Consider the following 57,671-nt stretch of genomic DNA (forward strand, 5'->3'; position numbering starts at 1 on the left):
AGCAGGATCGTACAGGAAGCGGCCCTCAAGGTGCTCGCGACGCGACTGGGCACCAGGGCAAGCGAGACGTTCGCTTCCTTTGACCGTCCACTTATAGATCATCGCTGCAGTCATTTCTGGATGGAACTGCAACCCGACGGCCGCCGGTCCGACCTGAAAAGCCTGTTCCGGGAAAGCCCCGGAAGAGGTTGCTAGGCGGGTTGCACCAGCGGGTAAATCGAAGCCATCTTTATGCCACTGATAGACCGTCTTGGGCCACTCCATGACGCGTTTGCCCTCTACAGTAGCTTCCAATGGATAGTATCCAACTTCAACGCGCCCTTGAGGATCAGGGGCAACGCGGGCACCCAGATGTTGGGCCAATAGCTGGGCGCCAAGACACAAGCCCAGAAACGGCGCACCTTCACGCAACGGCACGTCAAGCCAATCGCATTCCCTTTTGAGGAAGGGCTCGTCATCATAGGCGGACATGGGACCACCAAAGACAATTGCTCCGTCATGGTCATCGAGGGTGTCCGGCAAAGGGCAGCCAAAGCGCGGCTTTCGAATGTCCAGACGGTATCCTAGCGCACGGAGTTTTTGGCCCACTCGACCCGGAGTCGAGTGTTCCTGATGCAAGACAACTAGGATCGGCTTGAGCTCGCATGCCATGCGGGCACATGACAAGTAGCAGATGCTTTTGTCCAGCACCTTCGCTGCGCCATCTGCTTAAGCTGCAGAAGCGTTTTGTTCTAACACGGCTTTCAATGCAATCTCTTGAGCTTATCGGACGAGCCGCGCCTCTTGCAGACGGCTGCCAAGAGTGGAGAAAGCGTCTTCCATATCTACATTGCGCGTGACATCGAAAAAGTGGCTCGACGACGTCGCACAATCCTGCATGTATTTCTCCGCATGCCGGTTGCCTTCGATGAAGAACGTCACGACTTCGATCCCGGAAGCCTTAGCGCTTTCGCAAACCGCCACAAGGTTGGAGAGCATCTCAACACCCGCGTTATTGTGACCATACTCATCGTGACCGTCGAAAAACCGAACTTCAAAAGTGGAGTTGCCATCGGTGATGAACACGATGATTTTGCGCACGTCTTCGGTTGAACGCGGATAGCCTGCAATGCCCCAATCATTGCGCCAATTGACAGACAGCGACCGCCAGGCCCAAGCCATACCCTCATCAAACCGACCCGTGCCAGCGGGACGGATGTCCGCAACATCGCGCATGATCTGCCGCATGTCTTCACTCGGACCGATGATGGGCACCGGACATCGCAGCGAGCGCAAGCCATGCACGCCGTACTCCTGGTCCGGATCGTGGGGAATGAAGGTTTCAACGTTCGCGCGCACATCCGTCAGCCGATAAGGGTTGGCCATTGTCGGCTGTTCCCGCGCAAACACGCAACCCGACCAGTCATCCTGATCAAGTTCCCAGTCACTGGCGTCATTGTCGGTATCGTACGCTCTGAACGCTTCATATTCGGCATCGGTGTAGTTGTGCAGGTCACCCATCTGGAACGTTTCAATCCAACCGGCATTTTGCTCGCCGATGTTCACCATATCGCCCATCGGGATGACGGTGACACGCAAGTCCTCCGGCCCTGCAGACGCGCCGTCGAGCGATTCAAGCATTCGGTCAAGGCTGTCATAGGCCGTCGTCCAGCGGCTTCCGAACGTCATCGAATTGGTTGCATCGATCACAAAGGCGATCTCAAGCGGTGCGCTAGCGCCTTGCGCCACCGCTTCGACTCCAATGTCGACCGCATCAATGCCCATGACACTCAGCAGAGTTGTGTCCATCTGGCCGGCCGCCCGGATATGCAAGCCCAGTTCGCTCTCAGAAAGGGTTATCTGGCCGATCCGGTGGCTCCCTTCAGGCGCGTGGGTGCGGAACACTTCATCGGCCAGATTCTGCTTTTGGGCCAGCGTGCTCAGGCCGCTCGTCGCAGCTGCCAGAACCGCAGCATCGGCCGCGCTCTGGTAGGTTGAGTGAATTTCGCTGACCCGCGAGAAATCAACTGTAGCACCAATCAGCCCGGTAACGGGAATGACTGCAATACCCATGACCACCGCGACGACCCCTCGCCTGTCGCGACAAAACCGGGCGCTGCTGCGCTTAAGGTGCTGCGTGATCCGCTTCAACATTGGGAGACCGAGGAGCTATTGATTGGATTAATTTGTTCTGGGTGAACAAAACTACCAGCGCGCTCCTCACCCGCTGATGAAACGAAAGGCTAAAACTTTAACTGATCGCGGATTGCGCGCGCCATTCAGTGTTCAGGTCGGGTTTCCAGCAGCCTCGGCAACTTTCTTTCTCAGAACCATTCGTTCGCGCGTTGAAACGCCAAGCAACTCAGCTGTGCGCCAGACCATATTGTCTTCAAGCTCGTTGACCACACCATCGGCGTAAACGGCCCGCCACAGGAGCTCGATGACATCGGCACGCTGCGCTTCCGTCAGCTTGTACTTCAAGGTCGACGTGAAGCCATAAAGATCAACTGCCTCATCGTCCCGTCGCGTCGCTTCGTCGAGCACTTGCTCTAACTGTTCTCCCGATAGACCAAACTGCTCGTCCAGAGCACGACGGATCGTAAGGCGTTCATCATCTGTGACGATGCCGTCAATCCGAATCATGTGGACGAGAAGTGCGGCAACCGCGATTTGAGGATCATCGGAAGCAAACGCAGAGGACGCGGCTGGTGTTTCCACCTCCGCGCTAAAAAGCTTCTTCAACTGGTCGAACATTGCCAGGTCCTAGTCCGAGCGCGCCATACTGTTCTTAGAGGATAGGATTTGCGCCAGCCGTTACAAGCGCCTCTTCAAACTGCGGCGGGCAACTTTTTCACCAAGTTCGGTTCGCTCCGCAACGCTGATACCCAGAAGCTCCGCAACGCGCCACATCATCGTATCTTCCAACTCGTGCACCAGCCCATCAGCATGAATGGCTTCCCACAGCATTTCGACGACGTCCAACAATTGGGCATCGGTCATGGCGTACCGCAAGCGAGCGGTGAAATCGTTCAAATCAACCGCCTCATGACTTCTTTCGGTCGCTTCGTTGATGAGACCTTCCAGATCCTTCCCCGATACCGAGAACTCCCTGTCCAAGGCCGCTCGGATGCAGGCTTCCTCTTCCGCAGTCACTCGTTGGTCAACACGGATCATCATCACCAATAGCGCAGCAACTGCCATGCGCGCATCGGCGGGATCGAACGCACTTTTCCAGACACTATTGTCTCCACTCTCTCCATGGATCACCAGCGTCTTCAGACCCTCAAACATTGCCCTGCTTTCTGCCCGTGGCCTGACATTCCCACCCCATGGCGCGGCGCCTTTGCTTAGCGGGCGTCATCATACGCCTTCACGATCTCTCGTGCCCGAGCGGCCACAGCGTCTGCACTATCGCCAGGCCTAAAAAGGGAAGAGCCCAGACCAAAACCATACGCTCCTGCAGCAAGCCACTGCGGAATGGTTTCGGCAGTAACACCTCCAACCGCATAGGTAGTAGCGGTCGGCGGCAACACTGCGCGCAAAGCCGAAAGACCGCTGGGCTTCATGATGTCGCCGGGAAAAATCTTCAGCCCGTCTGCTCCGGCGGCAAGGGCGGCAAAGCACTCGGTCGGGGTGAAAACACCCGGCAACGATACCATGCCGTTCGCTTTTGTAAGAGCGATGACTTGCGTGTTTGTATTCGGCGACACCACCAGGCGCGCCCCCGTCGCTGCGACCGCATCAACCTCTTCGGTGGTTACAACTGTGCCCGCCCCTATCACGGCCGCTTCGCCAAAACGCGCGACCAGCTTGGTGATCGAGTCAAGCGGATCGGGCGAATTCAGCGGCACCTCGATCCAACGAATTCCCGCATCAACCAGAGCTTCGCCAAGCAGGGCAACTTCATCGGGGCTAACCCCGCGCAAAATAGCCACCAAAGGGCGCATCGTTTGGCTCATGCAACTTCCAACGTTTTGCGCATCGTGCGCATGATCCCGCTCAAACCTGCCAGCACCATGGCTTCACCGTCGTGCACCTCGGCAGCAAAGTCCAAAGCTGAAAGGGCGTCTTGGTAGGCTTGTGTGAGCGACCGCGCACCAATCAGAGCAATTCGCTCGCTCTTGTTCAAACCGGCACTTGCCAAATCGGCACCAATCAGAAGACCAGACAGCCGCGCGCGGGCGACCGTTGGGTCCGTGCCGTTGAGCATGTCCTCTGCGCGGATACCAAACAGCGCACTGAGCAGGCGCTGCGGTGCCCGATAGGCTTCGCATACGGCTGCGATAAAGGCTTCAGCCTGCATGGATGACGCGTCGACCGAGTGGCTCAGAATTGATCGCGTACTGAGCAAGTCGAAAAGTTCGCCAGTCATGCACGTGCTGAACTCAGTGACCCACCCATCATCAAGACGAGCCCATTTGCTGTGCGTACCGGGCAAACAGACCCTTGCGGAGCCCGCGACAGCCCGACTGAAGCCGGCAAGCTGGGTTTCCTCGCCACGCATGATATTGGCCGGTTCTTCTTGGCGAAGCCCGGGAACGATCGCTGCTTGCAGGCGCTTGTCGTGCGCGTCCACAAGGGTCAGCGCCGATGGCAACGCCGACAAATCCACGGGAAGGCCTAGATAACGTGCTTCCACCCAACCTTGCTTGGATCCAACCATTCCGCACATCAAAACCGGTACAGGATGCGAACGACTATCAATCCAAGGAGCGATGGCTTCCAGAAGCGATCCCTCAAACGAAACTGTGGAGTCGGCCGCAATGGCACGCATACCCGCTCCATGAACCACAGCCATCGCACGATCATCCGCAAAGCTCATCGCGTAGGCACGCAAGTTGCTGGTCCCCCAGTCAACGGCAATCCAGTCGGGATAAAGCCCCTCGCCCATCAGCCGGTGACCACCACGCCGCCATCAATGACCAGCATCTGACCAGTCATCATCTTAGAGGTATCGGAGGCTAGGAAGAGTGTCCCGCCAACAATGTCTTCGGGCTTGAGATGTTCTTTAAGACACTGCCGGTCCATATGGTCCTCGAGCCCCTCCGGCGTCGCCCAAAGGTCGAGCTGCTTTTGGGTCAGCACCCAGCCTGGCCCAAGCGCGTTGACCCGAATTCTATCGGGTCCGAACTCCCGAGCGAACGACCGCGTCATTCCGGTGATGGCAGCGTTGGACGAGGTGTAGATTGCATAACCTGCATTCCCCATCATGTAACTGATGGACGAAAAATTGATAATCGAGCCGCCCCCCGCCTCCTTCATGCCCGGTGCAACGGCCTGACATGCAAAGAAGTAGGCCTTTTGGTTGATGGCCACCGACCAATCATAAAACTCCTCATCAACGTCCAGTGTCGCATGGCGCTTGTCATTGGCAGCATTATTGACGAGCTTCGTGACTGGACCGTGCCGCTCGCTCGCTTCGGCAATGCAGGCCTTCAGGCGAGCGATATCGGTGATATCGCATTGCATGTAATGCGGCCGATTACCGTGCTTGTCGGCCATCTCGTCAGCAAAACCGCTTGCATCTGATCGCTGAACAAAGGCCACGTTCGCGCCTTGCATCAGAAAGCCTTCGGTCAGCGCTGCACCGATGCCTGATCCGCCGCCGGTGATAAAGACGCTCGCGCCTTCAAGATCGCGGTAAGTCGCTTGAAGTTCCATTACCGTTCAGCCCCCACAGGCAGCACTTCAATCACAATCGACGTCCTTCGATGACCCACATGGTTTCGGGGAATGACCACGGCATGATCAGCCCCTGATGCAGCAGATAGCTGCCGGACACCACCATAGGGCCTTGCTTGACGGCTGGCGAGCCGCGAGACAGCGCCGCCGCCTTGCCTCGGTTGATCAAGTTGATCTCGTAGCGCGCTTCATGATCCAGCCGCGTGAGCCGCAAAGGTCTTGGCGCGATCTGTGCACTTGTCCCCGATTTTCCAACAAAGGCAACAAAGCGGCTGCCATCTTCTGCCAACTGCTGTTCGGCCACGACCGCTGGGTCGGGGCTATCGAGCCGGAGAATATCGGCGCGGGTCAGCCAGTCCCGATTCCGCTTCCACCACGCCGTCACCTCACCCAGAACGGCGGCTTCCTCGTCGGTCAACTCCCGAGGATCCATCTCGAATCCCATATGGCGCTGTGCCGCAACCCAGGCGCGGAAGCTGATATCCAGGGTCCGACCAGAGGTGTGACAACGACGCGGGCCGACATGCGAACCGGTGACCGCCATAGGCAGAAACAAGGCCGCATTATGCTGCATCTTCAGTCGCTCAAGGGCGTCATTGGAGTCCGACAGCCAAACCCTGTGTGTCCGGCTGAGAATGCCGAAGTCGATCCGTCCGCCGCCCGACGCGCAACTCTCGATTTCAACTTCGGGGAAAGCATCTCGCAGACGGTCGATAAGCGCGTAGGACCCGCGCGTCTGCGCTGCATCGGGCATGGGCAGCACGCGGTTATGGTCCCACTTGATGTAATCGATGGGATATTTGGCGAGAATGGCGGCCATCCGCTCATAGATGAAGTCTCGCACCTCTTGCAGCGCCATATTAAGCGCCTTTTGCTGGCGGCCCAACGTCTGGTCCTCGGAGCCGAGTGCCCATTCGGGGTGCACGCGATGCAAGTCGCTGTCAGGATTGATCATCTCAGGCTCGAACCAGATGCCAAAGCTCATCCCAAGCCCGTGAACGTGGCCAATCAGCGGACCGAGCCCGTCAGGATATTTGCGCGGATCAACCTCCCAGTCCGAAAGCGACGTGGTGTCATCATCGCGCTGGCCAAACCAACCATCATCCAGCACAAAACGTTCCGCGCCCAGTGCGGCGGCGCGGTCGGCGATGTTTTTGAGCTCTGGCAACTTGTGATCAAAGTAGACCGCCTCCCAGCAATTGTAATGCACAGGGCGCGGCTTGCCCGGCTTCGGCCACGTCACGATCTCGTCACGCAGGTGACGTTGAAAAGCAACCGCGCAGCCGTTCAAGCCATCGACCGAATAGGTCATGTAAAGCGGCGCGGTGCGGAATAGCGTATCGGCATCATGCTCCATCCGCGCCGCATGACCGAACTGCACCTGACGCCGCCCATCGGGCAGCTCTTCGGCGATCATTTTATGGCCACCCGACCAGCCATAATGAAAAGCGTAAGCCTGACCTTGCGTGTTGGTCGCGCCCCGCTCGGGCAGGATCAGACCCGGAAAGTGCTCATGCCCGGTGCGGCCCGTCCGGTTCTCGCGGTAGCGCATGCCCGGCGACCAAGCGGTTCGGTTCATCTGAAACTCACCGCACCACCGACCCGCAAAATCGATCATCTCATCGCACTGCTGCGAAGCGGGGATCACGGGTGCGGCGAGCCAATGCAGATAAACGGGGCTGGCCGATTCAAGCATCGCTGTTGCTGTGATGATGTGGCTCTTGGGGTTGATGGCGAACCTTGCGGTGTAGGTCAGCAGGCTCGTTGTATCCTCGTAGACCAGCTCCAGCGTGTCGTCGGTTCGCGCGTCGCTCGCGAAACAGAACTTCGGCAGAAGCGGCGTGCCGCCCTTATCGCGCAAAATGAGACCGGGCTGCCCAGGAAAGGAGCGCGTGGCCTCAGGACAAATCGATAGGTCAGGGTTGGCGTCCAGCATCCCGCCCGTCACATCGATGGCGTTCGCGCGATGCAACAGGTCAAGGTCTTCGCCCGCAGGTAGGGGCGCGCCCCAATAGACCACCTCCGGCAGGCGATCACCGCCCGGACTGGAATGAGCAGCCAGAACAATGGTCTGGCGCCCGTCGTCAAGCCGCCAACTGCGTGTCACGTGTGGGTGCCCTTCTTACTTCACGGCACCAAGCGTGAGACCAGCGATGAAGTGCTTCTGCATCAGGAAGAACATCAGCACCGGCGGGAGCGCGGCGACAATCGAGCCGGCGCTCATCAAATGATACGCTGCACGGAACTGTGAGTTGAAACTTGTGATCCCCGCCGTCACAGGCTGCGCATCTGGCCCCTGCGTCAACACCACCGCCCAGAAATAGTCGTTCCAGATGAACGTGAAGATCAGCACTGCAAGCGCTGCGAGGGCTGGTTTCATCAGAGGCAGGACAACGAACCAGAAGATGCGCCATTCGGCGACACCTTCGACCCGCGCCGCTTCAATCAACTCATACGGCAGTTGCCTGATGAAATTGCGCATGAACAACGTACAGAAGCCGGTCTGGAAAGCTATGTGGAAGAGGATCAGCCCGGTCTTGGTGTCGTAGAGATTGAGGTTCACCGTCAGGTCGCGCACCGGCACCATCAGGATCTGGAACGGCACAAAATTACCGGCGATGAACATGAAAAAGATCAGAAGGTTGCCGTTGAACTTGTAGACCCCAAGCGCGAACCCGGTCATCGACGACAGAGCGATGGCCCCCAGTACAGTGGGGACGGTGATCAAGAACGAATTGATCATGTAGCGCGGCATGTCGCTCTCAAAAAAGACCTTGCCGTAGTTGGTGAACATCTCAAACGACGACGGCAAGCCCCAATAGTTTCCGTTCGTGAAGTCGGCATCGGGCTTGATCGAGAAAAGCGCGACCGCAATCAACGGCAAAAGCCAAAAGATCAGAGCGAGCGGCAGCAGCGCCTGGTAGCCGATCTGTGCGCCGCGCGAGCGGTTTTCGATGGGTTTGGGAAACATTTACCTGGCTCCCTTCTCGTCGCGCCACATCGAGTACAGGAAGTACGCGATGAAGAAGAGCATCAGGAAAAACAGCACAACGGCGATCGCCGCACCGTAGCCCATTCGGAAGCCGAACTCAGACAGCGACTCTTCAAACATGTAGAAGCTGAGAACTCGCGTGGAACCAAATGGCCCACCATTGGTCATCACCGAAATCAGGTCGAACGACCGCAGAGCGCCGATAATCGTTACCACAAAGGCAATGAAAGTCGCCGGTTTCAGCTGCGGCAGGATCACATACCACAGCATCTTCCAGCCCTTCGCGCCGTCGAGGCGCGCGGCTTCCACCTGCTCGGGGTCCACGGCATTCAGACCGGTCAGATATAAGATCATGCAATAGGCGGTCTGAGGCCAGAGCCCCGCGGCGATAATGCCATAAGTCGCAAGGTTGGGGTCGCCAAGAATGTTCACAGGCCCCATGCCAAACACGGCAAGCAGCGCGTTCAGCAGGCCCTCACGCGGGAGATAGAACCAAGAGAACACCAGGCCCACGACAACCTGGCTGATCACAAAGGGGAAGAAAAACAGTGATTTGTACAGCCGAATTCCGAACACTGTCTGATTGAGAAACAGAGCGATGAACAAGCCCGCTGGAATTGCCAGCAAATACAGGAACAGCCATCTGACATTGTTCCAGAAAGAAACATCAAACTTGCGGTCGTCGGTGAGCAGGCGCTCGTAGTTGGCCGTGCCAACCCACTCCATCGTGCCCAAACCATCCCATTCGTGGAAAGAGATCCAGACCGACTGGAAGATCGGAATGATGACGTAAACGGCGAAAAACAAGATACCAGGGATCAGGAAGAGCCATGGTGTCAATGCGATTTCGTTGCGCTTGTACCAACCGCGCCGCGCGCCGGTAGCATCGCCCGAGCTTGCCGTGACAGTCGCCATCTCATTCCTCCCCGACCCAGAATTTTTACGGGTCCCCACGCCGTTCTTATGGGGCGCTTTTTTGCGGGCTGCAGAATGCTCCGAAGACGACTTTCGTGTCAGCTTGCGGGCATCCTGCCAGACGAAAACCCCATCCCGGCTGAGCCGGGATGGGGCAAAGTCTCTTCTTACTCGTAGATACGCTGGCGCGCGTCTTCCAGGCGCTCGAGGATGTCGTCCAGATTATCCGGAAACACCATGAACTCCTGTAAACCTTCCATGCCAACAGACGCCATTTCAGCGGGGAAGTCGCGGTCGAAGAATTGCATAATGCCGCCACCAGCATTGTTTGAGAGCATCTCAAAGCCCTGCTGAATGAACTCATCATCGGCAACCGACGAGTTGGCATTCACCGGCAGCTGACCGAGCGCGTCGCCGCCATTGATGCGGGTCTGCACGTCCGGTGAGGTGACAAAACGCAGGAACTCTTTCGCCGCTTCCACGTTCTGCGCGCCAGAGGCGATATGGAACGTATCGGTCGGCGCGTCTTCAGCGAAGTCGACATTCGGGTTGATCACAGGGAACTGGTAGAAGTCGAGCATGGAGTCGTCGAGACCACCGTCGCGCATCGCGGCAACGGCGAAGTTACCCATCAGATAGGCGGTTGCTTCGCCTTCCAGGATGAACGGCAGCGCTTCCTGCCAGGAGTAGGTCTGGTGATCGTCGATGAACGCACCCATATCGATGAGCTGACGCCAATTCTCGAAGGTCTGGCGGACACGCGGATCGGTCCATTCGACTTCACCGCGAGCCAGCGCGATATGGAAGTCATAACCGTTGGTGCGCGAGTTGATGTAATCAAACCAGCCACCGGCGGTCCAAAGGAACTTGGTGCCGATCGTGTAGCACTTGCGGCCTGAATCGAGGATCGCCTGGCAGTTGGCGAGCTCTTCTTCCCACGTGGCTGGCTCGGACAGACCCAACTCGTTGAAGATGTCCTCGCGGTAGTAAACGCCCCACTGATAGTAGGTGTACGGCACACCCCACTGCTTGCCGTCGATTGTCATCGCGCCCTCGGTGGAAGCGAGCGCAGCAAACTCCGGCTCATCCCACAGGTCGGACACATCCATGAACAGACCAGCATTGACGTAAGGCAGCATGCGGTTGGCGGCATACCAGTTGACAACATCCGGCGGGTTTGCGGACAGGGCATTACGGATTTGCGTTTTCCATGCCTCGCGGTCAACGATTTCGAGTTCCACCGTCAGATCAGGGTGCATCTCGTCAAACTCGGCTGCCAAGCCTTCCATCACCGCGCGCGGCGCGGGGTTGGACATGTCAGAGATAATGCGAAGCGTGCCTTCCAGCGCCAGCGCTGAAGTCGACATCAGGCCGAGCGCGGCGACGCCCAACACGGATGCTTTGAGGGTGCGGTTCATGTGGTTCCTCCCATGCGAACGTCCGGTGTGTGCACCACCGCTTTGATCGTCCACTGTGTTTCTCCCAAACGTTCACGCCTTTTCGGCTTGTCGCCTCGTCCATTTACAATGGGCCGGGCGCGAACGTCGTTGGTTGTACCGTTACAAAGAGCGCCAAATCAAACCGAGATTGGTTCCACTCAACGGAACTTTGTTTTGGTGGTTGAAATGATAGGCATCTTTGCATACCGTCTGTCAAGCGGATGGCGGTCCATCAAACGAGGCCGGCACTGCCGAACGGGAGGCGCAGACGATGGCACGGCTAGGGTCGATCGCCGGGGAGAAAGGGCATGCGGGCAGCTCCGAAGCGCCAGCTGGCCCTACGCCAACGCCATTAGCGCCGGGTGATGGTCCTGTCACCAAGGCACTCATCCTGCTCGATGCGTTCGCGGAAGCTGAACAGCCCCTTCGCTTCTCGGACCTCAACGCGCGGCTGCCTTTCCCCAAAGCGACATTGCACCGGATGCTACGCAGCCTTGTTGACGAGCGCCTGTTGGTCGTTAACGCCCAAACGGGAGCGTACCAGTTGGGCCCGCGTCTCATGCGTCTTGCGCATGCCGCCTGGGCACATGGCTCACTGACCGAAGCGGCGCGTCCGGTACTGGACGCGCTCCACGCGGATCTCAAGACAACCATCCATCTTGCGCAGCTCGATAACGGACAGGTGCTGTATCTCGACAAACGCATAGGCTCGCGGAGCCTCGCCATGTTCTCGCGCCCGGGCAAAGTTGGTCCGGCTTTTTGCACCGGGGTGGGCAAAGCGATGATGGCGCACCTGCCGCCCGAAATATTGGACGACGTGATCGGCGAACAGTCTTTCCGCCAGTACACGCCTCACACGCTCACCGACCCTCAAAGTTTGCGCGATGAACTTGAGAGTGTTCGCGCCCGCGGTCACGCCTACGACCGGGAAGAACATGAGCCGGGCATCATCTGCATCGCCGTACCGGTCCTTTCCCAGGCCGGTGATCTTTACGGTGGGCTATCGGCGACCGGTCCGGGATCGATTGACGACCTGCCGGCACTCGAAGCGCTGGCCCCCACTCTCAAGCAAGCCGCCGAGACAATCGCTGCGGACGCGGCGATGCGCATGGCGCCCACGCTGATCTGAGCAAAGAAGGATACCAACAATGGCCGGATTGACCTTACGCGGTGTGAAAAAGAGCTACGGGCCAGTGGACGTCATCCACGGTGTCGACCTCGATATCGACGAAGGCGAGTTCGTTGTGTTCGTCGGCCCTTCAGGCTGCGGGAAATCAACCCTGCTGCGAATGATCGCCGGTCTTGAGAAGATTACCGGTGGTAGCGTCGCGATCGGTACGCGAACGGTCAATGATGTCGATCCAGCAGAACGGGGTGTCGCGATGGTTTTTCAGACCTACGCCCTGTATCCACACATGACGGTCGAAGAGAACATGTCCTTCGGCCTGCGCATGAACGGCCACCCCAAGGCCGAGATTGACAAGGCGGTGAACAACGCCGCCGAGATCCTGCAGCTTGATGCCCTTCTCAAGCGCAAGCCGGCTGCGCTGTCCGGCGGTCAGCGCCAGCGGGTGGCCATCGGCCGGGCCATCGTACGCAACCCCGATGTCTTCTTGTTCGATGAACCGCTATCGAACCTCGACGCCGAGTTGCGGGTTGCCATGCGGGTCGAGATCGCTCGCCTGCACAATGAGATGGAAGCGGCAACCATGATCTACGTGACCCACGATCAGACAGAGGCCATGACGCTCGCTGATAAGATTGTTGTGCTGCGCGGTGGCTACATTGAGCAGGTTGGTGCCCCGCTCCACCTGTATGATGATCCCGATAACGAATTCGTCGCTGGCTTTATTGGCTCTCCGCGCATGAACTTCCTTGAAGGCGAAGTTGTCGGAACCGACGGGGGCATTACCGTGAAGCTTACAAAGCAAGGCGACCAACAGATCAAGCTTGATGTCGGCGGCCAGACCCTATCCAACGGAGATACATGCAAGGTCGGGATCCGCCCGGAGCATCTCAGTATGGAAGGCGGCACTGAACTCGAATTAAAGGTCGACGTCGCAGAGCATCTTGGAGGCGAGAGTTTTATCTACGCAGCGTCAGGCCAAGGTGAGAGTCTAACGATCGAGACCGCTTCGGGACGCAACGCGCAACATGGGGCGATTTTCTCGGTCGGCGTTCCGCCTGAGCGCGCGTTTTTGTTCTCTGCTGACGGCCAGCGCGTGCGCTAGCAAAAAGAGGCGACGCCATGGTGATCGAGCCCACGACGCTCCTGACCTACTGCGCCATAGTGCTGGGTTTCGTGTTCATCCCCGGCCCGGCAACCATTTTGACTGTCGCTCGCGCAACGAGTTCAGGCACGCGCGTCGGGCTTGCGACCGCCTCCGGAATTGCAGTGGGAGATCTCATCCATACAGCGATGGCCGTTGTTGGCCTCTCGGCCATCATCATGGCTTCGGCTTTTCTGTTCTCACTGATCAAGTATCTTGGCGCAGCGTATCTGGTCTATCTTGGCATCCGTGCCATTCTCGACCGCACAACACCTCAGCTTGCGACTGGCATGCCCTCTCTGACGGCTGGCACAGCGTTCAGACAGGCCATTTTGGCGGAGGTGCTAAACCCCAAAACGGCACTTTTCTTTCTCGCCTTCCTGCCTCAATTCGTCGAACCAGCGCATGGTTTTATCGCCTTTCAGCTGAGCGTCTTTGGCGTGCTTCTCGTTCTGCTCGGCCTCCTGAGCACGGTTATCTTTGCGTTGTCCGCCGGCTCGCTTGGGTCGTTCCTCCGGCGCAATCCGACCATTTCGAGATGGCAGGGCAAGGTTGTTGGCGGCATCTATTGTGCGCTGGGCGTTCGCCTGGCACTTCAGGAACGCTGACCGCATGTACTCTCGAAAGCGCCTGACCGAAGGCTGGGTCTTTAAGCCCGGTTTTGAGGAGGCGTGGACCCGGTCATCGCTAAGCGGCACACCGGTTGCTCTTCCCCATACCGCGGTTGAGCTACCATGGAACTATGGCGATGAGACGCTCTACCAGCGTTCCTTCACCTATCAGCGAACCGTCGAGCGGCCAGCTGATCTCGGCGCGGACCCGCTGTTCGTTGTTTTCGAAGCGGCTATGGCAGACACCCATGTCTGGCTCAACGGGCACTTGGTTGCAACGCACCGCGACGGCTATACGCCCTTCGAAGCCAATCTGACCCCACATCTCTCCGACGGCGACAATCTGCTGACCGTGCGTGTCAATGGCACCGAAAACGGTGAAATCCCGCCCTTTGGCGGCCGCATTGATTATCTGACTTACGCCGGCCTCTATCGCGATGTCTGGCTCGATCGGCGCCCCAATACCTGGATTGATACCGTTAAGGTGGAGGTCGACGACCCGTTGGGAGCAGCGCCCAAGCCGCGCTATTCTATCCAGCTGCGTGGATACGACCCGGAACGCGCCCGGCGAGGCGGGGCCCCAACGATCCGGGCGCGCCTCGAAGGGCCATCGGGTTATCTCATCTGCGAAACCGACGTTGGACCGCTCGACGACGCGCTCCCTGCGATCACCGATCCACAGCGATGGTCCATCGATAGTCCGTGTCTCTATCGGCTTACGGTCTCACTTTCGAATGGGTACAGCTTCAGCACCCGTTTCGGCATCCGCGAGGCGCACTTCCGCCCTGATGGTTTCTTCCTCAATGGCGAGCGGCTTCAGATCGTAGGCCTCAACCGCCACCAGAGCTTCCCACATGTCGGCTACGCGCTCGGCCCTGAAGCGCAGGCGCGCGATGCGGACATCTTGAAGTTCGAGCTTGGCGTCAATCTCGTGCGCACCTCGCACTATCCGCAGTCGAAGGCCTTTCTCGACCGCTGCGACGAGATCGGTCTGCTCGTGTTCGAAGAGATACCCGGCTGGCAGCACATTGGCGGCGATGTCTTCAAGGCGCAGAGCATCGCCAATGTCGCAACCATGATCCGCCGCGACTGGAATCACCCCTCGATCATCCTGTGGGGGGTGCGCATCAACGAGTCGCCTGATGATGATGCGTTCTACACCGAGACCAACGCCATGGCGCGGTCGCTCGATCCTACCCGCCAGACCGGCGGCGTCCGCTGCATCCCCGATTCCACGCTGCTTGAAGACGTCTACACGATGAACGACTTCGTGCTGGGCGAGGAGCACCTGCCGGGCTTCTTGCAAAGCCAGCAGGGCCGACCCCGCACACCGCTGCGCTCGCGCGAAGAGGTAACGGGGCTGTCCGAGCCGGTGCCTTATCTCGTCACCGAGTACAATGGGCACATGTACCCGACCAAAGTCTTCGACGGCGAAGAGCGGCAGGAGGAACATGTGCGCCGCCATTTGGAGGTGCTTAATGCGGCCTATGGCGACCCAGCGATCTCCGGATCCATCGGTTGGTGCATGACCGATTACAACACCCACGCCGATTTCGGATCCGGTGACCGCATCTGCTACCATGGCGTCATGACCATGGGCCGCGCGCCGAAGTTCGCCGCGCACGTCTATGCCAGCCAGGGCTTCGACCCGCGCGTGAAACCGATCCTCGAACCGGCCACCCACTGGTCCTTCGGAGACAGAAAAGTGGGCGGCATCTTCCCGCTGATCATCCTGACCAACTGCGATGCCATAACCTTCCACTATGGCGATGACAGCCCTCTACGGTTTAAGCCGGCTCGCGAGACCTTCCCGCATCTGCCCTATCCGCCAGTGATCATTACAGATGAGGACCTCAACCCGGTCGACCGGATCGCTTGGGGCGACAGTTGGCGCGATGGCGTCATCTGCGGGAGCGTCGATGGCGAGGTGGTCATCGAGCGCCGCTATGTGGCGAGCCCCTTGCCCACCAAGCTCGATTCCGATGTCTCTGCGATCATCCGCGCCCAAGATGCATACCATGACAGGCTGATCCGCTTCACCCTGCGCGACCAAGTCGGAAACCGCCTGCCCTTCGCCATGGATCAACTTACTTTGATGGTGGACGGAGAGGCCCAAATCAACGGCCCATCGACGATCCCACTGATCGGCGGCGTCGCCGCAGTATATGTCCGCCAACAAGCAGGCGAAGCCGCCAAGCTGACCGTTGCCTCGGTATCGAGCAATGTTTCGGCGCAAACCATCGAGCTGTAGAACTTGGAAAGCCGCCTCGCCGAACTGCTGCATCGCTTTGCGCGACCGGGACGCGTTGCGTGGATCGGACTGCGCCCCGAACGCCGCGCGCCCATGGCCATTGTCGAGCAGGCCAGGCTAACAGAGGTAGGCCTCAAAGGGGACCATTCCAACGCCGGCAAGCGTGCTGTCACGCTGATTCAAGCGGAGCATCTTTCAGTGATCGGAGCTTTTTTGGGAGCACCACCAATCGCCCCAGAGCGTTTGCGCCGCAATCTGGTCATCGAGGGGATCAACCTCCTAGCACTGCGCGGCGAGGTGATATCGGTCGGCCCTGTCAGCCTCGAAATCACAGGACCGTGCGCACCGTGTAGCCGGATGGAACAGGAGCTCGGCCATGGTGGTTACGCTGCTATGCGCGGGCACGGCGGGATGACGGCGCGGGTGATTGAGGGTGGGACGGTCCAGTTGGGCGACGAGCTCGTGCATCGTTCACGCCCGCCGAACCACCACCCTACCGTTTAACGGCACTGTATGGCATGATGTGGAAATGGAACCGTCTGCTCCAACGCCTTCTGGAACCAACCCGCCGATAGGCAGTCATGATGTCGGCATGACGGCACGCACACTGCGTCTCGATCTCGGCTTGACCCTTGACGACATAAGTTCTGCGGCCGGTCTGTCCAAAGGCCATCTTTCGCGCTTCGAACGCGGGGAGAAGTCGTTATCGCCCGCTGCGCTGGCGCGGCTCGCGGACGCCCTGGAGGTGCCGGCAACCCGGTTGACCGGCCACGAAGTTCCCAATGACTGGATTACGATCATCCGCAAAGACGAGCGCTCCCTTGACGCTGTGACGCAGAATGGGTCCGTTCGCTACCGCTACACTGGGCTGTCGAAGCTTGCGCAGACGGCAGACACCTTCTTCATCGAGCTGCCGCCAGATGATCAACCCACGCAAACCGAACCACGGGCTGGACATCAAGGCATGTTTGTCGTCGAGGGCTCGATCGATTTGGCATTGGCCGGGCGCACCATCGCGCTGCAAGCGGGCGACTGGATCGAGTTTCCCGCACATTTGCCCCACAGCCTGAAGGCGCACGGCGGTCCAGCACGCTTCCTGTTGACCATCGCCGCCTTATGATCCCGCTACAGAGCTAGCAACGCTCGGGACCAGGAGGGGGAAGCGAGCGAGGCCGCATCCGACTGGCGCATTTCTTGCGACGGCTGCCGACATCGGGAAGGTGTTGTCGATCGCAATGGATGAGCTGCGTATTCTGATCATTGATGAGAACGCCATTCGTGCGTCCATCCTGTCAGAAGGTCTTCGAGACGCCGGTTATGGCAATGTCACGGTCATTGCAGACACCCGCAACCTGCTCAAACGCATCGTTGAGCTGGACCCGGACGCCATCTTTATTGATCTGGAAAACCCCAGCCGCGATGTCTTGGAACAAATGTTCGAGGTCTCACGCTTCGTTCAGCGACCGATCGCAATGTTTGTCGATCAATCCGACGACGATACGATCAATCAGGCAGTTGAGGCCGGGGTTTCCGCCTACATTGTCGATGGCCTCAAAAAGGAGCGCATGAAGCCGATCCTCAACATGACGATCGCACGCTTCAAAGCCTTCAACCGCCTACAAGAAGAGCTTGCATCCACCAAAGCGGCACTAGAGGAACGCACAGTCATCGACCAGGCGAAACGTCACCTCATGAAGAACGCCGGACTTTCGGAAGACGAAGCCTATGCTCGCCTTCGCAGCACCGCCATGGCTCAGGGCAAGCGCATCGCCCAAATCGCGCAGGCCCTCGTGACATCGATCGAGCTGCTGGAAGTCCCAGACACACCCAAAGGCGAACAAGGTGAGCGCCGACCATGACCCAAGTAACCTTACGCGCTGGCTTTATTCCACTGGTCGACGCTGCTCCGCTTATCGTTGCGCGCGAAATCGGTGTCGCGCGGGCCCATGATATCGACCTGCAATTGAGCCGATCGACATCTTGGGCAGCAGTACGCGACCGCCTCAGCGTGGGCGATGTCGATTGCGCCCATATGCTATCGCCCATTGTAATCGCATCCCAGTTGGGCCTGGGCAACGCAAAGGCACCCATGATTGCGCCTGCCGGCCTTTCGATGAACGGCAACGCCATCTCCGTTTCAACTGAGCTCTATCAGGAGATGCATGATGTCGGCTGGAGTGCGGACATGGTTCGCAACCCCGCAACGTCGGCAGTCGCCTTGGCGAAGATTATTCGCAAACGCGCCAGCGCAGGAGAACCCGCGCTTACCTTCGCAAGCGTCTACCCGTTTTCCACGCACAGCTATGAGCTGCGCTACTGGCTTGCATCAGCCGGAATCAACCCCGATACAGACGTCAACCTGACAATCGTACCGCCACCCCTGATGGTGGACGCCCTGGCCGACGGCCAGATCGACGGCTCCTGCGTAGGAGCGCCATGGAGCAGCATCAGCTTCGAAGTCGGCCATAGCCATATCGTCGCTTTGAAGGCTGACTTGTGGCGACAGGGACCGGAAAAGGTTCTCGCAGTGCGCGAGCATTGGGCAGATGAGAACCCACAAACGGTTTCTACACTCGTACAGATGCTCATTCATGCGGCGGCTTGGTGCAGCAATCCGGACAACACGGACGAGCTTGCTCAATTATTGAGCGATGAGAAATACCTCGGTATTGACGCTGGAATTATTGGCCGAACGCTGCGCGGACTTATCCTCGGCGTCGGCGAAGCGCCGGTCGAGAACCACCTGCTTTTCGACCCCCATCGGGCCACCTATCCATGGCGCTCCCAAGCACTGTGGTTTTATGCACAAATGGTGAGGTGGAGGCAGATTGACCATTCAGAGGTGAACGCCCTCGCCGCGAAAAAAGCTTACAGACCAGACATCTATCGAAAAGCATTCGCGACAATTCCATTGTTGGGCAGCGCGCTGTTCGGTCCAGCTGAAAATGCTTTGGGAGCTCGGAGCCTGGAGGCTTTGGAGGCCGATACAACCTTGTTTGATCAACGACTTTTCGACCCAGATGATCTTCCAGGCTACTTCTCCGGCCTCGGTCTGAATGTTTCAGTGACGTGATGTCTTTATTCGGCTCACCAGACGTAAGGGAAGTCCTCAGGTGGCGCATTGCAGCGCACACAAAAGGTGCACTGCGTTGCAGCAAATGATGAATATTTGATCTGTTATCATTCTAATCTAGCTGCCATCGTCTTTCTGTCAGCAATGGCGCTGACAATCCCGGTCTTTGCAATCCGACCTCGTCGGCAACGTCGCCAACCCAACAAGCGCTTCTTTACAGAGCGTAAATGTTGGTTAGCGGCGTTTTTTGCTGTGCGGGATTGGAGTTGCAAGGGACGGATCGCCGGAACCAACTCCAAAAAGGAATTGCGACATGTCCCCCCTAAACCTTGCATGGCAGGCCACGCGCTCGACGTCTCGGGCCGTCGCGTTTGCCAGCCTCATTGGTGCCAGCGCCATCGCTTTAACGGCGCCCGCGCAGGCTGAATTTCTTGATCTTGAAATTGAAGATCTAACGTTCGGCTTCATCAAGCTGACCGATATGGCGCCGCTCGCGGTGGCTTACGAGCTTGGCTATTTCGAGGACGAAGGTCTGTTCGTCACCTTGGAAGCGCAAGCCAACTGGAAAGTTTTGCTCGACGGTGTGATCGACGGTCGGCTTCAGGGAGCGCACATGCTCGCCGGGCAGCCACTCGCCGCGACCATCGGTTACGGGACCGAGGCACACATTATCACCCCGTTTTCGATGGACTTGAACGGCAACGGGATCACCGTTTCCAACGAGGTATGGGACCTTATGCGTCCGCATATCCCATCCATGGATGATGGTCGCCCACAACACCCGATTTCAGCCGAAGCGCTCCTACCGGTGATTGAACAGTTCCGCGATGAGGGGCGTCCCTTCAATATGGGCATGGTCTTCCCGGTTTCGACGCACAACTACGAGCTGCGTTACTGGCTCGCTGCTGGCGGTGTACACCCGGGTTACTATTCGCCGGAGGACGTAACCGGCCAAATACAGGCCGATGCCTTTCTTTCCGTGACGCCCCCACCGCAAATGCCCGCTACCCTCGAAGCTGGCACCATCTACGGGTACGCGGTGGGTGAACCGTGGAACCAGCAAGCCGTGTTCCGCGGCATCGGTGTTCCTGTGATTACCGATTATCAGCTGTGGAAAAACAATCCCGAGAAGGTTTTCGGCATCACCGCCGAGTTCGCCGAGGAAAACCCGAACACAACGTTGGCTATCACAAAAGCGCTGATCCGTGCCGCGCAGTGGCTCGACGAAAACGACAATGCCAACCGTGAGGAAGCCGTCGCTATGCTGTCGATGCCGCAATATGTCGGCGCCGATGAGGAAGTGATCGCGGCCTCCATGACCGGCACCTTCGAGTTCGAAAAAGGCGATGTTCGGGAAATCCCGGACTTCAACGTCTTCTTCCGGTACTACGCGACCTACCCCTACTATTCGGATGCCGTCTGGTACCTCACGCAAATGCGTCGTTGGGGTCAGATCGCCGAACAAATGCCGGACAGCTGGTATGATGAGGTTGCTCGGTCGGTCTACCGTCCAGACATCTATCTCGAAGCCGCCCGTATGTTGGTCGATGAGGGTCTCGTCTCTGAAGAGGACTTCCCTTGGGACACGGACGGTTACCGTGAGCCGACGGACGAGTTCATCGACGGCATCACCTACGACGGACGCCAGCCCAACGCTTATCTCGAAGCTCTGCCCATCGGCTTGCGCGACGACGAGCGCGTGGTTGGCGCAGATGTTGTGACGAACTGATCACGGCACCTTTCTTCGGTGGGGCGCGGCCCCGTTCGCGCTCCACACACTTTGATCCAAATCCCGCCACTCCCCCTTTCCCTTCCCGAGGACGTGAGACCATGACCACCGCTTCAGAATTTGACGCTGCAACAGATGATGCGGCGGTCCGCGAGGCCAAAAAAGAGGCTCGCTTCGCTGCCATCACCAAAGCCGGTGGCTATCTCAATATTCTTGGTCTTGGCTGGCTTGTGCCGATCCTCAAGATCGCCGCTGGTGACAGCCCCAAATATCAGATGCGCGAGCTTTGGCAGCTGCTGGTTGTGCCACTTATCGGCATCGGCTTGTTCCTTGCCGCCTGGGCCACCCTTGCGCCGCAGGTCCAGACCTCACTTGGCGCCATCCCCGGTCCTGCGCAGGTCTGGGACGAGGCGGTCGGGCTGCACGAGAGCTATCTGGCCCAGAAAGAGCGCGCGGCAGCCTTTTACGAGCGCCAGGAAGCACGCAATGCCGAGCTGATCGCGGCCGGTCGCGAGGACCGTGTCCGCGAGCGGCAGTACACCGGCCAAGCCACGTACTATGACCAGATTTTTACCTCCCTGTGGACCGTTACCGTAGGCTTCCTCTTAGCAACGGTGATCGCGGTGCCGTTGGGGATCGCGTCTGGCCTATCGCGTACCGTCAATGGCGCGATCAACCCGCTTATTCAGATTTTCAAACCAGTCTCACCGCTGGCTTGGTTGCCGATCGTAACCATGGTGGTCTCCGCAACCTACATCAATGTCGTTGAGCCGCTTCCAAAGTCACTGGTGATCTCCGCCATCACCGTGACGTTGTGCTCGCTCTGGCCGACACTCATCAACACCGCCCTAGGCGTTTCCTCGGTCGATAAGGACCTGATGAATGTTGGTCGCGTGCTCCAGCTACCGACGTGGAAAACCGTCACCAAACTGGTTCTGCCGTCCGCCCTGCCGCTCATATTCACCGGTCTGCGCCTGTCACTTGGTGTGGGCTGGATGGTGCTGATTGCCGCCGAGATGCTCTCGCAGAACCCTGGCCTGGGCAAATTCGTCTGGGATGAGTTCCAGAACGGGTCCTCCTCCTCCCTCGCAAAGATCATCGTCGCGGTCCTCACCATCGGCATCATCGGCTTCCTTCTGGACCGTGTGATGTATGCCCTTCAGGCCGCCTTCACCTTCTCCAGCCAACGCTAGTTTCGGCAGACAGGGATAAAGAAAATGAGTTTTCTCAGTCTCAAGAACGTCTCCAAGACCTACCGCACGGCGGCGGAGACCACAGAGGTCCTCAGGGACATCAACCTGGAAGTTGAGGAGCGGGAATTCGTTGCCATCGTTGGCTTCTCCGGCTCCGGCAAGACCACACTGATCTCGCTGATCGCAGGTCTTGTCCAGGCCGATAGCGGTGAGATCACGCTCAAGGGCGCTCCGATTACCGGGCCGTCCCCCGATCGCGGCGTGGTGTTCCAGAACTACTCCCTGATGCCTTGGCTCACGGTCGAGGGCAACATTGCACTGGCCGTCGATGAGGTCTTCAAGGACGAGGACACCAAGACCCGGGCGATCCGCGTGTCGGACGCCATCGATATGGTTGGCCTGTCCCACGCGGTGGACCGCCGACCGGCAGAATTGTCGGGCGGGATGCGTCAGCGCGTGGCAGTGGCCCGCGCCTTGGCCATGAGCCCGGATATGCTGCTACTCGATGAGCCGCTTTCCGCGCTTGACGCACTAACGCGCGCCAAGCTGCAGGATGAGATCGAAGCGATCTGGGAGAACGACCAGAAAACCGTCATTCTCATCACCAATGACGTCGATGAAGCCGTGCTTTTGGCCGATCGCATCATACCCCTTAACCCGGGACCGGGTGCCACGTTCGGCCCCGAGTTCAAAGTCGACATCCCCCGTCCGCGGGACAGGGTCGCGATGAACTCGGACGAGCGCGCGATCCATTTGCGTGCGGAGGTCACAAACTACCTGCTCGAAGTCGGCGCGGAGCGCGGTGCTGCGGTCGATGCAGACATCAAACTACCCGACATTGTCCCGATCGATCTATTTAAAGGCAAAAAGCTGTCCGGAACGGACCCTGAACTGCCCAAAGCATACACGGACGCGGCGCAATCAAGCACCGACAAAAAGTACCTCGAGTTCGTCAACCTCAAAAAGATTTACCCGACGCCGAAGGGCCCGCTGACAGTTGTCGACGGATTTGAGACGCGTATCGATAAGGGTGAGTTCATCACCTTGATCGGTCACTCGGGCTGCGGGAAATCGACCGTTCTGTCGATGGTTGCCGGACTGAACGAGATCTCCGACGGTGGCATCGTTCTTGACAATCGGGAGATCGATGTTGCCGGCCCGGATCGTGCCGTGGTGTTCCAGGCTCCATCCTTGATGCCTTGGATGACAGCCTACGAAAACGTCTCGCTAGGCGTAGATCGGGTCTACCCGAACGCATCCGACAGCGAGCGCCGGGACATCTGCGAATACTATCTTTCTCGCGTTGGCCTTGGTGACGCGATGAAGAAGATGGCCTCCGATCTCTCCAACGGCATGAAGCAGCGTGTCGGCATTGCGCGGGCATTCGCTCTATCGCCAAAACTCCTTCTGCTCGATGAGCCCTTTGGGATGCTGGATTCGCTGACCCGATGGGAGCTGCAGGAAGTCCTCATGGACGTCTGGAAGCGCACGCAGGTCACCGCCATCTGCGTGACCCACGACGTTGATGAGGCCATCCTGCTTGCCGACAAATGTGTGATGATGACCAACGGGCCGAACGCGCGCATCGGCAACATCATGGAAGTAGACTTGCCGCGTCCGCGCTCACGCAAGGCTTTGTTGGAGCATCCAGACTACTACCGCTACCGCCAGGAACTTCTCGACTTCCTCGAAGCCTATGAAGGCGGTGCGACCCCAGACCCAGCCGTTCTTGAAGCGATCAAAGCCAAGTCTGCTAAAACCGCTGAAAAGAACGCCGAAACGCTTCAGGCTGCGGAGTAGGATCGATGAACAAGCAAAGACTTGTTGTCATCGGCAACGGAATGGCGCCCGGTCGTGCGCTTGAGCACGTGCTCGAACACGCCGCCGATGCATTCGACATCACGATCTTCAACGCCGAGCCGCGCGTCAATTACGATCGGATCATGCTTTCGCCCGTCCTCTCGGGCGAGAAGGCTTATGAAGATATCATCATTCATGGCGATGAATGGTACGCCGAGCACGGCGTCACTCTGCACAAGGGACAAAAGGTAACCAAGCTTGACCGGTCAACCAAAACGGTCACGTCGAATAAAGGTGTTTCTGCCAGCTATGACAAACTGATCATTGCAACCGGCTCCAACCCCTTCATCATCCCTGTGCCCGGCCACGATCAGCCCGGCGTCATCACCTACCGCGATCTCGACGATGTCGACGCCATGTTGGCCGCTGCCGACAAGGGTGCGAGAGCTGTGGTCATTGGCGGCGGTCTCCTGGGGCTCGAAGCTGCCGCAGGGTTAAAGATGCGCGGCATAGACGTGTCGGTGGTACACCTCATGCCGACGCTTATGGAACGCCAACTCGACGCATCTGCGGGTTACCTCCTGCAAAGCGAGCTTGAGCGACGGGGCATCGCGATCCACTGCGGTGCCAACACCAAACGCATCCTTGGCGACGGCGCTGTGGAAGGGATCGAGCTGGAGAACGGCACGATTATTCCGTGCGAACTCGTCGTGATGGCTGTCGGTATACGGCCGAATGCGAGCCTCGCAAAAGAAGCTGGTCTTGAAACCAACCGCGGTATCTTGACCGATAGCCTCATGCGCACCTCAGACCCCGATATCTATTCGGTCGGAGAATGCGCTGAGGTTGGCGGGATGTGTTACGGGCTCGTCGCGCCGCTTTACGATCAGGCCAGAGTAGCCGGGCTGCATATCGCCGGGCAGATAACAGAGCCCTACAAACACTCCGATACCGCAACGAGGCTCAAGGTTACCGGCATCAACCTGTTTTCGGCCGGTGACTTTGCCGAGGGAGATGATCGCGAGGAGATTGTTCTGCGCGATGCACAAGCGGGCATCTACAAGCGGCTTGTTATCAAAGACAATGCCATCATCGGCGTCGTTTTGTATGGCGAAGTTGCCGACGGCGCATGGTTCTTTCAGATGATGAAGGACGCAACCGACATATCGGAGATGCGCGAAACCCTTATATTCGGTCAGGCCTATCAGGGGGGCGAACCCCTGGACCCTATGGCGGCCGTTGCAGCCTTGCCAGATGATGCGGAAATCTGCGGCTGCAACGGCGTTTGCAAGGGCACCATCACTGGCGCCATCACCGACAAGGGCCTGACTTCGCTCGATGAGGTGCGCGCCCACACCAAGGCGTCTGCATCGTGCGGCACCTGCACGGGTCTCGTTGAAAGCCTGATGGCTCACACACTGGGAGACGCGTACAACCCAGCAGCCGTCCAACCAATGTGCGGCTGCACCGATCTTGGCCACGCTGATGTCCGGCGCCTCATCAAGGCAAAAGGTCTCAAAACCATTCCCGCAGTTATGCAGGAACTGGAGTGGAAGACGTCCTGCGGCTGCGCGAAATGCCGACCTGCACTCAACTACTACCTCGTGTGCGACTGGCCCGATGAGTATGCCGACGATTACCAGTCGCGCTTCATCAACGAACGGGCCCACGCCAATATTCAGAAGGACGGCACCTATTCCGTTGTTCCCAGAATGTGGGGGGGACAGACGTCCTCCAAAGAGCTGCGCGCCATCGCCGATGTGGTCGACAAGTTCGACATCCCGACCGTCAAGGTGACCGGTGGTCAGCGCATCGACATGCTGGGCATCAAGAAGGAAGACCTCCCGGCAGTCTGGTCCGATCTGGGCAAGGCTGGCTTCGTTTCCGGGCACGCCTACGCCAAGGGCCTGCGCACCGTAAAGACCTGTGTGGGCACCGACTGGTGTCGCTTCGGCACGCAGGATTCCACGGGTCTGGGCGTCCGTATCGAGAAATTCATGTGGGGTTCCTGGACGCCGGCGAAGGTCAAGATGGCGGTCTCAGGCTGCCCCCGAAATTGCGCGGAAGCCACTTGCAAGGATGTTGGGGTGGTCTGCGTCGACTCCGGCTATGAAATCCACTTCGCGGGGGCGGCAGGCCTCGACATTAAGGGTACCGAGGTTCTGGGACTCGTCAAAACCGAAGACGAAGCCCTCGAACATATTGTTGCGGTCACGCAGATGTACCGTGAACAGGGCCACTATCTTGAGCGGATCTACAAATGGGCCAAACGCATCGGCTATGACGAGGTGCGCCGCCAGATTATGGACGATCCGGACAAGCGGAAAGCCTATTACGATCGCTTCGTCTTCTCGCAGCGGTTCGCGCAGGTCGATCCATGGAAGGAACGGGTCGATGCCGAGCCTCAGGCGGACATCTTCGCCGAGTACAGACCGATGGCGGACCTTACACTTCTGGAGGCAGCGCAATGAACGTTCACGTCTCATCGGTTCAATGGATCGCAATCGGTAACCTATCAGACATTCCGGTACGCGGTGCCCGCTGCGTGGTCACGCCGTTGGGCAAGATTGGTATTTTTCGCACCGCCAGCGACACGGTTTTTGCGATCGAAGATCATTGCCCTCACAAGGGCGGCCCCCTGACCCAGGGCATCGTTCATGGGCGATCGGTTACCTGCCCGCTGCATAACTGGGTCATCGACCTCGAAACCGGTCAGGCGCAAGGCGCAGATGAAGGGTCGGTCGAGACACTACCGATCCGCGTCACCGATGGCGACGTGATCGAACTGGGCCTTGAACCCGCAACGCTTGCTGCGGTGGCGGACGGGTAACCCCGATGGATGCCGGGCCTGCCAAAACGATACGCACCACCTGCCCTTATTGCGGGGTGGGTTGCGGCATACAAGCAACCCAGTCAGCGGCTGGTGTGACCGTCAACGGAGATAAGGCGCATCCTGCCAATTTCGGCCGCCTGTGCTCCAAGGGAACCCAGCTTGCCGAGACCATCGGGCTCGAAGACCGGCTGCTGTACCCGGAGATCGCAGGGACCCGGTCAAGCTGGACCGATGCGATCAACACCGTTGCCGACGCATTCACGAACGCGATTGCCGAGCACGGACCCGAGTCTGTTGCATTCTATGTTTCGGGCCAGCTTCTGACCGAGGATTATTACGTTACCAATAAGCTGATGAAAGGCTTTATCGGCTCGGCCAACATCGATACCAATTCGCGGCTGTGCATGGCTTCCTCCGTTGCTGGCCACAAGCGTGCCTTCGGTGCCGATACCGTTCCCGGCACCTATGAGGATCTCGAGCTTGCCGATCTGGTAGTCCTGACTGGCTCCAACCTCGCCTGGTGCCACCCGGTCCTCTACCAGCGCATCGCCGCCGCGAAGAAGGAGCGCGCCGGCGGGTCCAACCCGATGCGCGTGGTGGTCATCGATCCACGCCGCACCGCCACCTGCGCTATCGCAGATCTCCACCTACCATTGGCACCAGACACCGACGTCGCTCTGTTTACCGGTCTTTTGCGGCACCTTGCGCGCGTTTCGGTTGCACACGAGCACTATGTCGATGCGCACACCGTCGGCATTGATGAAGCTCTGTCCGATGCACAGAGCTGGACCATCGAGCGCGTGTCGGAGACCTGCAGGCTTCGGCCTTCCGAGGTGGCGCGCTTCTACGATTGGGTAACGTCGACAACGAAAACGGTCACCGTCTATTCGCAAGGCGTCAATCAATCGACGAGCGGCACCGATAAGGTTGGCTCCATCATCAATACCCATCTTCTAACCGGTCGCATTGGCAAGCCTGGGATGGGTCCCTTTTCGGTCACCGGTCAACCAAACGCCATGGGTGGCAGAGAGGTTGGCGGCCTCGCCAACATGCTCGCGGCCCACATGGAGCTTGCCAACCCCGACCACAGGCAAACAGTCCAGGCCTTTTGGGGCAGCCCGACGATAGCCGATAAGCCGGGCCTTAAGGCCGTCGATCTGTTTGAGGCGATCCATGATGGCCGGATCAAGGCACTTTGGGTCATGGCGACAAACCCAGCCGTTTCACTGCCAGACGCGGACCGTGTCGATGACGCGCTCGCAAAGGTGCCATTTCTTGCGGTCTCCGATGTCGTCTCGAGCACGGATACACTGCGCCACACGCGTCGGCCGGGTGGTGTTGCGCTCCCAGCCAGCGCCTGGGCCGAGAAAGACGGCACGGTCACAAACTCCGAGCGCGTCATCTCCCGCCAGAAAGGGTTTCTGCCGCTTCCTGGTGAAGCGCGGCACGACTGGCGGATCATATGCGATGTGGCAGATGCCATGGGCTTCGGACATGGATTTGACTTTGCATCGCCCCATGAAGTCTTCGATGAACATGCCCGCCTGTCCGGTGCAGGCAAACCGTTGACCCGCGACTTCGACATATCCGGCCTCGCTGGACTGTCCAAGGCAGCTTACGATGCCCTGAACCCTGTCCGCTGGCCGCTCCGCGCAGATGGTGCACGAACGGAGCGCTTCTTTGCCCAAGGCGGTTTCTATCACCCTGACGGCAAGGCCCGCTTCATCGTCCCGAAGCACACGACGGCACAAAAGCACGAGCCGAAGTACCCGTTCACATTGAACACCGGCCGCGTTCGGGACCACTGGCACACCATGACGCGGACCGGACGAAGCCCGCGATTGTCCGGCCATATGGCCGAGCCATACTGCGAACTTCACACCCATGACGCCAAGCGTTTGGGCATCACGCCAGCCTCTCTTGTGCGCCTGTCGTCTCCGCATGGTTCAGCAGTCTTGCGTGCGCTGGTCACCGATGATCAGCAGGTTGGAAGCGTCTTCGCTCCAATGCATTGGAACGCACAAACGTCAAACGGCGGGCGCATCGACGCCCTCGTCGCACCTGAAACCGATCCGTTTTCCGGTCAACCGGCTTTGAAGTTTTCCCGCGTGAGGGTGAAACCGGCGGGGATGGCCTGGCACGGCTTCGCCGTTCTGGCTGAGCGCCCGTCGACCCTGCCTTTTGCCTACTGGTCGATTGCAACATGTGAAGGCGGCTTTGCGCTGGAATTCGCCGACACCGAACCTTCTGAAAGCCTCGCAGCCATTGCAAGCGAGCTGATCGGCGGGAAACCTGATCTTGGCTATGAAGACCGCGTCGCGGGCAGCGCCCGGTTCGTCTCCCATCAAGGGCGAAAACTAAGCGCTGCCGTCTTCATCGCCCGTGAACCGGTAGCCGTATCCAGGCGCTGGGCAATCGGCATGCTGACCGAACCGCTAGGTGACGCCCGCAGCCGATTGGCGCTGCTCGCCGGTCGCCCTGCGGCTAGCCAGGCCGATCATGGACCTATTGTTTGTTCCTGCTTCTCGGTCGGACGCAACACCATCAACACTGCAATTGCAGGTGGAGCCAGTACCGTCGAAGAGGTTGGCACGCGCTGCAAGGCCGGCACCAATTGCGGCTCCTGCCGGTCCGAAATCTCAGGCCTTCTCGAGCGCGCGGGCACAGCGCCCCCCGCCTTGCTGGAGTCCGCCGAATGAGGACCGCCACATTTTCGCGCCGCAAGCCGTCCAATGCTGCACCCACCCGCATGGATCCACTCTCCGTGCTGCCGGTGTTCCTGAACCTCCAAAACAAACGTGCCGTCCTTATCGGCGGAAGCGAAGCGGCGGCATGGAAAGCGGAACTTCTCGCATCCGCTGGCGCGCGTGTGGACATCTATGCGACCACGATTGACGACGAGATGGCCGATTTGCTGCGCAATGGTGCGTCGTCAGGGACACTGACCCACCATAAGCGCCCTTGGGGTCTGGACTGCCTCGCTCCGGCCTCCTGCATCATTGCTGACGCTGAAACCGATGACGAAGCGCGTGCACTGGTGTGCGCGGCGCGCGGCGCCGGCGTCCCGATCAACATCATAGACAAGCCAGCCTTCTGCCAATTCCAGTTCGGTTCGATCGTCAATCGCTCCCCGGCCGTCATCTCCATCTCGACCGCCGGTGCGGCGCCCATCATGGGACAGGCGATCCGCCGGAAGATCGAGACGTTGCTGCCACAGGGCTTAAAGGGCTGGGCAGCGGCTGCCCAAGCGGTCCGCGCAACAGTCATGGAACGATTGTCTCCGGGTCCCGAGCGCCGGGCATTCTGGGAACGGTTTGTCGATCGGGCGTTTTCCGGCGAGCGTCCGCCCGAAACTGCATCGGATGACCTCTACCGATCGATCCACCAGCCGGGAAAAACATCAGGCCGCGTAACCTTGGTTGGCGCAGGGCCCGGCGACCCCGAGCTTTTGACGATGAAAGCTATTCGGGCACTGCAGGCAGCCGACGTGATCCTTTTTGACGATCTGGTATCAGACGCCATTCTTGAACTGGCGCGCCGGGAAGCCAAACGCATGATGGTTGGAAAGCGCGGCGGGCGCGACAGCTGCAAACAGGACGACATCAACGCTTTGATGATCAAGCTCGCCGGTCAAGGTAAACATGTTGTCCGATTGAAGTCCGGCGACCCCATGGTCTTCGGACGTGCAGGCGAAGAGATCGACGCCTTGAGGGCTCATGACATCCCAGTCAGCATCGTACCTGGAATCACATCGGCAAGTGCGCTTGCAAGCCAAGCTGGCGTCTCCTTGACCCATCGCGACCACGCGCAAGCTGTGAGTTTCGTAACGGGGCATTCGAAGAAGGGCGCGTTGCCCACAACGCTTGACCTTGCTGCGATGGCAAAACCGGGTACGAGCCACATCATTTATATGGGTGGCCGCACTGCGCCAGATTTGACCTCCGCCCTGCTCGCCCATGGGGGAGACGGCAGCCGGCCCGTTCTTGTCGCGCGGTCAGTGAGCCGTCCAGACGAACAGATCGTTTGCGGGCAGCTTAAAAAACTGCCTGAACTCGTTGCTGAAACCCACGGTGATGGCCCCTTGTTAATCGGTATTGGCGACGCGTTCGGGCGTGCCAACATCAACGCGCCACTGGAAGGACCGGCGCACAACCGGGCAGATGATTTTCAAACAACGGCTGTCGCTGCTGCGGGCTGATTCCCGGGCAACAGCTCCAAGCACTTCAAGCCGATCCATGAGACTGCTGCCCAAAAAATGTTCAGCAATCATACTGCTGATTTTTCCTTGGTAGATCAGCCGGTTAAACGCCAGCGGCCTGTTGTTTGGACTGACGAACGGTCTGATCTCGACCCGAGGGGCTAGCCATCTGCCCAATCCCACTGATTATATAAAGGCGAAGCGATCCGCATAAGCGGACATGCATCGGAGCAACGTTCGCTCTGAGGCGATAACGGCGGGGACAACGCCGCTTGGAGGGTGCGTATGGCATTGGTGCTCGAAGGGGTATCCAAATCCGTTGCGGGGCAGCCGCACATTCATCCGACCGATCTGGAGCTTGCACCTGGCACGATGAACGTTCTGCTGGGTCCGACGCTTGCGGGCAAAACAACCCTCATGCGCCTCATGGCGGGCCTCGATACGCCAAACACCGGCAAGGTCTTGTGGCAAGGCGACGACGTTACAGGTGTGCGTGTACAGGACCGTGGCGTTGCGATGGTCTACCAGCAGTTCATCAACTACCCGTCGATGACCGTCTTCGATAACATCGCTTCGCCGCTCAAGCTGCGGAACCTGGCTGCCGCCGAGATCCGTCAGCAGGTCGAGGAAGTGGCGGAACTGATGAAGCTCACGCCCATGCTCGCGCGCAAACCGCTTGAACTGTCCGGCGGGCAACAGCAACGCTGTGCTCTGGCGCGCGCACTGGTCAAGAACGCCGGCCTTGTGCTGCTCGACGAGCCGCTGGCAAACCTCGATTACAAACTGCGCGAGGAACTCCGCGTGGAGATCCCTAAGATTTTTGAGCGCTCTGGCGCGATTTTTGTCTACGCCACCACGGAGCCGGAAGAAGCGCTCCTTTTAGGCGGGAACACGGCAACGCTCTGGGAGGGCAAGGTCACGCAGTTTGGACCAACGCCAGAGGTCTACCGCAATCCGCAAACAGCGACCACTGCCCGGGTCTTCTCAGACCCGCCAATGAACTTTCTTAAAGTGACCAAGGCGGGCGGGAAGCTGCATTTTGGCGATGGCAACTCCGCGCCTGCCATCAACCAGCTGCGCGAGGTGGACGATGGTAACTACCTTGCTGGTTTCAGGCCAAACCATGTTGAACTGCACCGGCACGTGGAGGACGCGATGGAGTTTGAGACCACCCTGTCGGTAACCGAGATCACCGGATCGGAAACCTTCGTGCATCTGGACCATCATGGCGAGCCCTGGGTCGGTCTGTTGCATGGTGTCCATGAGCTGGAGCTCGGCATGAAGCTGCCGGTCTACCTCGACACCCAGCACGCCTATATCTTCTCTGAAGGCGGCGCGCTGGTCGCGCCCGCACCCTACGCGCAAACTCCGCCGGCCGAGGCGGCCTGATCCATGGCGCAGATCACCTTTGACAACCTTGCGCATTCCTACTTGCCCGCGCCTCAGGCGGAAGCCGATTACGCGCTCAAAGAGATCAACCACACCTGGGCCGACGGCGAAGCGTATGCGCTCCTAGGATCATCCGGTTGCGGCAAGACCACGCTTCTGAACATCATTTCAGGGCTTCTGACACCGAGCCGCGGCAAGATCTTCTTCGGTGACACGGACGTTACCGACGCGCCAACGGCAGCACGCAACATCGCCCAGGTGTTTCAGTTTCCAGTCGTCTACGACACCATGACCGTTCGCGACAACCTGGCATTTCCTTTGCGCAATCGCGGCGCTGAGGCGGCCTATATCGCGAGCCGCGTTCAGACGATTGCCAAGATGATCGGCATGGAAGACGAACTGAACCATAAGGCGCGCGGCCTGACCGCCGACGCCAAGCAGAAGATTTCCCTTGGCCGAGGCATGGTTCGGGAAGATGTGAATGCGCTTTTGTTCGATGAACCGCTAACGGTGATCGACCCGCATCTGAAATGGGAACTGCGCACGCAGCTCAAGTCATTGCACCACGAATTCGGTCACACCATGATCTACGTGACCCACGATCAGACCGAAGCGCTGACCTTCGCCGACAAGGTCGTGGTGATGTATGATGGGCGCGTCGTGCAGATCGGGACACCCGAAGAGTTGTTTGAGACGCCCGGTCACACGTTCGTGGGCTACTTTATCGGCTCGCCGGGCATGAACTTGCTCGGCGCTCATGTCGAAGGAGCATCCGCCCGCTTGCCGGTTGGCGACGTTGCGCTTGGTCATGCCTACGGACCTGTTTCGGGGGCCGTGCAGATCGGCATTCGGCCGGAGTATGTACAGATCGGCCCAGCAGGTGAGGGTTTGGCCGGGCATGTGACGCGGGTGGAGGATGTCGGTCGCCACAAAATTGTTCGGCTGAGGATCGGCGACAACGCCTTGAATGCCGTCATCGGCGAAGAGCGGCCGGTGCCATCTGGCGACGTCGGAGTAAGTTTCGACCGGGCCAAGATTAACGTCTATGCCGATGACTGGCGTGTCGCACCGCTCGAGACAGTGCGCGAAGAGGCAGCCTGATGAACAAGACCGACAACCAAAAGGCCTGGTTCCTCGTCCTGCCGGTGCTGGTCCTGGTTGCCTTCTCGGCGATCATTCCGCTGATGACGGTGGTCAACTACTCCGTCCAGGACACCTTCGGAAACAATGTGTTTTTCCCTGCTGGCCTCGACTGGTTCCGCGAGACGCTTCAATCGGAGCGTATGTGGGCGTCGTTCTGGCGCCAGCTGGCCTTCTCGGCGATCATCCTCGCCATCCAGATACCGCTGGGCGTCTACATCGCGCTCAACATGCCAAAGAAAGGCTTTTGGGTCTCGTTTTGCCTTGTCTTGATGAGCCTGCCGCTGCTGATTCCGTGGAACGTTGTCGGAACGATCTGGCAGATCTTCGGGCGCGTCGACATCGGCCTTCTGGGCTACACGCTCGCCAGCATCGGCATCGACTACAACTACACCCAAGACGCGGTGGATGCTTGGGTAACCCTCGTCGTGATGGATGTATGGCACTGGACATCGCTGGTGGCCCTGCTGGCCTATGCAGGCCTGCAGTCTATTCCCGACGCCTACTACCAGGCCGCAAAAATCGATCAGGCGAGCCGCTGGAGCGTCTTTCGCTACATTGAGCTTCCCAAGATCAAGGGCGTTCTCATGATCGCCATTCTGCTGCGCTTCATGGACAGTTTCATGATCTACACCGAACCGTTCGTCGTTACAGGCGGCGGGCCCGGTTCGTCGACCAACTTCCTGTCCATTGACCTGGTCAAGATCGCGCTTGGCCAGCTCGATCTCGGGCCAGCGGCCGCCTATTCGATCATGTACTTCCTGGTGATCCTTCTGATCTCCTGGGTGTTTTTCACTGTGATGACCAATCTCGACCGGGAGGACCAGCGCTAATGGCTGTCACCACCTCGGGCGCGCCTGCCACCACATCGGCAACCAAAACCAAAGCCAGCGGGACGGGCTTGCGGATCAACCGCAAGGCCATCGTGATGGGTCTTTATCTGCTGTTCCTGTTCCTACCGATCTATTGGCTCATCAATATGAGCCTCAAGACCAACGCGGAAATCCTTGGCGGACTGACCATTTTTCCGCAGAACCTGACGTTCGAAAACTACGTCACGATCCTGACCGATCCGGCCTGGTATTCGGGCTATATCAACTCGATGATCTACGTGTCGCTGAACACGATCATCTCGCTCGCCGTTGCGCTACCGGCTGCCTACGCATTCAGCCGCTACAATTTTCTCGGCGACAAGCACCTGTTCTTCTGGCTTCTGACGAACCGGATGGCCCCGCCGGCGGTGTTCGCCCTGCCCTTCTTCCAGCTTTATGGCTCGGTTGGCCTGTTCGACACCCACATCGCGGTCGCCCTCGCCCACACGCTGTTCAACGTGCCGCTCGCGGTGTGGATCCTTGAAGGGTTCATGCGGGGGGTCCCGAAAGAGATCGACGAAACGGCCTACATCGATGGCTACTCGTTCCCTAAATTCTTCGTCAAAATCTTCATGCCGCTGATCGCGTCGGGTATCGGCGTCGCGGCGTTCTTTTGCTTCATGTTCTCCTGGGTAGAACTGCTTCTATCGCGCACGCTGACCGCCACCGAGGCCAAACCCATCGCCGCCACCATGACCCGCACCATCGGGGCGTCAGGGATTGATTGGGGCGTGCTCGCTGCAGCCGGCGTCCTCACCATCGTGCCCGGCGCGCTCGTGATCTATTTCGTCCGCAACTACATCGCCAAGGGCTTTGCCCTGGGGAGGGTGTGATGCGGACAAACGCCAAGATCGTCGTGACGACTGCTCTCATCTGCATAGGCTTGGGGCACCAAGCGGTGGCGCAGCAAGCCGCAGAGTTTGAGGCCGGTTGTTTGGTGACCCACCTCAACCCCAGCGGCGAGGGCTTCCTTTCGATCCGTCGCGGTCCTGGGACACAGCATCAAGAAATCGCGCGCGTCCACAATGGCGACGCGCTCTTCATCGATACACGCAGGTGTCAAGGCGACTGGTGCTACGCCGAAGGCGGCTCTGTGAACGACCAACGCGTCAAACTCACCGGCTGGTTTCACACCGGCTGGTGCGAAATGTACCCGTAGGAAAGACCTGAACAATGGCTTTCTCATCGGCGAAACCTACCCGCAACTCGACAACCCTATCTGTCGCAATGACCTTGCTTTTCACCGGCACATCTTTTGCCATCGCTCACCCCGGTCATTCGCACCGTGGTGGGTGCCTCGTGACTCACCTGGACGGGGGCAGCGACGCGTTTCTGTCGGTTCGCTCTGGCCCCAGCACCCAGCATGCAGAAGTTGCACGGGTGCGAAGTGGTGACGTGCTGTTCATCAACACACACAACTGTCAGAACGGATGGTGCCGCGCGGATGCCGCGACCATCAATGGCAGGGCCAACGATATCGACGGGTGGTTTCCCACCGCACCATGCGACATGTTTTGACAGGGAGGCACTGAAGGATGGATCTTTCCTGGATGGCATGGACGCGCGAAACGGCGATTTTCTTCGGCGTCATTGCATCGCTTCTCATCATCTTCACCATCCTTGCCATTCGCTTCCCGGAGACCCCGCGCGTCGGGGTTCTTCGGATCGAAACCACGCGTGGCGACCGTCTGTTCATCACGCTCTTGGGCTCAGCCTTCATCAATTTGGCCTGGCTGGGCCTCGAGGTCGGGCCGCAGCCCTATGCGCTGCTGGTCTGCCTCGTCTACGCCGCAGCGGTTTTCCGCTGGGTCTGAGGCCTTCATCACCCCCGATGGCGATCAACATTGCCATCGTAACGACAACAAGAGGCAATCCCCGGGAGGGAAGAAACCTATGAAGACTATTCTTAGAACAAGCTCGATGGTTGCGCTGGCCGCCGGTATGGCGCTCCCAGCGGTGCCAGCGTTCGCAGACATGGACGCAGCACGCGCATTCCTTGACGCTGAAATCGAGCGCTCGGTACTCAGCCGCGAGGAGCAGGAAGCGGAGATGCAATGGTTCATCGACGCCGCCACGCCCTATGCTGGCATGGAAATCCAAGTCGTTTCCGAAACGATCACGACGCACGAATACGAAGCCAACGTGCTGGCGCCCGCCTTTTCGGCCATCACCGGCATTCAGGTCACCCACGATCTGATTGGCGAGGGTGATGTGGTCGAGCGTCTGCAGACACAGATGCAGACCGGCGAGAACATCTACGACGCCTACATCAATGATTCCGACCTGATCGGCACCCACTGGCGTTATCAGCAGGTGCGCAACCTGACCGATTGGATGGCCGGCGAAGGGGCGGACGTTACCAACCCCAACCTCAACCTCGATGACTTCATCGGGCTCGATTTCACCACCGGCCCTGACGGTAAGCTCTATCAGCTGCCCGACCAGCAGTTCGCGAACCTCTATTGGTTCCGTTATGATTGGTTCACCGACGAGAAGAACATGGCGGACTTCGAAGCCGAATATGGCTATCCGCTCGGCGTTCCGGTGAACTGGACAGCCTACGAGCAGATCGCCGAATTCTTCACCGGACGTGACCTCAGCCATATGGGCGTTGACGGCGAAGTCTATGGCCACATGGATTATGGTCGCCGCGACCCGTCGCTCGGCTGGCGCTTCACGGACGCGTGGATGTCCATGGCGGGTATGGGCGATGTGGGTGAGCCGAACGGTCTGCCCGTCGATGAGTGGGGCATTCGCGTCAACGACGCATCCCAGCCCGTTGGCTCATGCGTCGCCCGGGGCGGCGCCACCAATGGCCCAGCCGCCGTGTACGCGATTGAGAAGTACACCAAATGGCTCAACGAGTACGCCCCGCCCTCCGCGCCGGGCATGAACTTCTCAGAAGCTGGTCCCATCCCCTCGCAAGGCGGGATCGCCCAACAGATGTTCTGGTACACCGCCTTTACCGCCGATATGGTCGGTGAAGGTGCGGCTGCAGTCCTGAATGAAGATGGCTCGCCGCGCTGGCGCATGGCTCCCAGCCCGCACGGCGTTTACTGGGAAGACGGCATGAAGATCGGTTACCAAGACGCCGGCTCCTGGACGTTGATGCAGTCAACCCCCGTGGACCGTGCGCAGGCCGCGTGGCTGTACGCACAGTTCGTCACCTCCATGACGGTCGACCTGCAGAAGTCTCACACCGGCCTGACGTTCATCCGTGAATCGTCGATCAACCATGAGAGCTTCACAGAGCGGGCACCGCTTCTGGGTGGTCTCGTCGAGTTCTACCGCTCGCCGGCACGCCTGCAATGGTCGCCGACGGGAACCAACGTGCCGGACTATCCGCGTCTCGCGCAGTTGTGGTGGCAGAACATTGGGGACGCGTCCTCCGGCGCTTTGTCCGCGCAGGAAGCGCTCGACAATCTGTGCACCGAGCAAGAGCGTGTGCTTGAGCGCCTTGAGCGTTCCGGTGTTCAGGGTGAGCTTGGCCCGGTCCTCAACGAAGAGATGGACGCCAGCTTCTGGCTCGATCAGCCTGGCGCTCCGAAGGCAAGGCTCGACACTGAGGAAGAAGAGCCGATGACGGTCAGCTATGACGAGCTGATCCAGTCCTGGCAGTAGGGTTCCGGCCAACGCCTTAACCTTCTGCGCGACATCTGAAAGCCCGGCATCGTAAGGTGCCGGGCTTTTTGCTATCCAGCCTGTCTCGTGCCGACGCTTGAGAACGGGCAAATCGGATGAAAGCGCTAGCCATCATTGGCTTCAGCATAGTGTTCGCGGCCTTCGGTTTTGCTCTTTGGTGGGCGAACCTTGAGTTCGGCGGAGACGGCGGCAACCTGATCAAGAGAAACCTCGCGCTTGTCGGCATGCTGCTGGCGCTGCTCAGCCCGCTATGGGCTTGGCTAACCGTGCGCGCGATCGCCAAAAGCGACGAGCGCACCCGCCAGGCTCAAAGCGATTGATCGCGTTCGGCGCCGAAGCGAGAGCGGCGCTTGCCGCCTATTAGAATGACATCAATCGATCGCCTTGAGCGTCGCGGATCCTACCAACCGAGCCAGATCGGTTCTGTAGCAACGATCAGGACGATGAAGCCGATAATCAAAGCCCAAACCCAGCGCTTTTGACGCTGCTGCGTCGTCAGTTCCTTCGCCGGTTTGGTGAACGTACGCAGCGTGTTGATGTTGTTCTGCATGTGGTCGAGATACGCGTTGGCCGCCCGTGACATCGGGCCCGCGACCGTTCCAGCCGTCTCGCCATTTGATGGATCGTGCGGTTCGGGGTCCGCCGGTGCGGGTGGCAGTTTGGGCGGCTCCCGCCGGATCGCCTCGCCGGCTTCAAGGCGCTTGATCCGGCTTTCAGCGAGCTCCTTGAACTGCGCGTCCGATCCAAAGCGGGCGAGATAGGCACGGTATTCATCAGCCGACTGCGGCTCGGCAGTGGACACTGCCTGCCAGAAATCCGCCTCAGCCTGATAGGCTCTCAGCCCATGGTCGACATCTGACGAAGAGATCTCAGCGGGCTCCTTGAGCGCCTTGCCGGTAATCCGCGAAACGCTGCGCAGCAGCGGCTCAAGCATCGCCGAACCCTGCCGGCCATCCCACTCGATCAAGTCGCAGGCTTGCACCGTCCGCATGAACAACGGCTGCTGGACGTCCTCAAGAAGCACGGGAATGATGATATTCCGCCCGTTCGCATCATGCGCTTCCGCCCGAACATAGGGCGACTTCACGGATGCTTCCGACCACAAGACCACGACCGACTTCGCTTCTGCGATAACCTGCTCGATCTCGAGCGCAAAGCGATCGCCTGGCATCAGCTCGATGTCCCACCATACTGTGAAGCCGTACGCCACGAGCGCTTCGGCAATCGCCTTCGCTTTCGGGCGCTCTTCGCGCTTATAGGAGATAAAGACGTCGACCATGAACGCTAGACATCACGGATGAACACGATGCCCATGCTTACCCGGACTGAAGCAAAAAACAACGCCAGGTCCGCACCGTGGGACGGCTCAGTGGACGAACAGGGGTGGGACCGATCCGCGGGGCCTTTGCTGGGCGCTGCCTCCCATACAGCTTTTCGGGGCATTGGATTTGTGATGCGTTGCGCCGTAAGACTGTTTGATGTGCGTTTGTTTTGACCAAACAAGTTGGCGCGACACGTGTCCGCCTCACCTTCTGATCACTCGCTTCGAGCCAAGGCCATGTATGCTGCTACCAAGATCGTCGTTATAACCGAACGCTCGATCCTCGACGGGATCGCCGAGTTGCTCGAGGAACACCAGGCGACCGGCTACACCTACACAACCGCCGGCGGCAAAGGCAGTCGTGGCAAGCGACGCATAGATCGCTCACCCCAGGTGGCAGGGGTCCTTGAGAACGTCAAAATAGAAGCCATTGTACCCGATCACGAGGTTGCTGAGCGCATCACCGAGGCAATCGCTGAGGCCTATTTCGATAACTACTCCGGCATCACTTATGTCGAGCCCGTTGAGATCCTGCGCCCGGCAAAGTTCAAGGTCTGATGATCGGTATGCGCTGCGTATCCGGAAGGTCAGAAGACAACCTCGGCCAGCGCAATAAAGAACGGAATACCGACACCGATAGCGATTGGTGTTCCAACGCTCGTCGATGATCCGATATAGCTAGAGGGATTCGCGCTTGGGATACCCGCACGCAAGGTTGGGGGTCCTGAAATGTCGGACGATGAGCTCGCCAAAACAGCCAGCAGGATGACCCCACCGGGGCTGAACCCTGTCACCAAATGGATGGCGTAACCCAATCCAAAGGCGATCAATCCGTGCACCAGAGGCATCACCGCAGCGTAGACCGCGTACCACTGGGCAACGCGCCGCAACTCGTTGAGGCGCTGCCACGCTTCCATACCCATGATGAGCATCAGCACGGATAGGAGCCCGCGAAAAAGCGGATCGTAGAAGGTGTCGAACACGCGCCCAGGGTTTGTCAAAAGGCCAAGAAGGAGGCCCAGGATCAGTGCGGACAGGGCAGAGCCCTGAAGGCTGTCTTTGACAATCGACCAAACGGTGAGCCGCTTGCCCTTCGATTTGCCTTGCTTCTCAGTATGCAGCCGCGCCAGCACGATCGCGAGAACGAGGGCCGGAATGTCCATGAACGGGTAGAGGGCTGGAACCCACGCCTCGTAGACAATCCCGTCCTGCTCCAACAGCACCATGGCGGCGCCCAGGGTCGAGGCGCTGACCGCGCCGAAGAGCCCAGCAGTGGCAATCGCATCGTCGCGGCGAATGCCTGGCAACCGGGCAAGCGTCACCAGCCCGAGCAAGACCGTTCCACCCCCTACGACTGTGGCCGCAAGCGCCGGCAGGATCATGTCGGCGAGGTCCGCCTCCCGGATCTCCATGCCTCCATTGAGGCCGATCCGCATCAGCAGCATGAAGACCGCAAACTTGTAGATCGCGTCGGGGATAACGAGTTTCGAGCCAGAGGCGGCTAGAAGCACACCACCGATCAGGAAAGCCAGGGTCGGCGATTGGAACTGGGCGACAACACGCAGGCCGAAATCAGCAAAAACGTCCACGGCCACCCCATGCGTCGTCGTCTATAATCAATCGCTAGGTAACGCCGTTGATCTGTGTTGGCAAAGGGTTGCTTCGTTGAGAAACGATAGCGTGCCGAAATATCGGGATTAGTGACGCGACGTCTTACAACTGGCAGCAGGACGTTTGGCGGCATGGGGCGGTCTCAGCTGTCAAAGATGAAGAGCTTGGACAAAGAGAACGTACGACTGAAGACGATCGTCGCGGAGCTCGGACTGGGCAAGCTCATTCTCAAGGGAAGCCTCAACCAGCTAAAGCCCAAGGCCTGACCACACAGGAAGTCCGTCAGGCCGTCCCTCATACACGCACGAAGCTGGCCACGTCGGAGTGCAGGACATCTCGGGTGATCGGCCTGTCGCGGCCGTCAGCATGGATCGCGCCCTGTCAGACGATTTACCTCTTAGCAAATGCGCTCAGATGGCCAGATATTTCCACAGGGCGGACATCGCGTCTGCTAACGCTCGGCTGTTTACCGTTACGGCTCCGGACCGCCCTCGGGACAATTTTTTTCCCGCTTGATTTCTCTTTCTCATCTGCCACCTTTGCCCACCATCTCACACCGGGGGCAATGTGGCGGACGAACTAATCTCCAGCGATGAGAAAGAGGCACAGACAGAGGAGCAAACGGCTCATTTTTGGGTTGGTCTTGGGGCGTCAGCGGGCGGACTGGAAGCCCTGCGCGCGTTTGCTCGGCAACTGCCTGACAAGCTGTCGGTCACTTACATAGTTGCACAACACCTATCGCCGCATCACCGCAGCATGCTTCCGGAGATTATCGGCCGTGAAACCTCGCTGGAGGTGCTCAGCGCTGAAGATGATGTCGCTCCCCTTCCCAACAAGATTTACATCACACCCCAGAACAAAGACATCGAAATTAGGGACGGTCGGATACGCATCGTGCCATCCAGCCGTGATTCCGGCACGCCAACGCCGTCGGTAGACCGCTTCTTGAAGTCGCTAGCCTTCGACAAAGGGGAGAACGCGGTTGGCATTATTTTGTCCGGTACCGGTTCTGATGGCTCGCGGGGGCTGCGAGATGTTCAAGCCGCCGGTGGCATTACGATTGCGCAGGATGAGCACTCGGCAAAGTACACCGGCATGCCCGTGGCAGCGGTCGAGGCGGGTGTGGTGGACCTGGTCATGTCACCGGAGGAAATCGGTGCACAGTTCCCAACGATTCTTGAGCGTCGCGCTAACCTCAGCTCGCTGAAGGCGTCGCCAGTTCATCTCGACAGTGTGTCTGAGCTTATCCACCTGGTGCACAATCGCTGCCGCGTGAACTTCCGGCACTATAAGGCGGCAACACTCCAAAGGCGGATCGAGCGCCGCATGGCGGCAATCGGCGTCAGTGAGATCGAAGACTATGTCTCGATTGCGCGTACGTCCGACAAGGAAATCGACGCGCTTTTCAAAGACTTCCTGATTTCAGTGACTTCATTCTTCCGTGACCCGGTTGAGTTCGAAATGCTGCGGTCAAACCTCAAGGACATTATTGCAAGCAAGGATGGCAGTGACCCCATTCGAGTTTGGATCCCCGGCTGTGCGACCGGCGAGGAGGTCTACACAATCTGCATGATCTTTGCAGACCTCATCGGTGGCCTGCAGGCCTTCGTACGAAAGAAGGTGCAGTTCTTCGCAACAGATATTGACCAGGACGCTATCGAAATCGCTCGGCGAGGCGTCTACCCGGAAACGTCTCTTGAAGAGGTGCCCAGAGATTTCATTGATGAGTATTTTGAGAAAGTACCAACCGGTTACGTCTTGAAGAAAGAAATCCGCGAGCGGATCGTCTTCTCCATTCACAATGTGATCCAAGACCCGCCATTTTTGAACGTCGACTTCATTTCGTGCCGGAACCTGCTGATCTATTTTCAATCATCGTTGCAATCGCAGGTGCTCTCGCGGTTCCACTACTCACTGGTACCCAATGGAATTTTGTTTCTCGGAAAGTCTGAGACAACGGCTGCCAATGACACGCTTTTTCGGGCGTCCGAGCACGGCAAGCACCTGTATTTCCAACGCCCCACCAAGTCCCGCCCTGTTTTCGATGACTACAATGACCTCAGACGCGCCTATGGGCCCCGCAGGCAGGCACAAGACCGAAACGCTGATCAACGGGACGTCACCTCGGCAAACGCTCGATTTGACTCACTGATCAAAGCTTTTGGGCCTGACGGCTTTCTCGTAAGCGCCGATCTTCAACTCAGGAAAGCCTACGGAAACGTCGATCCCTATGTCAGCCTGACCACCGAGGGAAACCTGTCGCTCGGTGTATCCACCTTTATTCGCGAGCCGTTCGCGCAAGACATTCGCATGTCTGTTCCCATGGCGATCCGAAAGAAAGAGGTACGACGAGGGGTTGCGCATCCCCCGACCCCAGTAACCCGCAAAAGAAAGCTCGAGTTACGGTCTATCCGATCGAAGGGGGCCCCGACGAAGAAGTGCTGGCGCTCGCCCTCATCTCATCGTGGGAAGACACCAGCCCGGACATCCCGAAAGATGCGCTGCAGACCACCGACAGGGAGTTGGCGCGCCACAATGATGAGCTTCGCCGTGAACTCGATATCGCGCAGTCCAACTTGCAACAGACCGCAGAGGAACTCGAGACTTCAAACGAGGAACTGCAGGCACTGAACGAAGAGCTGCAGTCAAGTAATGAGGAACTGCAATCGACCAATGAGGAGCTGGAGACCTCGAACGAGGAACTGCAGTCCACCAACGAAGAACTCGCGACTGTGAACGAACAGCTTCAAGTCAGCAGCAACGAGTTGCGCGTGGTCAATCAGAGCCTCAATAGCATCCTCAAGAATGTTGGCTCGCCCCTTATTGTCGTTGATCAGGCCCTCAACATTTTACAGGTCAGCAATGCGACGGAAGAGCTTTTCGGCATCAACATGGATTCCGACCGGCCGCATTTAAGCCTCTTGAAACAGGTTGACGGGTTCCCCGACATCGTCGAACTCGTGACGGCATCGATCGCTTCCCAGACGCAGACTGACGTCCAAATCAAAGATGAAGCGCTTCAAGCGGTGGTATCCATCGTGCCTCAGATACAGGCAAATGGTGATGTCACCGGCGCGGTTATACTGATTGTCGACAACACCGCCGAACTTGTTCGGACACGCCGCGAACTCCAGCTGATCTTTGACAACATCCCGCAAGCGATCTTCGTTCGCGAAGTCGATGGAACGATCCTGAAAGCGAACCCGGCCGCGAGCGCTATCGTTGACGCTGGAGAGCGGGAGCTGACCGGGCGCAACTATTTCGAGTTTCTGTCGTCGGGCTCAGCGCACACGTCAAAGCAAAAAGATGAGTCTTTTTTCAAAAGCGACGAAGAGCTGTCAGATTCGGTCGGCGAGATCGAAAACAAGTCTGGCCGAAAGCTCTGGAAGCGCGTCACGCGCATTCGCTCAGAGGATGTCGAGACCGGAGAACCTCTGCTTTACACGATGGGCGAGGATGTCACCCAGGAATATGAGTCCGCGGCAGCACTTAAACTGAGTGAGACCCGCCTCGACATGGCGGTTCGCGCCGCGGCTGTGGGCCTGTGGGACTTCGCGGTCTCAACCGGCGGGCTTTGGTGGTCCGACCGCTTCAAAGAAATTGTTGGGGTCAATGACGAAACGTTCAAAGGTCGTTTGGAGGACTTCAGTGAGCGTCTGCACCCCGATGACAAAGAGCGAATTATGACGGCCGTTCAGAGGCATCTCACAGACAAGGAGCCTTATGACGTTCGGTATCGACTGCGTCACGAGAGCGGCCACTATGTCACGATAGATGCCAAAGGTCAGGCGATATGGGATGATGATGGCGAGGCAGTGTCCATGATCGGCACCGTCGAGGACGTCACCGAACGCGACCGACAATTTACTGCGCTGGCGGAGTCGAAGGCTCAGCTCGATTCAGCCGCTAAACTGTCCGGCATGGGGTATTGGCGCATTGATCTCATCAACAACACCCTCTTCTGGTCGGACCATATCTATGTAATCCACGGCGTCGATCCCAAAGAGTACACCCCCGAACTGCAAGCCGGGATCAACTTTTACCATCCCGATGATCGGAAAGAGGTGACGGAGCATGTCAATCGCGCAATTGAAGCGGGCGACGGCTTTGACTTCGAAGCGCGGCTGGTACGCCCCGACGGTGACGTTCGCGTTGTGAAATCCATAGGTCGTACGAGCACCAATGAGGACGGCCAATCCGATGCTGTGTTTGGTGTGTTTGTCGACGTCACTGACGACCGCCACCGCGAATTGGAACTTCGGGAGACAATGCAGGAGTTGTCGAAATCAAACGAGGAATTGAACCGTTTCTCCTACGTTTGCTCGCACGACATGAAAGAACCCGTACGGCTCATTCAGTCGCTTTGCGAGTTGTTGTTGGTCCCCGACGTAAGCGCGGATAACGCCAAGCGCGACGACTTGATCAATCGCATAGCTGTAAACACCGACCGGTTGGCCGCGATCATCAGCAGTTTGCTCGCCTACTCACGAATTGATGAGCGCGTGGAACACACCGATGTCGACCTCAATAAGGTCGCTGCGGATGTCACAGAGGGCCTCGCCTTAGCAATTGAGGAGGCGAATGCGACGGTGGAGCTAAGCGCGTTACCCACCGTAACGGGCGCAACTGTTCACTTCAGTCAGCTCTTACAGAACCTGATCGCCAATGCGCTGAAATTTAACGACAAACCCGAGCCGATCATCCGTATCTCCGCAACACAAAGCGACACGACGAGCGTCGAAATTCGGGTGGAGGATAACGGGCCAGGGATTAAACCGGCAGACAGAGAAGCGGTGTTCGGTGTTTTTCAGCGTCTCCAGCGGCGTGATGAAATCGAAGGGACTGGGCTTGGACTATCCATCTGTCAACGGATCGTTGCGCAGTACGGGGGGAGTTTAGAAATAGCTGACAGCCTTGACCTTGGTGGAGCTTGTTTCATTTTACGGCTAAGTACTGATCGCTGACCGAGGGAGCACAGCGGCAAATGGTTTACGAAAGCCAGGTCAAAGAGCTTCACTTTGTGGACGACTCAGATACCGAGATCCTCATCACAAAGATGATTCTCAAGAAGGATGATGTGTCTGTCGACCTGCACAGCTACGTCAAAGCATCCGACTTCTTTGAACACCTGGAACGCGATGCGGAGCAGCATCGTGACACCTCGCTTGTGGTCTTTGACCTTAACTTGGGCATCGGAACCGGAATTGAAGCTATTCGGTCTCTGCGATCCGATCGCCGGTTTGACGACTTGATCGTAGGCATATGCTCGGGCTCGGACGATCCCAAGGATGAACGCGACGCTCTAAACGCGGGCGCCGATTTCTTCGTCACAAAACCCCTTCGTGGGGCGAGCCTTGAAAAAATCTGTAGCGCAGTTGCTTCACTGACCTACGACGCTTCTCCAGGCCAGCCAGCGCGTATCTTTCGATCATCGGCTTGAACCTAAAACGACAAGCAAGGGCGCGGTCGCTGAGATCGCAGCCGAATGAAAGCACGTCGATCACGCCTGTCCGAGTGCCTCGAACCGATCGCCGCAAACCATTTGCGGACGTTCGCGAAACCTAGGCATGGTGCCGGGAGGCTACGTTCAGCAGCGGGACCATCGTTATGACCACTGAGGTTGATCGTCCGACCTTCCAAGGGTTTCGAAGTATCGGAATGCACGCTACCACCGACAGGGGATGCACCCAACATTCGAACTCGTCCAATAAAGGGTCGGCCAACCTGAGTTGAGCGTCGATTGCTGCAGAGGTCAGCCAGGGGTCGGCATTTCTCGCTCTTGTCTACGTTGCTGTGCGAGCTTGCGGAGCTCTGCGGCCTCCATCCGCATCCTGGCGGATAGCGCTCGTAGTTGAATCGCTTCTTCTATGACCTTAGAGGTGCGCGTACGAACCGCTTCGATATCATAAGCGACTGAATTCACGACATTTTCGGTATACATTTTCGGGGATTTGCGACTGTTGTGTTTCGTTAAAGGTGTTCATGCCCGCGTAGAAACACCTATTCACATTTTTATGGTTAGCAAAGTGTAAAGAGCCGCCATTAAGCGCCACATCTGCCGCTAAACAGTTCGCCGACAGAGCCAAATCAATCTTGCCAGTTTCTGGAAGGTGTCAATAAAGGTGCCGATCGAGCGGTTGCCGCGCCTACGTCAATCTCGCAACTATCAAGCAACGGTTGAAATACTGATCGACGCGCGAAAGCACACGAACCCTAACCAACGAGAAGCCGCGGATTGGTTGAGCAAACTGCAATGCTGTAAATGGTGCTGCTGAAGGGACTCGAACCCCCGACCCCATCATTACGAATGACGTGCTCTACCAACTGAGCTACAGCAGCATAACCAATGTGCCAAGGCGAGCCACACCGGTCTCATCGGCTCGCGGAGCGGTACCGGACTAACCCAGCATTTGCAAGCACCTTAGACGGCCTCGGCGAACGTTGAGGTAAGCCCTGCTAGTTGCCGCAACTGGGCGCGGGATAAAAGCAGCCTGTCAGCTGGTACCGACGCGCAAGCACCGTTCAAAACAGACGAAAGCGGCGTCGCGGGTTGCCATCATACTCATCGCTGGCGTTATCACCCGGATCATCGGGAGCATGCCCGTCCGGTAAGCCAGAATAGCTTTCAGAGGCTTGTTTATCGGCTTTCTCACTGCCAGAGGCCTTCTTCATCCCGGAGGCTGGCGGAGATGTCGGAGCGCTCTTGGGCTCCATTTCCGCTTCGGGGGATGCGGGATCAACGCCAGCTTGGGGATGCTCGTTTGGGGTAACCTCAGCAGCTGTCTGCGCCGCATCGTCAGCACCGGCTTTAGGTGCCTCTGACGTTCCCGGTTGGGCGTCATCATTCGCCGGCGCCATCGGTCTGGCAGTGCTCTCTATCGACGTTGCCGGCTCGGGCGCAGATTCTTGGTCCGGTCCGGCTTCATCAGCGTCATCGTCAGATGCCTCACCGTCTAGCTCAACCTTTTCTACCTCGGCAACGTTCTCCTTGGTGCCATCGCCGGCACTTTTCTCGTCAGTGTTTGCTTTGGCGGACGATCCATCTGAGACAGCGGCTTTCATATCCGCATCTGATACGATAGCTGGCTCAGCCTCCACCGTCTCCACTGTGTCCCCGCCGTCGGTTGACGTGGGTACGTCCACAACATCGGGGAGGCGCGCAGGCAACATCACCTGGCCATCGGCACCCAGGGACTCCGCCGGGATCGCGATGGGCTCATGGGCCGCATAGCGCTCAACCGGAACCTTCCAAACAAACGCATCAACCCTGCCGGACAGTGGCGAAACCGGCTCCCAGGTCGACGAGACATAGCCATCAGCCACCCACGCGGGGTCGCGTTTGGCACGAAGGGCCCGCGCCATCCAACTGCGCGCCGCCACCGTGTCTCCGGTATCTTTTTCTTCGATCTCCGCCATCAGAAGGCACACGCGTTGCGTGGCATCGTCGCCCACATGGTCGGACAGCGTCTCACGCGCTTCTTCAAGCCGCCCAGCTTCCATCAGCGCCCGAGCCAGTGCCAAATCGCCCTCGGTTGTGTGGGAACATAATTGGCGCAAACGCCTTGCACGCTTGAGCCGGTCCGCCACGGCGTCACCAGGCCGTACGTAAAGATAAACCTCCGCCAACTCCGGGTGGGGGCTGTTCTTCCAGGCCGTTTCCAGAACCTTGCTGGCCTGGGTCATCTTTGACGTGCGGATCAGCAAGCGGCCAGCCACCGCCGCTGCCGGGACGAGGTCAGGCGCTAATTTGTGCGCTTCAAGCGCCATGGCTTTGGCCGCGTCGGGCTCGCCCGCTTCCCGGTCGATTGCCTCGGCGGTCAAAAGCACGGCACGCAGGCGATTGCGTTCGGTTTTCGAGACGATCCGCGCTTCGAGATTACGGTCCAGAACCGCACGCGCCGCCGGCCAATCGCCGCGTTGAACCTGATCTTCAAACTGCGCCTCACCGGCCCATTTGAGCGCGGGCGCCAACGCTGCCGCTTGGTCGGCATAGTGGCGGGCCGCTTCTTCATCCTCGTCGGCAACGGCATCGAGATAAAGCCCGCGAAGACCAAGTAACTGGCACTTGGGATCATCCAGCATCTTGCGATAGGCGAGCCGCTTGGCATCACCATCGTCCATCAAGTCGGCGCTAGACGCGGCCAAAACCTGGGTTAGCGGAGCGGCTGGCAACATCTTGCGCGCCTGTTTCGCATATCGCTGCGCCGCTTTCGCATCGCCGGAGCCCGCTGCGACGAGACCGCTAGACAGGGCCTCATAGCCCTTGTCGCGCTTGCGCGAGGAAAAATACCCGCCGACCATCTGCGGCGAGCGTACAATCATCTTCAGGACCCATGCCACGATCATGATTGCGACGATCAGCGCGACAAGCCCGATCATCGCCACCATCGCACTAAGCTCGATCTGGTAGCCCATCCAATCGATCGCCACGGTCCCGGGCCGATCGGCCAGCCAGGCAAACCCGAACGCAAGGCCCAAGACGGCAGCGAAGAAGACCAATACCCGCAACACGGTTATGCTCCTGGTTGGGTGAAGGTTGTTAGCGTCATGATGCTCCAGCCAATGCTTGGATCAGCCTGTCGCGAGCCATGGCGATCGCGGAATCGAGCGCGACACGTGCCTGCAGGTCCGCACGCAGGTTCTCGGCGGCGGCGGCAACCGGTTCGGGCAAACCGCTCACCGCATCTAAGGCCCCACCATAATCACCAGCAGCAAGCAAGCTACCGAGCTGATCGATCTGCCCGGTCACGGTCGAGGCCTCGCCGACAGGTCCGTCCGGCGATTGGATGGACACCAATTGACGCGCTCGCTCGCCAAGGGCACCCAGCATCCCCCCCGCTCCACCCTCGGTTGGGATCGCCGCAATCATTGCATCACGGCTGGCGGCAAAGCCTGCCATGAGTGCCGATTGGTTCAAGGCTCCGGGCAAGTCCAGCGCGCTAAGTGGTTCGAATGCTGCGAACAGCGCATCGTCAAAGCCAGCGGCGCTGGTAGCAGCCGTAATCGGCGCTGCGAGATCATCGCCGCGGTCGCGCGCGTCGACCACTGCATCCAACGCAACACCGAGGCGTGCCAACCGATCGGGCGGGTCGCTCGCAACCGCAGCGGCCATTTCGGCCACCGTAGCACCAAGCGCTCCCAAGTCGCCTGCCATCGACTCACCGAGCGAACTGACACTGCCATCAAGATTTGCCAGGCCGCCGTCGAGGGTTGCGATCTGCTCTTCGACGTCGCTGAACGCGCCTTCCAACGATCCCAGCCTTCCATCGATGGCCTCAATCTGCGTTGAGGCAGCTTCGAACAAACCTTCCAGCGCATCAATGCGCTCAACACTTTGCGCCGCCTCATTTGCGAGACCAACGGCCCCTGCCTCGCCAGTACCCTCGGCTGTGATCTCGGGCTGAGCGGCCGCCCCCAAAAGCTCAGTAAGCGCATCGACTTCGGCACGAAGTGCCATAAGGTCGTTGCTGATCTCAGGGGCAAGCTGCCCCGGCTCACCCGCAGGCACACCCTCCCCGATCAAAGCTTCCAACGGCTCCAACCGCGCGGCCAAAGGCGCTACCGCGCCTTGAACGCTCTGAGATATCTGACCTTCGAGACGGCCGGTCAGCGCCCCAAGATCAAGTCCCGACGCATCGGAAACCGACAATCCCTCGACCTGCAAGGCCAGCCCGTCGAGATCTTCGCGCAAAAGCTCGAGCGCGGATCCGACATCTGATGTCGAGACTTCGGCGAGCGAGGCTTCAACGGCAGCAATCCGCGTCGAAAGCCGCTCTTCGGTCTCGACCAGAGCGAGACGTTGCGCATCGATCCGTCCATCTGGGAGACTAAAAATCCCTAAAAGTTGGGCCAGAAAAAGCAGGACCAGCGCGATCAAACCACCAACGAGCCCAGCGGCGAAAAGATAAAACGCCGAAGGTCCACCTGCAGGTGTGCCTCCACCAAGGTTGACAGCCGCTTGGGTCGCGGCGGCCAACGCCGGTTTCTGCGCGTCTGGTGTCTTTGCGTTCCCGCCTGAGCCGTGCGATGCAGGGTCGCGCGCCTTATCGGCAGCCTTGGCTGCAGAGCCCGCACTCTTGGCATCCGTGGTTGGTTGTTCCGCTTTTTTTGAGCCAGCAGTTCCGCTTGCCGTCGCTGTGGACGCGGTTTGTCCAGCGCTAGGCGATGCTGAACTCGTTGTCTGGGCTGACCGCTGTTTGTCTTTTCCCGTGGTCTGCTCGGACGGCGTGGCGGCACGCGACGTCGTTTCAGCACTCGTCTGTGGCGAGGCGGGAGACTTGGAAGCGCTTTTCTCAGTTGTCACCGTCACAGACGCGGGACGTGTGGACGAAGCACCCGCGGACGCGCTGGCACCTGTTTTACTGGCACTTTGCGTGTCGCCCGACCCGCTTATTTCAGGCGCAGCTGAACCCGTAGGCGATGGTGCGAGCTTAGAGGGCGTCGGATCGACCGCGCCGCCAGGACTCGATGGAGGCTTGGCAGCGGCACCCTCCGAAGCGGCTTCAACGTCGATAATGAGCGGCTTTGACGGCGCACGACGTCCTGATCGACCGCCCTGGCGCCGCTGACCTTTGGAAGCTTTCGCCATCCCGTCCTCCGCAATTCATACTCGCCCGACCGCGCTTGCGTGAAGCGGGACCAAGCCAACAACCCGGCACGTGCCCACCAGCGCAATCCGAATACCCCACTTAAGCATGTGGTTTGATCCCCGTCGCCCCCTTTTTTGGCCGTATGTCAGCGCAGCTGGCGTCACGGTTAAAGACGTCCAAAGCGCGCTTGGAGCGAGCTAAAACTCGTCAATAGCATTCAGAAGACTGTTTTCATTGGGTTTCTCTGACGTCCTTGTGTAACCAGCGCTAACGCCGTCCGCACGTAACTCGGCTTCAACCGCTGGCGATAAGCAGACCCAACGCAGATTGGACAACAGGGTGTCCAGCCCTGCCTTTCGAAGCGCATCAAGTGCGAGGCGAGCGGACCGGGCAGAATAAGCGAGCGCCGTGTCGACAGGTTCACGGCGTAGAAGCCGCACCACGTCGTCATCTAGGCCAGATCGCGCAATTGCTTCGTACACTTCGATGGCCCTCAAAGCCGGATAGGCACGCTCGAGGCTGGCCGTTCGATCACGAGCGCACGCGTAAAGAGCCTTATGCCACTGATCAGCGGACAGCGGCGCGAGCGTCGCAATCAAAGCGTCAACGGTCTCTGCCGGCGGGACCAGAAGTCTGAAGCCGTTCGCCTCGCACAAGCTTGCCGCGCGGCCTCCCACGACACCATAACGCCGCTTGGTGAGCGAAGCGAAGGGCAGCACCTCGCGCTGCGCTGCCGCAAGGACCGCTTCAAGCGCGGCCGCGCTCGTCACTGCGATCAAGCCCCGCGGTGACGCTTCAAGAGCCCGACCCAGCTTCAGCAACCCATCGTGCAAGGCTTGAATGTCCGTCAGCGGCGCCACGACCGCTGTATGACCGCGTTCGGCGAGCAACGAAGCCGTTCGGCGCGCCGATGCTTCTTCGCGCGTAACCAGAACCCGTCTGGACCGACTATCGGCTGACCGATCAGGGGCGCTCATATCACGTGGCTTAGCTCGACCAATGCGGCAGGAAGCCCGGCCCGGCCTTCGCTTTAAGCGCGACACCTGTTTCTGATCCGAAACGAACCGGCTGAGTTCGAGGCCCATTGGCAATGATTGTATGCGCCTGCGATCCGTCCTCTTTCAACACAATACCCGACAGATGCAGCTGATCCCCGTCCACCGTCGCAAGTCCGGCAATCGGTGTCCGGCATGAACCATCGAGCGCCTTCAGGAACGCGCGCTCGCACGCTACAGCGGTCCCGGTATCCTCATCATCGATTGGCGCCAACAGATCGCGTGTACGCGCATCGCCGCTTCGCGTTTCGATCCCAATGGCGCCTTGCGCCAACGCGGGCGGAAAACGCTCTGGGTCGAGGATCGTCATATGTTCCGGCTCGAGGTCCAGCCGCCGCAGTCCCGCAAGCGCCAGCAACGTTGCATCAACCTGCCCGTCGGCAAGCTTCTTGAGGCGCGTCTGAACGTTGCCCCGAAAAACCTCTGTTTTGAGGTCTGGGCGGACACGTTTCAACAGCGCCGCCCGGCGCAAGGAGGCGGTGCCAACCGTTGCCCCATCGGCGATCGTTTCAACCGTTGTACCATCCCTGCTGATGAAGACATCACGGACATCTTCGCGCGGCAGAAACACCGAGAGTTCAAGGCCTGCGGGTAAATCGGTCGGCATGTCCTTTGATGAGTGCACCGCCAAGTCAATGCGCCCACCATGCAGGGCCTGCTCCAACTCTTCGGTGAATAAGCCCTTGCCCCCTATTTCTGTCAGCGCCTTGTTGAGTATTTCGTCGCCCTTGGTCGAAAAAATCTCTATGGCCACCGCGTCTAACGGCCATCCGTGCGCCTGGGCCAGGCGTTTCCGGGTCTCATAAGCTTGAGCCAGGGCCAGAGCGCTGCCGCGCGTGCCAAGGGTTAACTGGATATCGGGCAAGGGGTAACTCCTAAGACTGCGCCGGCCTTAATCCTGGCGTTCAAGGCGCGCGTGATGCTATGGCCTGCGCCGCCGAACGGACAAGCGCGTCAATAGGCGGACGCACCGAGCGAAGGCAAACCTCATGCTGGCCCTGGGCCTTGAAACAAGTTGCGATGAAACCGCGGTCGCACTCGTCCGTCGTGAGGCAGACGGGCGGGCGATCATTGAGGCCGAACGGGTCCTCAGCCAACTTGACGAACACGCGCCCTACGGCGGCGTGGTACCCGAGATCGCGGCGCGGGCGCACATCGACCATCTCGATGGGCTCGTCGCCCAGTGCATGGGCGAAGCGGCTCGATCCTTTGCTGACCTTGATCTTGTGGCGGCGACCACCGGCCCGGGCCTCATAGGTGGCGTGCTTGTTGGCGCCGTCACCGGACAAGCCATAGCAAGCGCATCAGGTGCATCGTTTCGGTCCGTAAACCATTTGGAGGGTCACGCGCTTTCTCCGCGCTTAAGCGCCGATCTCACCTTTCCCTATTTGTTGCTGCTGGTGTCAGGCGGCCATACCCAAATTGTGCTGGTTGAGGGCGTCGGCGCCTATGTCAGATGGGGTTCAACCCTGGACGACGCCCTGGGTGAAGCGTTCGACAAGACCGCCAAATTGCTCGAACTTGGCGTCCCTGGAGGACCAGCGGTTGAGCGGATGGCCCTGCAGGGCGACAGCGGCGCAATTCGCCTGCCCAGGCCGCTCAAGGGCAAATCAGGATGCGATTTCTCCTTCGCCGGGCTCAAGACTGCGCTTCGACTGGCGGCAGAGGCAAAAGCACCCTTGAGCGATCAGGATGTCAGCGATTTATGTGCCGGATTCCAGTCTGCCGTGACGGGCATTCTTGCCGACCGTTTGCAGAACGCGCTTGCCCGATGGGCGGAAACCTTCGATCGGCCGCCCACGCTGGTGGCTGCCGGCGGCGTCGCGGCGAACGCTGCGATCCGGCGAACCCTCGACCAGCTGATGGCCGCGCATCAAGGCGTCCTCATCGTGCCGCCCATCCGCCATTGTAGCGATAACGCCGCCATGATCGCATGGGCAGCGCTTGAGCGCGAATCCGTCGGCCTACCCCCTCATTCGACCACCGCAAGGCCGCGCTGGCCCCTTGATGAAACCGCCACTCCCGTTCTGGGCCACGGAAAGAAAGGGGCTCGTGCTTAGGGATACAGGCATTTTGAAGCCCTGAAATGACAATTTTTCAAGGACTTGCCAGGTTTAATCATTCCATCTTCGACGGACCCGCGTGCGCGTTTCGTGTAAAGCGATCTGTATTGCGTGGACACTTTCAGCGGCGCTTTGCCGGGCAGGCGACAGACGCGCGCGGCCCAGTCGCAAGACCGGGCAGCCATCGTCGGCAATCGCGAGCAGCTGTACACTGATGGTTGCCGCCCGCGCGGAACATGATAGGACGAGCGGCAGGCGGGTTGCACCAGATTAAGCTCCCTGCCGCCCCCCGTGGGCCGGTAACGGGATTGGGCAAACTGTCCCGCCCATATGGCCGAGCCATACGCCATTGTTGTCGCGACAAACCCCGTTTGTCGTGGTCCACCCCAGCGTCCCGCCGGATGCAGAGGAGAGTTCCACCATGCTGTTCGCCCTGATGTGCACCGATAAGCCGAACCATCTGCACGTTCGCCAGGAGACGCGCGCCGAGCATCTGGCGTTCCTCGAGGCACTGGGAGACCATTTGAAAGCGGCGGGGCCGTTTCTCGATGAAAACGGCACGCCAAACGGCTCCCTGATCGTCGTGGAAGCCGACGACCGGGCAGCCATCGAGCGGATCGCGGCGAACGATCCCTATGCCGAGGCCGGTCTTTTCGAGAGCGTCGACATCCGACCCTGGAATTGGATCATCAAACCGCCCTCTTCGGTGGTCTGAGGAGGTATCCATGCGCTACTGGCTGTTCAAATCCGAACCGTTCAAATGGTCCTGGGACCAGCAGAAAGCCAAAGGCGACGCTGGCGAGGAATGGGATGGCGTCCGCAACTACCAGGCGCGTAATTTCATGCGCGAAATGAAACAGGGTGATCGGGGCTTTTTCTACCATTCCAACGAAGGGTTGGAGATCGTCGGCATCGTCGAGGTGTGCGCCGAAATACACCCCGATTCGACGACCGATGACGAACGGTGGGAGTGCGTCGATATCCGCGCGCTGGCCGATGTGCCCAAGCCGATCTCGCTGAAGGAGATCAAAGCGACCGAAAGCCTGTCGGACATGAGCCTTGTCACCTCCATGCGCCTGTCGGTTCAGCCGGTGCGCGACGAAGAATGGGCAATTGTCTGTAAGATGGGCGGAATCGACCCGGAGACGTTGAAGCCCACTTGATCGACCATAGCCAAGGCACCACTTGCCCCACCATGCCAGCGCCGCTACGCCAGTTACGACCGGCTCATGATCGCGCGAATCGCACCAGAAACTCCCGAAGGACTTCCCATGGCTCCTCTTGCCCCTTTCACCGCAAAAGATGATGACAAAGACGACAAGGACAAGCGCGCCGGAATGGGCGGAAAGCTCGAGGAAGCGCTCAACGATTCCCGCTTCGTCCTGATCACCGGTGAGATCAACGACAAGGTTGCGCGTGAAGCCACATCACGCCTTCTGGCCCTCGCTCAGCTCAGCGATGATCCGATCAATCTGATGATCTCTTCGCCCGGAGGCCATGTTGAATCCGGCGACATGATCCACGACGTCATTCGTTTCATCCGCCCGAAGGTGAACGCGATCGGGTCGGGCTGGGTCGCTTCGGCAGGGGCACTGATCTATGTCGCTGTGCCCATTGAGCGGCGGTTCTGCCTGCCCAAGACACGCTTCCTGTTGCACGAGCCACGCGGCGGGGTTGGCGGCCAGGCTTCGGACATTGAAATTCAGGCTACGGAAATTCGGAAGATGCGCGAGCGCTTCTACGAGATCTTTTCCGAAGCCACTGGCCAGAGCGTCGAGAAACTGCAAGCGGACATGGACCGCGACTTCTGGCTCACCACCGATGAGGCCAAGGATTACGGTCTTCTCGGCAAGGTCATCACATCGGTCAACGACTTGGGATAGTACGGAGCCTCACGGCTCATCTAAGCTGTGTTTCTGTGAGGCGGTTGTCAGAGCCTAGCAAGGCTTGGAAGCCGGCATTCTGCATAATCCGTGCGCAACCGGGATGTGACTGTTGACATGAGGACCGCCGCAACGCGTGGTCTGTAAACGATGCCGCATGCTTCTCCACCTTCCATTCTGGTCTTTTCCGACCTCGACGGTACGGTGCTCGATCACCAGACGTATGATTGGGCGGCGGCACGCCCCGGCCTCGATCATCTGCGTGCGATAGGTGCGGGTCTGGTGCTGGCATCAAGCAAGACTGCAGCGGAAATGGAGCCGATCAGACTGGCCATGGGGTGGTCCGATTGGCCAGCAATTGTGGAAAACGGTTCCGGAACAATTCCGCCAGACACGGCATCAGATGCGCTTGCTACCGGAGAGAGCCGCGGATCTGTGTATGCTGACCTGCTCAGCCGCCTCAAGCAGGCGCCGCGCGGCTTTATCGGCTTCTCGGATATGTCTGTGCAAGAGGTCGCCGACGCGACAGGCCTGGCACTAGGCGAGGCAGCGCTGGCCCGGCAACGCCAGTTCAGCGAGCCTGGCCTGTGGACCGGCCCAGCCGCTGGCCTGACAGAATTTTTGGCAGCTCTTAAGCCTTTGGGACTGACAGCGAGGCGCGGCGGGCGCTTTCTGACCATTTCCGTTGTTGGCGCGCATGGTGGGACAAAAGCCGACGCGATGGCGAAGATTGTCGCGCACTACGGACCCAAGATGACGATCGCGCTCGGGGATGCCCCCAATGACATCGAGATGCTTGAAGCGGCGGATTATGGCATCATCATCACCAACCCCCACGGTCCGACCATCAAGCCGCTGGAAGGCGAACGTTCCGGCCGGATCCGCCGGAGCCTCAAGCCCGGGCCGGCGGGCTGGTCGGAGGCCATCATCAAGCTGACATCGGTCGCATCGCAAACACAATTGCCGGAGCATGGCAAAGGCGGCGTCAACTTGGCTGGCCGCGCCTGATACGCCCAAGCGAAGATCGGAGAGACACACACCCATGGCCGATTTTCACCAGAACGGGAATATCACCACCCTGCACGATCTTCGCGCGCGGAGACCCGAGATATTGGCGCACGAAGTGTCCGTGCTGGCCGCC

At 59.1% G+C, this 57,671-nt stretch carries 51 protein-coding genes and 1 tRNA gene (2 of these 52 cut by a window edge); 34 read left to right on the forward strand and 18 right to left on the reverse strand.

The features are described from left to right. The 11 genes from AAF739_11085 to AAF739_11135 form a co-directional block, all read right to left on the reverse strand. On the reverse strand, window positions 1-651 hold the 5' portion of the coding sequence (locus AAF739_11085) for a glutamine amidotransferase (protein ID MEM6383209.1). Its footprint begins 129 nt before the window's first position; the window shows 651 of its 780 coding nt (coding positions 1-651); it begins with the start codon at window positions 649-651; the stop codon falls past the left edge of the window. Between the two features lie 111 nt (window positions 652-762). Next, window positions 763-2,133, reverse strand: coding sequence for a pilus assembly protein TadG-related protein (locus AAF739_11090; protein MEM6383210.1), 1,371 nt, complete (start codon window positions 2,131-2,133; stop codon window positions 763-765). Between the two features lie 132 nt (window positions 2,134-2,265). Then, window positions 2,266-2,733, reverse strand: a complete 468-nt coding sequence (locus tag AAF739_11095; protein MEM6383211.1) for a TerB family tellurite resistance protein — start codon at window positions 2,731-2,733, stop codon at window positions 2,266-2,268. 60 nt (window positions 2,734-2,793) lie between these two features. Continuing rightward, complete coding sequence (locus tag AAF739_11100; GenBank protein ID MEM6383212.1) at window positions 2,794-3,270, reverse strand: TerB family tellurite resistance protein; 477 nt, start codon at window positions 3,268-3,270, stop codon at window positions 2,794-2,796. Between the two features lie 56 nt (window positions 3,271-3,326). Further along, complete coding sequence (locus AAF739_11105) at window positions 3,327-3,938, reverse strand: 2-dehydro-3-deoxy-6-phosphogalactonate aldolase (protein MEM6383213.1); 612 nt, start codon at window positions 3,936-3,938, stop codon at window positions 3,327-3,329. Further along, window positions 3,935-4,870, reverse strand: a complete 936-nt coding sequence (locus tag AAF739_11110; protein ID MEM6383214.1) for a 2-dehydro-3-deoxygalactonokinase — start codon at window positions 4,868-4,870, stop codon at window positions 3,935-3,937. Before AAF739_11110 ends, AAF739_11105 begins: the two co-directional genes overlap by 4 nt. Next, window positions 4,870-5,640, reverse strand: coding sequence for an SDR family oxidoreductase (locus AAF739_11115; GenBank protein MEM6383215.1), 771 nt, complete (start codon window positions 5,638-5,640; stop codon window positions 4,870-4,872). Before AAF739_11115 ends, AAF739_11110 begins: the two co-directional genes overlap by 1 nt. A gap of 31 nt (window positions 5,641-5,671) precedes the next feature. Continuing rightward, entirely contained in the window at window positions 5,672-7,768 is a 2,097-nt protein-coding gene (locus AAF739_11120) for an alpha-galactosidase (protein MEM6383216.1), read from the reverse strand. 15 nt (window positions 7,769-7,783) lie between these two features. Further along, window positions 7,784-8,632 (reverse strand): carbohydrate ABC transporter permease, encoded by an 849-nt coding sequence (locus tag AAF739_11125; protein ID MEM6383217.1) that lies wholly within the window; start codon window positions 8,630-8,632, stop codon window positions 7,784-7,786. Next, on the reverse strand, window positions 8,633-9,568 hold the full coding sequence (locus AAF739_11130; GenBank protein ID MEM6383218.1) for a sugar ABC transporter permease: 936 nt from the start codon (window positions 9,566-9,568) through the stop codon (window positions 8,633-8,635). A 167-nt stretch (window positions 9,569-9,735) separates the two neighbouring features. Beyond that, window positions 9,736-10,986, reverse strand: coding sequence for an ABC transporter substrate-binding protein (locus tag AAF739_11135; protein ID MEM6383219.1), 1,251 nt, complete (start codon window positions 10,984-10,986; stop codon window positions 9,736-9,738). Window positions 10,987-11,278: 292 nt separating this feature from the next. Here AAF739_11135 and AAF739_11140 point away from each other — a divergent pair, with 292 nt between their 5' ends. The 23 genes from AAF739_11140 to AAF739_11250 all read left to right on the forward strand — a co-directional run bounded on the left by AAF739_11140 (window position 11,279) and on the right by AAF739_11250 (window position 38,328). Further along, window positions 11,279-12,136, forward strand: coding sequence for an IclR family transcriptional regulator (locus AAF739_11140; GenBank protein MEM6383220.1), 858 nt, complete (start codon window positions 11,279-11,281; stop codon window positions 12,134-12,136). A gap of 19 nt (window positions 12,137-12,155) precedes the next feature. Beyond that, on the forward strand, window positions 12,156-13,238 hold the full coding sequence (gene ugpC / locus AAF739_11145; protein ID MEM6383221.1) for a sn-glycerol-3-phosphate ABC transporter ATP-binding protein UgpC: 1,083 nt from the start codon (window positions 12,156-12,158) through the stop codon (window positions 13,236-13,238). 20 nt (window positions 13,239-13,258) lie between these two features. After that, entirely contained in the window at window positions 13,259-13,885 is a 627-nt protein-coding gene (locus tag AAF739_11150) for a LysE family translocator (protein ID MEM6383222.1), read from the forward strand. A gap of 4 nt (window positions 13,886-13,889) precedes the next feature. Continuing rightward, window positions 13,890-16,139 (forward strand): glycoside hydrolase family 2 TIM barrel-domain containing protein, encoded by a 2,250-nt coding sequence (locus AAF739_11155; GenBank protein ID MEM6383223.1) that lies wholly within the window; start codon window positions 13,890-13,892, stop codon window positions 16,137-16,139. A 3-nt stretch (window positions 16,140-16,142) separates the two neighbouring features. Next, window positions 16,143-16,643, forward strand: a complete 501-nt coding sequence (locus AAF739_11160) for an MOSC domain-containing protein (protein MEM6383224.1) — start codon at window positions 16,143-16,145, stop codon at window positions 16,641-16,643. A gap of 88 nt (window positions 16,644-16,731) precedes the next feature. After that, the gene (locus AAF739_11165; GenBank protein ID MEM6383225.1) at window positions 16,732-17,259 is read left to right on the forward strand and encodes an XRE family transcriptional regulator; all 528 of its coding nucleotides are present in this window, start codon (window positions 16,732-16,734) and stop codon (window positions 17,257-17,259) included. A gap of 115 nt (window positions 17,260-17,374) precedes the next feature. Continuing rightward, entirely contained in the window at window positions 17,375-17,998 is a 624-nt protein-coding gene (locus tag AAF739_11170; protein MEM6383226.1) for an ANTAR domain-containing protein, read from the forward strand. Further along, window positions 17,995-19,212 carry a CmpA/NrtA family ABC transporter substrate-binding protein gene (locus AAF739_11175; GenBank protein ID MEM6383227.1) on the forward strand — a complete coding sequence of 406 codons (1,218 nt, stop codon included), beginning with the start codon at window positions 17,995-17,997 and terminating at the stop codon, window positions 19,210-19,212. The genes AAF739_11170 and AAF739_11175 overlap by 4 nt, the downstream gene beginning before the upstream one ends. Before the next feature lie 313 nt (window positions 19,213-19,525). Beyond that, window positions 19,526-20,941, forward strand: coding sequence for a CmpA/NrtA family ABC transporter substrate-binding protein (locus tag AAF739_11180; GenBank protein ID MEM6383228.1), 1,416 nt, complete (start codon window positions 19,526-19,528; stop codon window positions 20,939-20,941). A gap of 101 nt (window positions 20,942-21,042) precedes the next feature. Next, the gene (locus tag AAF739_11185; GenBank protein MEM6383229.1) at window positions 21,043-22,134 is read left to right on the forward strand and encodes an ABC transporter permease; all 1,092 of its coding nucleotides are present in this window, start codon (window positions 21,043-21,045) and stop codon (window positions 22,132-22,134) included. Window positions 22,135-22,158: 24 nt separating this feature from the next. Next, complete coding sequence (locus AAF739_11190) at window positions 22,159-23,934, forward strand: nitrate ABC transporter ATP-binding protein (GenBank protein ID MEM6383230.1); 1,776 nt, start codon at window positions 22,159-22,161, stop codon at window positions 23,932-23,934. 5 nt (window positions 23,935-23,939) lie between these two features. Beyond that, window positions 23,940-26,405: a nitrite reductase large subunit NirB gene (nirB, locus tag AAF739_11195; protein MEM6383231.1), complete on the forward strand. Its 2,466-nt coding sequence runs from the start codon at window positions 23,940-23,942 to the stop codon at window positions 26,403-26,405. Further along, window positions 26,402-26,764 (forward strand): nitrite reductase small subunit NirD, encoded by a 363-nt coding sequence (gene nirD, locus AAF739_11200; protein ID MEM6383232.1) that lies wholly within the window; start codon window positions 26,402-26,404, stop codon window positions 26,762-26,764. Before nirB ends, nirD begins: the two co-directional genes overlap by 4 nt. 5 nt (window positions 26,765-26,769) lie before the next feature. Continuing rightward, a complete protein-coding gene (locus AAF739_11205) occupies window positions 26,770-29,466 on the forward strand; it encodes a nitrate reductase (protein MEM6383233.1) in 2,697 nt (898 codons plus the stop codon). After that, window positions 29,463-30,965: a siroheme synthase CysG gene (cysG, locus tag AAF739_11210; protein MEM6383234.1), complete on the forward strand. Its 1,503-nt coding sequence runs from the start codon at window positions 29,463-29,465 to the stop codon at window positions 30,963-30,965. Before AAF739_11205 ends, cysG begins: the two co-directional genes overlap by 4 nt. Window positions 30,966-31,250: 285 nt before the next feature. Continuing rightward, window positions 31,251-32,354 carry an ABC transporter ATP-binding protein gene (locus tag AAF739_11215; protein MEM6383235.1) on the forward strand — a complete coding sequence of 368 codons (1,104 nt, stop codon included), beginning with the start codon at window positions 31,251-31,253 and terminating at the stop codon, window positions 32,352-32,354. A gap of 3 nt (window positions 32,355-32,357) precedes the next feature. Beyond that, entirely contained in the window at window positions 32,358-33,455 is a 1,098-nt protein-coding gene (locus AAF739_11220; GenBank protein ID MEM6383236.1) for an ABC transporter ATP-binding protein, read from the forward strand. Continuing rightward, window positions 33,455-34,327, forward strand: coding sequence for a sugar ABC transporter permease (locus AAF739_11225; protein MEM6383237.1), 873 nt, complete (start codon window positions 33,455-33,457; stop codon window positions 34,325-34,327). The genes AAF739_11220 and AAF739_11225 overlap by 1 nt, the downstream gene beginning before the upstream one ends. Beyond that, window positions 34,327-35,199: a carbohydrate ABC transporter permease gene (locus tag AAF739_11230; GenBank protein ID MEM6383238.1), complete on the forward strand. Its 873-nt coding sequence runs from the start codon at window positions 34,327-34,329 to the stop codon at window positions 35,197-35,199. Before AAF739_11225 ends, AAF739_11230 begins: the two co-directional genes overlap by 1 nt. Then, a complete protein-coding gene (locus tag AAF739_11235) occupies window positions 35,199-35,525 on the forward strand; it encodes a hypothetical protein (protein ID MEM6383239.1) in 327 nt (108 codons plus the stop codon). Before AAF739_11230 ends, AAF739_11235 begins: the two co-directional genes overlap by 1 nt. 376 nt (window positions 35,526-35,901) lie before the next feature. Continuing rightward, window positions 35,902-36,180: a DUF2160 domain-containing protein gene (locus AAF739_11240; protein ID MEM6383240.1), complete on the forward strand. Its 279-nt coding sequence runs from the start codon at window positions 35,902-35,904 to the stop codon at window positions 36,178-36,180. Window positions 36,181-36,259: 79 nt separating this feature from the next. Next, the gene (locus AAF739_11245; GenBank protein MEM6383241.1) at window positions 36,260-37,987 is read left to right on the forward strand and encodes an ABC transporter substrate-binding protein; all 1,728 of its coding nucleotides are present in this window, start codon (window positions 36,260-36,262) and stop codon (window positions 37,985-37,987) included. 116 nt (window positions 37,988-38,103) lie between these two features. Then, complete coding sequence (locus AAF739_11250) at window positions 38,104-38,328, forward strand: hypothetical protein (GenBank protein MEM6383242.1); 225 nt, start codon at window positions 38,104-38,106, stop codon at window positions 38,326-38,328. An 80-nt stretch (window positions 38,329-38,408) separates the two neighbouring features. Here AAF739_11250 and AAF739_11255 read toward each other — a convergent pair whose 3' ends face one another. Continuing rightward, entirely contained in the window at window positions 38,409-39,287 is an 879-nt protein-coding gene (locus AAF739_11255) for a toll/interleukin-1 receptor domain-containing protein (GenBank protein ID MEM6383243.1), read from the reverse strand. Window positions 39,288-39,566: 279 nt separating this feature from the next. On the opposite strand from AAF739_11255, the gene AAF739_11260 reads away from it, so the two are divergent. Continuing rightward, the gene (locus AAF739_11260) at window positions 39,567-39,887 is read left to right on the forward strand and encodes a P-II family nitrogen regulator (GenBank protein ID MEM6383244.1); all 321 of its coding nucleotides are present in this window, start codon (window positions 39,567-39,569) and stop codon (window positions 39,885-39,887) included. 29 nt (window positions 39,888-39,916) lie between these two features. On the opposite strand, the gene AAF739_11265 is transcribed toward AAF739_11260, so the two are convergent. Then, on the reverse strand, window positions 39,917-40,918 hold the full coding sequence (locus tag AAF739_11265; GenBank protein MEM6383245.1) for a sodium-dependent bicarbonate transport family permease: 1,002 nt from the start codon (window positions 40,916-40,918) through the stop codon (window positions 39,917-39,919). 589 nt (window positions 40,919-41,507) lie between these two features. Between AAF739_11265 and AAF739_11270 the strand changes: the two genes are divergently transcribed. The 3 genes from AAF739_11270 to AAF739_11280 all read left to right on the forward strand — a co-directional run bounded on the left by AAF739_11270 (window position 41,508) and on the right by AAF739_11280 (window position 46,380). Further along, window positions 41,508-43,571 carry a chemotaxis protein CheB gene (locus AAF739_11270; protein ID MEM6383246.1) on the forward strand — a complete coding sequence of 688 codons (2,064 nt, stop codon included), beginning with the start codon at window positions 41,508-41,510 and terminating at the stop codon, window positions 43,569-43,571. Between the two features lie 260 nt (window positions 43,572-43,831). Continuing rightward, the gene (locus tag AAF739_11275; protein MEM6383247.1) at window positions 43,832-45,904 is read left to right on the forward strand and encodes a PAS domain-containing protein; all 2,073 of its coding nucleotides are present in this window, start codon (window positions 43,832-43,834) and stop codon (window positions 45,902-45,904) included. Between the two features lie 20 nt (window positions 45,905-45,924). Beyond that, window positions 45,925-46,380, forward strand: coding sequence for a response regulator (locus AAF739_11280; GenBank protein ID MEM6383248.1), 456 nt, complete (start codon window positions 45,925-45,927; stop codon window positions 46,378-46,380). 823 nt (window positions 46,381-47,203) lie between these two features. Here AAF739_11280 and AAF739_11285 read toward each other — a convergent pair. The 3 genes from AAF739_11285 to AAF739_11295 all read right to left on the reverse strand — a co-directional run bounded on the left by AAF739_11285 (window position 47,204) and on the right by AAF739_11295 (window position 50,916). Further along, a tRNA-Thr gene (locus AAF739_11285) sits at window positions 47,204-47,279 on the reverse strand. Between the two features lie 183 nt (window positions 47,280-47,462). Then, window positions 47,463-49,451 carry a heme biosynthesis HemY N-terminal domain-containing protein gene (locus AAF739_11290; GenBank protein ID MEM6383249.1) on the reverse strand — a complete coding sequence of 663 codons (1,989 nt, stop codon included), beginning with the start codon at window positions 49,449-49,451 and terminating at the stop codon, window positions 47,463-47,465. 34 nt (window positions 49,452-49,485) lie between these two features. After that, entirely contained in the window at window positions 49,486-50,916 is a 1,431-nt protein-coding gene (locus AAF739_11295) for a hypothetical protein (protein ID MEM6383250.1), read from the reverse strand. Between the two features lie 220 nt (window positions 50,917-51,136). On the opposite strand from AAF739_11295, the gene AAF739_11300 reads away from it, so the two are divergent. After that, window positions 51,137-51,508, forward strand: coding sequence for a hypothetical protein (locus AAF739_11300; GenBank protein MEM6383251.1), 372 nt, complete (start codon window positions 51,137-51,139; stop codon window positions 51,506-51,508). A 218-nt stretch (window positions 51,509-51,726) separates the two neighbouring features. Here the strand turns inward: AAF739_11300 and AAF739_11305 are convergent, their stop codons facing one another. Continuing rightward, window positions 51,727-52,506: a uroporphyrinogen-III synthase gene (locus AAF739_11305; protein MEM6383252.1), complete on the reverse strand. Its 780-nt coding sequence runs from the start codon at window positions 52,504-52,506 to the stop codon at window positions 51,727-51,729. A 10-nt stretch (window positions 52,507-52,516) separates the two neighbouring features. Further along, the gene (hemC, locus tag AAF739_11310) at window positions 52,517-53,449 is read right to left on the reverse strand and encodes a hydroxymethylbilane synthase (protein ID MEM6383253.1); all 933 of its coding nucleotides are present in this window, start codon (window positions 53,447-53,449) and stop codon (window positions 52,517-52,519) included. Window positions 53,450-53,573: 124 nt separating this feature from the next. Between hemC and tsaD the strand changes: the two genes are divergently transcribed. The 6 genes from tsaD to AAF739_11340 all read left to right on the forward strand — a co-directional run. Further along, a complete protein-coding gene (tsaD, locus tag AAF739_11315; GenBank protein MEM6383254.1) occupies window positions 53,574-54,644 on the forward strand; it encodes a tRNA (adenosine(37)-N6)-threonylcarbamoyltransferase complex transferase subunit TsaD in 1,071 nt (356 codons plus the stop codon). Between the two features lie 424 nt (window positions 54,645-55,068). After that, window positions 55,069-55,362 carry a YciI-like protein gene (locus AAF739_11320; protein MEM6383255.1) on the forward strand — a complete coding sequence of 98 codons (294 nt, stop codon included), beginning with the start codon at window positions 55,069-55,071 and terminating at the stop codon, window positions 55,360-55,362. A 10-nt stretch (window positions 55,363-55,372) separates the two neighbouring features. Next, window positions 55,373-55,810 (forward strand): EVE domain-containing protein, encoded by a 438-nt coding sequence (locus AAF739_11325; protein ID MEM6383256.1) that lies wholly within the window; start codon window positions 55,373-55,375, stop codon window positions 55,808-55,810. Window positions 55,811-55,918: 108 nt separating this feature from the next. After that, window positions 55,919-56,530 carry an ATP-dependent Clp protease proteolytic subunit gene (locus AAF739_11330; GenBank protein ID MEM6383257.1) on the forward strand — a complete coding sequence of 204 codons (612 nt, stop codon included), beginning with the start codon at window positions 55,919-55,921 and terminating at the stop codon, window positions 56,528-56,530. A 150-nt stretch (window positions 56,531-56,680) separates the two neighbouring features. Next, window positions 56,681-57,538, forward strand: a complete 858-nt coding sequence (locus AAF739_11335) for an HAD-IIB family hydrolase (GenBank protein ID MEM6383258.1) — start codon at window positions 56,681-56,683, stop codon at window positions 57,536-57,538. Between the two features lie 34 nt (window positions 57,539-57,572). Continuing rightward, window positions 57,573-57,671: the 5' portion of a glycosyl transferase gene (locus tag AAF739_11340; protein ID MEM6383259.1), read on the forward strand. It continues 1,128 nt past the right edge of the window; only the first 99 of its 1,227 coding nucleotides appear in the window; its start codon is at window positions 57,573-57,575; its stop codon lies off the right edge, out of view.

It is taken from the genome of Pseudomonadota bacterium, assembly GCA_039024915.1.
Taxonomy (GTDB): domain Bacteria; phylum Pseudomonadota; class Alphaproteobacteria; order Rhizobiales; family MH13; genus MH13.

What these genes read in the sequence shown, in the direction of transcription:
- AAF739_11090 (MEM6383210.1), bottom strand. Translation starts at nt 2,133, where the DNA reads ATGTTGAAGCGGATCACGCAGCACCTTAAGCGCAGCAGCGCCCGGTTT.
- AAF739_11095 (MEM6383211.1), bottom strand. Translation starts at nt 2,733, where the DNA reads ATGTTCGACCAGTTGAAGAAGCTTTTTAGCGCGGAGGTGGAAACACCA.
- AAF739_11100 (MEM6383212.1), bottom strand. Translation starts at nt 3,270, where the DNA reads ATGTTTGAGGGTCTGAAGACGCTGGTGATCCATGGAGAGAGTGGAGAC.
- AAF739_11105 (MEM6383213.1), bottom strand. Translation starts at nt 3,938, where the DNA reads ATGAGCCAAACGATGCGCCCTTTGGTGGCTATTTTGCGCGGGGTTAGC.
- AAF739_11110 (MEM6383214.1), bottom strand. Translation starts at nt 4,870, where the DNA reads ATGGGCGAGGGGCTTTATCCCGACTGGATTGCCGTTGACTGGGGGACC.
- AAF739_11115 (MEM6383215.1), bottom strand. Translation starts at nt 5,640, where the DNA reads ATGGAACTTCAAGCGACTTACCGCGATCTTGAAGGCGCGAGCGTCTTT.
- AAF739_11125 (MEM6383217.1), bottom strand. Translation starts at nt 8,632, where the DNA reads ATGTTTCCCAAACCCATCGAAAACCGCTCGCGCGGCGCACAGATCGGC.
- AAF739_11130 (MEM6383218.1), bottom strand. Translation starts at nt 9,568, where the DNA reads ATGGCGACTGTCACGGCAAGCTCGGGCGATGCTACCGGCGCGCGGCGC.
- AAF739_11135 (MEM6383219.1), bottom strand. Translation starts at nt 10,986, where the DNA reads ATGAACCGCACCCTCAAAGCATCCGTGTTGGGCGTCGCCGCGCTCGGC.
- AAF739_11140 (MEM6383220.1), top strand. Translation starts at nt 11,279, where the DNA reads ATGGCACGGCTAGGGTCGATCGCCGGGGAGAAAGGGCATGCGGGCAGC.
- ugpC (MEM6383221.1), top strand. Translation starts at nt 12,156, where the DNA reads ATGGCCGGATTGACCTTACGCGGTGTGAAAAAGAGCTACGGGCCAGTG.
- AAF739_11155 (MEM6383223.1), top strand. Translation starts at nt 13,890, where the DNA reads ATGTACTCTCGAAAGCGCCTGACCGAAGGCTGGGTCTTTAAGCCCGGT.
- AAF739_11165 (MEM6383225.1), top strand. Translation starts at nt 16,732, where the DNA reads ATGACGGCACGCACACTGCGTCTCGATCTCGGCTTGACCCTTGACGAC.
- AAF739_11170 (MEM6383226.1), top strand. Translation starts at nt 17,375, where the DNA reads ATGGATGAGCTGCGTATTCTGATCATTGATGAGAACGCCATTCGTGCG.
- AAF739_11175 (MEM6383227.1), top strand. Translation starts at nt 17,995, where the DNA reads ATGACCCAAGTAACCTTACGCGCTGGCTTTATTCCACTGGTCGACGCT.
- AAF739_11180 (MEM6383228.1), top strand. Translation starts at nt 19,526, where the DNA reads ATGTCCCCCCTAAACCTTGCATGGCAGGCCACGCGCTCGACGTCTCGG.
- AAF739_11185 (MEM6383229.1), top strand. Translation starts at nt 21,043, where the DNA reads ATGACCACCGCTTCAGAATTTGACGCTGCAACAGATGATGCGGCGGTC.
- AAF739_11190 (MEM6383230.1), top strand. Translation starts at nt 22,159, where the DNA reads ATGAGTTTTCTCAGTCTCAAGAACGTCTCCAAGACCTACCGCACGGCG.
- nirB (MEM6383231.1), top strand. Translation starts at nt 23,940, where the DNA reads ATGAACAAGCAAAGACTTGTTGTCATCGGCAACGGAATGGCGCCCGGT.
- nirD (MEM6383232.1), top strand. Translation starts at nt 26,402, where the DNA reads ATGAACGTTCACGTCTCATCGGTTCAATGGATCGCAATCGGTAACCTA.
- AAF739_11205 (MEM6383233.1), top strand. Translation starts at nt 26,770, where the DNA reads ATGGATGCCGGGCCTGCCAAAACGATACGCACCACCTGCCCTTATTGC.
- cysG (MEM6383234.1), top strand. Translation starts at nt 29,463, where the DNA reads ATGAGGACCGCCACATTTTCGCGCCGCAAGCCGTCCAATGCTGCACCC.
- AAF739_11215 (MEM6383235.1), top strand. Translation starts at nt 31,251, where the DNA reads ATGGCATTGGTGCTCGAAGGGGTATCCAAATCCGTTGCGGGGCAGCCG.
- AAF739_11220 (MEM6383236.1), top strand. Translation starts at nt 32,358, where the DNA reads ATGGCGCAGATCACCTTTGACAACCTTGCGCATTCCTACTTGCCCGCG.
- AAF739_11225 (MEM6383237.1), top strand. Translation starts at nt 33,455, where the DNA reads ATGAACAAGACCGACAACCAAAAGGCCTGGTTCCTCGTCCTGCCGGTG.
- AAF739_11230 (MEM6383238.1), top strand. Translation starts at nt 34,327, where the DNA reads ATGGCTGTCACCACCTCGGGCGCGCCTGCCACCACATCGGCAACCAAA.
- AAF739_11235 (MEM6383239.1), top strand. Translation starts at nt 35,199, where the DNA reads ATGCGGACAAACGCCAAGATCGTCGTGACGACTGCTCTCATCTGCATA.
- AAF739_11240 (MEM6383240.1), top strand. Translation starts at nt 35,902, where the DNA reads ATGGATCTTTCCTGGATGGCATGGACGCGCGAAACGGCGATTTTCTTC.
- AAF739_11245 (MEM6383241.1), top strand. Translation starts at nt 36,260, where the DNA reads ATGAAGACTATTCTTAGAACAAGCTCGATGGTTGCGCTGGCCGCCGGT.
- AAF739_11250 (MEM6383242.1), top strand. Translation starts at nt 38,104, where the DNA reads ATGAAAGCGCTAGCCATCATTGGCTTCAGCATAGTGTTCGCGGCCTTC.
- AAF739_11255 (MEM6383243.1), bottom strand. Translation starts at nt 39,287, where the DNA reads ATGGTCGACGTCTTTATCTCCTATAAGCGCGAAGAGCGCCCGAAAGCG.
- AAF739_11260 (MEM6383244.1), top strand. Translation starts at nt 39,567, where the DNA reads ATGTATGCTGCTACCAAGATCGTCGTTATAACCGAACGCTCGATCCTC.
- AAF739_11275 (MEM6383247.1), top strand. Translation starts at nt 43,832, where the DNA reads ATGGATTCCGACCGGCCGCATTTAAGCCTCTTGAAACAGGTTGACGGG.
- AAF739_11280 (MEM6383248.1), top strand. Translation starts at nt 45,925, where the DNA reads ATGGTTTACGAAAGCCAGGTCAAAGAGCTTCACTTTGTGGACGACTCA.
- AAF739_11305 (MEM6383252.1), bottom strand. Translation starts at nt 52,506, where the DNA reads ATGAGCGCCCCTGATCGGTCAGCCGATAGTCGGTCCAGACGGGTTCTG.
- tsaD (MEM6383254.1), top strand. Translation starts at nt 53,574, where the DNA reads ATGCTGGCCCTGGGCCTTGAAACAAGTTGCGATGAAACCGCGGTCGCA.
- AAF739_11320 (MEM6383255.1), top strand. Translation starts at nt 55,069, where the DNA reads ATGCTGTTCGCCCTGATGTGCACCGATAAGCCGAACCATCTGCACGTT.
- AAF739_11325 (MEM6383256.1), top strand. Translation starts at nt 55,373, where the DNA reads ATGCGCTACTGGCTGTTCAAATCCGAACCGTTCAAATGGTCCTGGGAC.
- AAF739_11330 (MEM6383257.1), top strand. Translation starts at nt 55,919, where the DNA reads ATGGCTCCTCTTGCCCCTTTCACCGCAAAAGATGATGACAAAGACGAC.
- AAF739_11335 (MEM6383258.1), top strand. Translation starts at nt 56,681, where the DNA reads ATGCCGCATGCTTCTCCACCTTCCATTCTGGTCTTTTCCGACCTCGAC.